We start from the raw sequence: 57,671 nt of genomic DNA, 5'->3' as shown, positions 1-57,671 counted from the left end.
ATGACGAACTATATGATAAAATGGGCGAACAGCGTGCCCGTGAAGGCTACCTGACCAAACCTTTTAAAGTAGACAGAACAGAACAAACCATATAAACCAATTTCAAGAATGGCACACATTAAATTATTGAATGAAGAACTACCCGGCATTGTGGGTTTGCTATATTACAGGCCCGAAACAGGCAAACCGCTTACCGATCTGGCGGAAACTTTATTAAGAGGCCCATCATCGCTCACCAGCGGCGAACGGGAGATTATCGCAGCATCGGTATCTTACTGGAACAAGTGCCACTTTTGCCACACCTCACATGCTGCCGCGGCAGCAGCACATTTAAACAGCGGACTGGCATTAATTGATGATATTAAAGCAGGCTTACCAAATACACCGGTATCCGATAAACTAAGGGCCTTGTTACACATCGCCCACCAGGTACAAGGCAATGGCAAAAATGTTACTGAGGCTGATATTGAAGCTGCCCGTGAAGAAGGCGCTACCGATATTGAGATACATGATACCGTATTAATTGCAGCGGCATTTTGCATGTACAACCGTTATGTTGATGGCTTAGGAACCTGGGCACCCGGCCCAAATGAAGCTTACGCCGAAATGGGCGAAAGAATGGCCCACATAGGTTATGGCCGTTTTTAAAACAGCCTGTATATTACAGAACCATAGGTGTTCGAAAGATTAAAAAAGGTGTCATGATGAGGCACTCGAAGCATGCGGGCAAAGGCCTTTACGCTTACCCTTCGAGTGCCTCAGGGTGACCCCGCACTCAATATTTGTAAGAAAATAAATCTTCCGAACAACTATTGTTATAGCATAAAAAATAACCTGGCTTAAACCAGGTTATTTTTTATGTAGGAAATACTCTTTTTGATACTATCGTATGGGTCGCCGGGGCATTTATCCTGCTCAACGAAGAAATATTTTAGTCCGGCTTTATTTGCACTTGCGAAAATCCGCTTAAAATCAATTATACCATTGCCAACCTCGGTAAATGCTCGCTCGGTGGTGTTATTCATATCCTTTAAGTGCCATAGCGGGAAACGGCCCGGATTCTCGTTGATCAACTTCACCGGATCCTGGTTTGCCTTGGTTACCCAGTACATATCCATTTCCATCTTTACCAAATCCTTATCAGCATTGGCTAATATGGTTTCATATGGGTATTTACCATCCTGCTGTATAAATTCAAAATCGTGGTTATGGTAGCAGAGCTGTATGCCTGCTTTTTTACAGGCTTCTCCTCCTTTACTTAAATCCTCGGCTACCTTTTTAAAATGATCAAGTGATCCGCGCTCACTGTCAGCCAAATATGCGCATACCATATATTTTAAACCAACGTTGGCTGCATCATCCACCGCCTTGTTCCAATCATTCAATATGGTACCCTTTTGTGAGGCTCCGTTTACCAGTTCCTCACCTAACCGATAGTGACTACTCGGCATGATGAGCCCGTTTTGTTTCAGCAAACTGCCGAATGCTTTGGCATCCATCCCATAAAACTGCTCGCTGCCTGTATATGTAGCGCCCTCAACCGAGGTATAGCCTATTTGTGCCACCTGCGCTAAAGTAGCCGCGGGATCCTTTGCCATGTAATCGCGCACGGTGTATAACTGCAAGCCAATGTATTTCTTATCGTAAGCAAATAAGTTAGGTGCAGCTAAAATCCCGGCAGAAAGCAAAACTGATGTTTTTATAAATGTTCTTCTGTTAGTCATATAAGATGATTTACAATGTAATTGGTATGTGCAATGTAGTAAACTTACTTTTTATTTAATATATCGTTAGCTGCTAATATCAAAAATAAATAGTCGGTAGTGCCTCCGCCTAAAACATACTCGCCTTGCTGCCATAAAAAGGGCCAGTTGAGCAGTTCTGGAAAATCAGGGCGGATCAGTGCTGTACCGGATGTTATCCCTCCGGGGATGTACGACCAATCGGCACGGTTAAAGCCATAGGCAGTTGTCATTGATTTCGACCCTACTCCCGAAACAAATGAAGCCGTATTTGAACCCGGATGGCAACCCAACACAAAGTTTATAGAGGCTAACATATAATCGTCCGGGAAAATAGTTGGGAAATATTTATAAAGAAAATATTGTTTGTAGCCAAAATTCTGAATACCCCAGCCTGCTCCCCAAATATCCGGCTGATAGGGAACGCTATAAGGTGTTTTTGTGCCGTCCAGTTTAACCTGCGCATACAGTTTAGCTACCGCCTGGGTAATGACATTATGGTAAGTCTGATCATTGATCAACGCCATAGTACGCCCTACAAGCCAGCCCGTATTATTTATATGCTGCGCTATGGCCTGTGTATGCGCTACCAAAAAATCAGCGTATTCTTTTTTCCCTGTGGTTACCAGTAACTCAACCGCTAATGGCACGCGGCTTAATTCACGTTTCTCTTTAATATTTTTCCATACTTCCTCAGCAATTTGCAAGCATTGGGTGGCAAGGGTGTCATTAAAACCTTTCATTACACGGTTTGCGGCAGCTAAGGCAGCTGCGGTTTCCAAACTCCGCTCCGGGTTATCTTCTGTAAATACCCAGCGGTCATCCGGCGAATTAGGCAGGCCTACTGCCGGTGGCGCAGCTCCGTTTACAGGTGCTACGTAAGGTTTATTATCGGTAATATTAGCAGCATCGCCCAAAATAGTATACTGTGGTAATGTGGGCTCAATCATGCCCCTGTAAAACCTTCCCATCGACTCGTAGCCTCCTACAATGGTTAACAAGCCATGCTCAATTTGCTGTAGTACATCGGGCTTGCCATCCGGCTTTTGGATATCAACAGTTTGAGTGGCTTGGTCGATGGTGGTGTTATCATATTTTACATTGAACTGTTCGTAAGCTAAAGTTAAACCATGCACAGTTTCCGCCTGCGATTCTATCCTGAGGTCAAAATCGCCAGCATCATGCCAGCCACCTTTGTTTAAACCCGGTACGGTTTGCCCCGGCGCGTATTTGGTTAGCGTAGAATGGCCCTGTATATAACCATCAAAATGATCGGAATCTGTTGGCGCCATGCGGGCATCATCCATGTGGCAGAAGCCATGCCAAATGCGGTAATTATCCTTCACCTTCATGTGGCACATTTGTACCGGCAAAAAGTATTCGAGTGTTGGCTGCCAAACATTGTTGGCGTACACATCCTTACTGATCTGGAACGGATGGGTTTTAAAGCTGCCATAGCTCACCACATACATGCCAGGCTTTTTTATGGCGCTAAAATCAAATTGCAGGTAATGGTAACGCAAAAAATCGCCCCAATCTTTTGTACCGGTCGAAAGCACGGTTTCAAAACCACCGTCTTCTTTAATTCTTAATAAGGATGCGGAAAGCTTTTTTGTGTCGTGTTTATCCAGTTCAATCACGGCTATTTTTTTCTGATCAGGGTGATAGCCTACTTCTGATACCTGTATTACAGGATCTGATTGCCAGCCTTCAATAGCATGCGGGGTAACGAGCCATTCAATAGCATTTTTAGTTGCCCCCTTAGCCACTAATGACCGCACCACGAACCAGCCGTTATTGTATTTGCTCCTGCCGTCAATCAGTTCCAGGTTACCACCGCTCAGGTTTTGGATGGTCATGCGTTGTTTGTCTGATTCGGGCACAATGGTTAGTGTTTTGCCCGATGCCATTGGTGTTACCTGGAAATCTCCGTCGCTGTCCTTATACACCTGATCGTTGCCCTGTTGAGGAAACACACCAAATTGTTGATCCATATAATAGGATTTACCAAACAATATTCCCGGGAAAAGCTCAAAGTTAAAACCCACCTTCCCTATCCAATCATCAGGCAAAGGTTTATCGAGGTCGACAATTATTTTGAATGCTTTGCCAACAGGCAGCACCCGGATATTATAAGCAAATTTCAGGTCAGGATAAATAACCGGGTTAAACCCTTTGCGGTCAATGGCCTCGTTAGGGTATTCCATTCGCACGCTAATTTCACCTGTTTTGGTATCAACCACACGCTTACCAACCTTAGGTATAGGCGACCATTGCCCGGGAGTAGGCTCCAGCCTGATATCGCCATTAGTGGCAACCCTTTGTCCGTTTTGTATTACGCCTACCCCGCCCTGATGCCCCTCGGGATAAAAATCATGAGCAAGCATCACGTTTACGCCCTGATACTCCAGATATTCCTGACTATTGAGTACCATCCCAGTAGTTTTCTTTGCATTTTGGGCATATACAGCCGTATTAATTGAAACCGCCATGCAAATGAAAGCAAGTTTTAACAGGTGTTTGTACTTCATAAAAATTATAAATTTGATAGGATATAGCCCTAGGGAAAAAGCCAATCATACCACGTAAAGGAAAAATATATCGATTATAATCAGTGATGGTGTATCACATACACTCACCAAACAAACTTACCGAGTGTGGGCATGCTACGATAATACTTTTTTACCAAATGTTTTATGATTATGTAGCTTTTAGATATTGACAAATCAATAAGGTACTATGATATTTTCTTATCAAAATTTTGCTCAAAACGCGCTAAATAATAGCATTATCACCAATAGAGCTAAATTAGAGTCACCAATCCATTTACCCATATGCCATCGTCAATACCTTTTGCAGCCAAAGCATTTGCTGTATGTTCAATAGCCTTTAGTTTACATGCTTTTAGCCAGGATAAAGCCACCGAAAAAAAGCAGATAGCTGCCCAGATGAAATATTCCATGGTTAACAAATTACTTAAACCGTGGTACCCTGCATCTGTTGATAATGAAGATGGTGGATTTTTAAGTTCTTTTAGCTATGATTTTAAACCGGTTGGTAACCAGGATAAAATGATAGTTACCCAGGCGCGACATGTGTGGAGTACCTCCAAAGCTGCCGAAATGTTTCCTACTATAACCTATTATAAAGCCGCTGCCACGCACGGCTTTCAGTTTTTAAAGAATGTAATGTGGGATAAGCAATATGGTGGGTTCTACACTTTTATTGATAAAAAAGGCAATGTTAAAAAAGGAGGCTTTGCACCTAAAGAGGCATATGGTAATTCATTTGCTATTTACGCGCTATCAGCCTATTACCAAGTAAGCGGCGATACCAGCGCGCTTAATCTCGCGATAGCAGATTTTATGTGGCTGGAGAAACATAGTCACGACCCTCTTTACAAAGGATACTATCAGCATATGGAAAGAGATGGTACACCCATAAAACGTAATGCCAACACTCCTACTACCGCCGAGCTTGGTTATAAAGATCAAAACACCTCTATCCATTTACTAGAAGCGTTTAACGAGTTGTATACTGTTTGGCCAAATGAGTTCTTAAAGATCCGCTTAAATGAAATGTTGCTGCTGATCCGCGATAAGATAGTTACGCCAAAAGGTTATCTTAATTTGTTTTTTCACGACGATTGGTCGCCGGTATCGTATCGGGATTCATCAGAAGCCGTAATATTAAAGCACCGGGGATTAAACCATGTATCATTTGGGCATGATGTGGAAACCGCTTACCTGATGCTGGAAGCATCACACACCTTAGGCATAAAGAATGATACGCTGACATTAAGGATCGGCAAAAAAATGCTTGACCACGCGTTAGATAACGGCTATGATAAAAGCGTTGGCGGGTTTTATGATGAGGGATATTATTTTAAGGATAAGCCGGGCATCACCATTATTGCCGATACCAAAAACTGGTGGGCGCAAGCTGAGGGGCTGAATACTCTTTTATTAATGGATAAATATTACCCCAATGATAAACATCAATACTTTAATACATTCAAACAGCTATGGAACTATGTACAAACCTATTTAATTGATACCGTACATGGCGACTGGTACCAGGGTGGCATAGATAAGCAGCCACAATATAAAATGGCTCTGAAAGGACAGATCTGGAAAGGCACCTACCATACTTATAGAGGGTTTATGAACTGCATACAAAGCCTTACGCCGGATAATACATCACCGGCAACTCCTATAAATCTCACTTTACAACACAGCAATAAATCACTACTACTAAAATGGTTTGAAGCAAAAGGCAGTAAAACCTTCTTTGGCTATGACCTATATCTTAATGGCAAACGAGTTTGGTATACCCCATTAACCACGTTTACAGTACCGGCCAATTTTAAAGGCAAAATCCTGAAAATAAAAGCAGTTGATATGCACGGCAATGAATCGGCATTTAGTAAGCCTGTTTTAATTTAATACTTAACTTTAATAACAAATATTCGTATTAAAAGAGCCAACCTCAAAAGTAAAAACCTGTAATAATAACGTCTTAGTGTCCTTTGTGAAACCCTCAGTGTCCTTTGTGGTTAATTCCACAGAGACCACAAAGATTTTCACAAAGAGCCACAGAGTGTAAAAGAATACATTTTGCTAAGCTTTCATAAAAATACCCTTACAGGCATTTTTTATTTAATTGGTATTGTTCTCGTTTGCCCTTTGTCGTTGGTTATCTGAACATTCGTTACATCTTTATTTACTGTAAAAAACCTCCCCGATTGCGACAGGAATGAGGAGCCATAATAAAATTCCTGCTTTTGTTTTTTGCCATTTTTGTAGGTGATAATGGCGCTTTCATCATTAGGCAGCAGCTTGATATTATTTACAGGCTTATTGAGGACAAATACTTTTAATGAGTCACGGTTCTGGCTCGCGGCAAGCATGTACTTACCATCGCTGGTTTGCAGTTTTACAAGTGCTTTACCATCATGAGGTATATAAATTCCACTTTGCAGGATACTTTGAGGAGCGAAATTACCCTTTCCGTCACCTTTAAGCATCAGGCCATTTAGCGCATCGTATCTGCCATCAAACACCTCGTTGCCATAATCATTACCATTTATTACTACGTCCAGGTTACCATCGGCGTCAAAATCATCAACCACCATACCGTTCAGGGCTGATACCTGCGCCTGCATGGGTAAAGGAATAATAGTGAATTTCCCTTTACCATCATTACGCAAAAAGCATGATGCCGATGTGTTTGCCATTAGCCTTAAAGCACCTTCTCTTTTTTCAGCAGGGAAAACCTCATCCATCGTAGCAACCGCGTATGATTTATAATTGGTGTACTTCTTTTTCAAGCTGATCATCTCTTTCAAAATATCATCCCTGCCAATAGCCGGAAATTCCTTTTTATCACCATTCTGATCTGGCAAAAAGATTGAAGTTATGGCATTATAGCTGCCGTTCTTGTCAAAGTCCTTAGCTGTTATATAAACCGGATATTGCTCAGTTGCCTTATAAAATGTATTTAACCCAACGTTGCCCACAATATAATCCATCCGGCCTGTATGCCTGAAGTCTCCGGCAACAATGCTGTTCCACCAGCCTGTCCTATTGCCTATGCCCGTGGTACTTGTTGCATTTTTAAATACACCATGATCATTTTTAAAGAACGTTACCGGCATCCATTCACCGGCCAATATCAGGTCGGGCCAGCCATCGTTATCATAATCAGTAAATAAAGCATCACATACCAGGCCTATGTTTTTTAAGCCGGGTGCCACCTGATCTGTTACATCGGTAAATTTCACCACCCCGTTTTTACTATCGTTACGTAATATCATGCTTGATACCGGTTTAGGATAATTCCACGGATCAACTCTGCCTGATATAAAAAGATCAAGCTTACCATCCTTGTTATAATCAAACGCCCTTACGCAAAGTTTACTGGTGTGATTTATTGGTAAAGCATTAGGCGCTAAAGTAAAATTGCCTTTACCATCATTTATATATAATCTATCCTGATAGGCCGGACTATCAGGACCATTTAGATAGCCGCCGCTTGCTATGTACAGATCTAATTTACCGTCTCCATTGGCATCAAAAAGCAGTATTCCTTCGTCCTTTACATTATTGTTAACTGCAAAGGCCGACTGGTTTTGTAACAGATCGCGCCGGATAAATTTACCGTTTGCCTGTTGTAAAAACAGCTGCGCAGGCATCATTGAATTACCTCCTATAATAATATCATCCAGTCCATTACCATCAACATCGCCAACAGCCAGGCCTGGTGTATAACCTGAAAGCTTATGCGGTATGAGCTTTTGAATCTCAAAATCGTCAAAATCCAGTTCACGGTGCGTGTAGCGAATGTCTTTATCATTGCTCACATCTGTAAATAAAGCTTTATCAGCAGTTTTAGGCTGCGCCCATGAGTACGGAACTGTTGCATTGGCTATGTTAGCAGTAAGCACCTGGTTGGTTTTAACCTGCTGTAACACCTGCTTTTTGCCATTTGCCCAGCGAATAACTACCGAATCGAGTTTTTGTATTTTGCCCAAACCAAAGTGGGCTATGTTTTGATTTGTTGACAGGTATCCTCTGTATGGATTATTTTCAGAAACCTGGTGTTTTCCATGATCATAATAAATATCGGCCCAGGCGCCTAAACCATTTACATTGCGGCTATCTCCCTTAAATTTTATCTGAAGATAGTGGGTATTCGCAGGGTCTTTTTCGCGTGAGGTATTTTTGTAGATCAGGGCTTCGTCGTTCGTATTATTAACAACCAGATCCATTGCACCATCATTGTTCAGATCGACATATACAGCCGCATTTGAAAAGGTTGGTATACTTAATCCCCAATCATCTGTTTCGTCTTTAAAAGTAAGATCACCATTATTTTCATATGCATAGTTATGAATCTTTACCGACGGGATCTGATCTAATACCTTTTGCTTTGCACCAATTGCATAAGCATTTTGACGATAGGTCATAAAATCGTGATCCGTAATATCTTTCGGGAAGCCATTGGTAACAATGATATCCCGATAGCCATCATTATTAAAATCAGTGATAACCGGTGTCCAGCTCCAATCTGTTTGGGCAACACCACTCATAAAACCTATCTCGCTAAAGGCAGGACTACCAATTTTGTTGTTCTCTAGAACTTTGGGCCCCTGGTTAAGCTGCAGCGTATTTCTGACATACTGGTACTGATAGCCAAACAGATCAAAATTTTGTGTGGTCTGATAACTGCTTGCCATCAGCATCATCTTTTTACGATAGTTATCCTCAGGATTCATATCCAGTTCAAAAACATCAGCCAGGCCATCATTATTAATATCTACGATATCCTGGCCCATAGCATTAAATGATGTATGCTTAAAATATTCTTTTGACCGATCGGTAAAAGTGCCGTCATGGTTATTAATATACAGGATATTTGATCCGATAAAATCATTGCTCACATATATATCTTTCCAGCCATCGCGGTTAATATCCACCACCGTTGCAGCATGTCCAAAACCGCCAATACTAATGCCTGCTTGTGTTGAAACATCATGAAAAACAAGGTGTTTTAATTGAGGATCCCATACACCGTGATATAACCGGCCCATACTGCCGGGTCTTCCTTTATTCCCTTTATGGCCAAAAACATTGGGGTAATAACTATCATTCGCTTCGTTATCAACAAGGTACATATCCATGTTACCATCATTGTCATAGTCAAAAAACGTAGCCATGGTTGATTGTATATTTGCATCCAGGCCGTATTCCTTTGCCATTTCTTTAAAATGAGGCACACCATCTTTGTCGACACCCTGATTAATGTATAATAAATTACGGCGCTTGTTTGAGTCGGGCAATATGGTATTACAAACGTATATATCCATCAGGCCATCGTTATTAATGTCGACAACAGAAACACCACGGCCCCAACGCCCCATGCCACCTACACCGGCTTTATCGGTTACATCTTCAAACTTAAAATCACCCTTATTGATGTATAAACGACTGGGAACCATATTCCCTACAAAAAACAGATCCTGCAAGCCGTCATTATTAAAATCACCCACACCAACCCCACCACCGTTATAAATATTTACAACATCCAATGGGTTTATGGAGTCGCTTTCGGTAATTGTATTGGCAAAATGGATGCCTGAATGTGATGATGAGATTTGTTGGAATAAGGTTGACTTTTTCTTACATGAAAAGGAACACACCACACACAAGAGAAGCCCCCCGGAAATAAATTTATTCATTATTATTAGGTTATTATAATACTACAAACACCATAAACAAACCTTAATTATAATAAAATACCTATTATTAATTTATTAAATAAGTTAATAATACCAATAAATAATAAGCAGTTTTTAACTAATATTTCGACAAAAAAGACAAATCAAAATCGCTAAAAACCAGCACAACAGCACAGTACTATTTTCAGGCATGCAAAACAATAGCCATGCGCCCGGCCAATCTTTTATTTTACTAATACATTTTTATTTAAGTAACTTATAATCAATATATTAAATATCTATATAAAAAGTCAAACTGGTGTATGATCTATAACAATAATACTAAATTGTTTACTTAAAAAAGAACGAATTATTAATTATATTTACAACACACACTTGAAAAAATCGCGTTTCTGAAAGTAGCTTTTTTCCTATAAACCTGTTATTTTCCAATGAAAAAAATTGTATTTATATCAATTATTTTAGTCTCTCTATTTGTTATTATTTATCTTGCATTCAAAGGTAGCAAACCTACCGATCCAAGGGGTGATGCCTATGCCGGATCAGCAACTTGCATGAAATGCCATGGCGATATTTACAAGTCATATTTACATACCGCCCACTACATGGCATCAATGCCGGCCGACATGAATACGGTACATGGCAGCTTCATTAAAAGTTTTAATACATTCAAGGTTAGCGACGCCCAAAAAGTAGTTATGCAAAAACTGGATAGCGGCATGTACCAATCCTATTATTTAAATGGGAAACTTATAGAACGCCACCGTTTTGATATAGTTTTAGGCGATGTAAAAGGCGAAAGCTATCTTTTTTGGGAAGGTAACGGACTAAACCAACTTCCTATTTCTTATTTTACCAAACAAGATAAATGGTTAATGAGTCCCGGATATGCTCCGGGGATTGCAGATTTCACCCGCATAATTACTTCGCGCTGTATGGAATGTCATGCTTCTTATATAGCCGATCAGCCAACTGATGCGCAACGATTAGATAATGCTGAACAATTTGATAAAAACTCATTGGTTTATAGCGTGGATTGCGAAAGATGCCATGGACCTGGCGCACAGCATGTTGAATTTCAAACCAACAATCCCGGAATTAAAATTGCAAAGTATATAGCCCGTTTCAGTTCCTTACCCCGCGCACGCAAAATAGATGTATGCGGCGAATGCCATTCGGGCAATAAAAGCCAAATGATAAGGTCTACCTTCTTTTTTAGGCCCGGCGATACACTTGCTAATTTTAAACTACCTGATTTTGTAAGAGCGATAGATATCAGTCACCTTGATGTACATGGCAACCAGGTACAGTTATTGGAAAGTAGCAAATGCTTCATCCATAGCAAAATGGATTGCGGAACCTGCCATAATATCCACCAAAATCAACGTGGGAATATTGCTTTGTTCACGCAAAAATGCCTTGACTGCCATAGCATAAACAATCATAATTATTGCAAAATTTCAAATCCGTTAAACGCGAAACTTATCAGGTCGAATTGTATCCAATGCCATATGCCTGCTTTACTAACCCGGGTGATAATCACATCAAATATCGACAAAACTACCAACGCTGATATATTAGTACGCAGTCATCATATTGCTATCTATCCGGAAGAAACAAAAAAGATATTGACTATGCTTGCAAAGTAACTATTATTAAGTTAAACAATTGATATACAACACTTTTTTTTAGCGCTAGTTGAAGCATGAGCGTAAAGGCCGGCCCACATGCTTCGACTAGCGCTCAGCATGACACCGACTTTTGGATCCTAAATCAATCTACAAAACCACATGACTGCAAGCGACAAGAAGATAAAACTAATTAAACACAAAACAGTTACATAAAAAAAGCCGCCTCAAACTTGAGGCGGCTTTTGTATTATATGAAACTCTGGTATTAATAACCAGGGTTTTGTTTTAGGTTTGGATTAAGGCCAATTGCAGCTTGTGGAATTGGTAATATATCGCGGCCTGCAGGCAGGTCATTATAAGTAACCCCGTGAGTTTTACCGTCGGACGTTGGGCCATACGGATAAATTATCGGACTTGTGTTATTATCCGGACCAGCACCGGCAACGTGATTAACCAAATGGATAAATTCTGCATCATACGCTTTACCGGTTGTAGCATCTGTGCCAGCTCTGCGTAAAAGGTACATCAGTGAATAATCGGCAGTAAGTTCGTGCCTGTATTCGCTCAATACTTTTTGCATTGGGTCGGTTAAAGCTGGAGCCGGAGTACCATCAACCTGAAGTCCATCCTGCCAAACGGCCGGCGGTGTTCCACCAAATGCCCTGGTTCTAACTATATTCAAGTCGGCCAAGCCACCTGCGACATCACCCGTGCGTATTTTACATTCAGCTCTTGAAAGTAAAACTTCTGCATAGCGCATCAACACCTGGTTTTGGCTACCAAAAAGTTTTTGCGGTCCTGAACCACCTGTAAGGTTTGGATCTCTCCATTTTTTAGCATCGGTATAACCTGACCGTGGTGTACCATCAGTACCATACCATGGATAGGTCGCCGTTCCATTTGTGTTTATAATATTGCCATGGCCGTCTGTATACCTGTTTTTGTCTGTAATATCGGTAGTTGGAGCTGCAAGGTAAGCTGCATAGCCACCAGTTACGTAAGGATAACCTTTTATACCACCCCATTGTGCAATAATTCCAGGGCTTATGATCGAATCGCCAGGACCTAAGATGGTAGCATATTTACGGGTATCACCGGTTTGGTAAGAATATTCAAGTGCAGGGCTTCCATAATCATAACCTTGTCCAGTTATTTCAGAAGGCCAGCCAAAACTATCTATCCAGCCAAGCTCACCACCCGGAGGCTGCCAGCTACCAGCCCAATCCTGTGTACCCCCTGCCGGAAGATCAAACTGAACTTCGAAAAGAGACTCGTCATTATTCTGATTGTTAAATTCATTAACGTTGATATACTGCGGAATCAAATGATAATTATTTGTTAGCTCCGGATTATTAAACGCAGCCAATGCAGCAGTATAATTTCCTAACCACATTTGTGCTGAACCTTCATAAGCGTAGGCAGCACCTTTGGTAGCCCTGCCCAAATCAGCAGCAGGAAGGGTTGTTTTTGATAGTAGCAGGGTTTCTGCCTGTTTCATATCGCTTATTATCTGCGCAAAGCATTGTGCCTGTGTGCTTCTTGGTGTTAAGCCATTTGATGGAGTAGTAGTGGATGTATTTAGCTCTAACGGAACACCTCCAAAGGTACCTGTAAGATAGTAGTAGGTCATACCACGTAAAAATAAGGCTTCACCTGTTAAACGGTCAGCCAGATCAGAGGTAATTACTCCCCTGGCCTTTGCATCAGCTATAATAGGCAAGGCTGCATTTGCCCTTGCTATACCGATATATGAATCATTCCAAAAAGTTGAAAGCGCAGCAAAGGTAGATGGTATTGTATAATTGTTCCACACAATATCATTACCGTTATTGTACCAGTCATGAGTAAGGAAGTTGGCATAATACCACATCGACTTTTTCAGGAAATCACTATTCTGGTAAGTATCATATATACTGTTTACCAGGGCTATAACATCCTGTGGTTTGTTAAAAGTAGCCGCTGCTGTGGATGAAAAGGTATTGGTTTGGGTTAAAAAACTCTTTTTACAGGCCATAGGGATGATTGCCAGTGCAGCGAACACCATTATGAGCATTATATATTTCTTTTTCATTTTCATGTCTTTAATGTTTTATAGTGTTTTTACTAAAACGTTACGTTTACACCCACTGTGTAATACCTTGATGATGGATAGGTACCGGTATCGATACCATTTTGGGTTGCATTGCCACCCTGTATCCCGATCTCAGGATCAAGCCCTTTGTAGCCAGTAATAGTAAATAGATTTTGCCCGGTGAAGTATAACCGAACCTTTGAGATAGCTAAATTTTTCAACATCTGTGCCGGTAATGTATATCCTATGGTAAAAGTTTTCAATTTAAGGAAACTACCATTTTCAATATATGCGCTTGATGCAACGTTGTTACCTTCTACGTCGTCATTAGCACTTACCCTGGCATATGTGTTTGAAGGCCTGGTAGGTGTCCAGTAATTATTGTAGTATTCAGTGCCAACGTTTTCAACACCCACAAAGCTCCTGTTCTGTAAGCTTTCCAAAACACTTTCCTGAAAATTAAATATTTTGTTTCCGTAAACACCGTAGAAATACGCGTCAAAATCGAAGTTCTTGTAAGAAGCGCTTAAATCAACACCTCCATAAAATTTAGGAAGCGGGCTGCCAAGGCTAACCTGGTCATTCGCGTCTACTATACCATCGCCATTAGTATCTGCAAAATAACGGTCGCCCGGTTGCGTAGTGGTTTTCTGATAAACACTACCTGCACCATGTTTTGCAACAGCGGCAGCATTTAATGCATCAATTTGAGCCTGGCTCTGGAAAATACCCAGTGATTTATAGCCATAAAACTCGCCTACTGGTTGCCCGATATGTGTTTCGGAGAAAGTGGCCCAACCATCCGCTGGTACTGTAAGACCACCAAAGTTTGTTATAAAGTTAGTGCCAGAAGTTAGACTGGTTAATTTATTATCAACTGTTGAAAGTGTTAAGCCTATACCATAATTAAAATCACTAGTTACCCTATGGTTGTAATTTACTGCAAACTCAAGGCCTTTATTGTCAATACTGCCTACATTTTGAGTTTCATAATTAAAGCCGGTTTGCGCAGGTACAGCAACAGATAATAAGAAGTCTTTTGATCTTCTGTTATACCAATCAGCAGTAAAGGTAAGATCGCCATTTAAAAATGCTGCATCAACACCTATATCTGTTTGATAATCGGTTTCCCATTTCAATTTATCATTTTCAGGCTGAGTTGCTGCAGAACCATACTGATATAATTTATCGAACGGATAACCCAGGTTATCTACGCCATTACCATTAACAGATGCAGCATAACCTGTTGAATATAACCCCTGGTATTGAAAAGGAAGTATTGCGCCCTGATTACCAACTTCACCATAACTACCCCTAATTTTCAGGTCAGATAACCAGTTAACGTTTTTCAGGAAAGATTCTTCCTTAGCTTTCCAGGCTATTGCACCTGAAGGGAATGTACCATAAGCATTACTTGGGGCGAACTTAGAAGATCCGTCCCTTCTTACAGTACCTGTTAAAATATACCTGTCATCGTAATTATAAGTTACCCTACCAAAATAGGATTGTAAGGCATAAATATTTGAACCATTGCCAGTATTTGAACCTGCAGGATTATTGGTATCCAATACAAGGTTTGAAACTTTTGATAAATCCCGTATAACTCCGTTTGGAGGAATACCCTGACCGCCCATGCCACTCCAGAAGGTTTTCTGCTCAGATGCACCAGCAAGTAAATTGATAGTATGCTTTCCAAATGTTTTATCGTAGCTAATGGTATTTTCCCATAACCAGTTAAAGGTTTGGTTGATGTGCTGGCTATAAAATGCATTTGTTATTTGAGATCCCGGATACTGATTATTCTCACGGTCATCTTCAGGAGAATAATATGATCCTGAAAAATCACTCAGATTTACACCTACATTTGATTTAACCTTAAGCCCGTCAATAATGGTTGCTTCTAATGAAGTATTTGCTAATAAAAAGTTATTCAGGCCGTAACTACGGTTGTTACCAATGCTATAAAGAGGATTGGTATAACCGGCAATCTCAGTAAACTTTGGATTATAAAAACCATAATTACCATTGCCATCATATGGCAGGTAGGTAAGTTTATTACCGCCATCAAGGGTTGGAGGCAATTCAGTTAATTGGACTAATCCACCGCCATTTTGCAACTGACCACCAAATGGATTTTGAGAATCCTGGAAGGTATATTTAACACTGGTTGATGATTTCAACCAATTAGTAGGCTGATAATCTGTATTATTACCAAAGGTAACCCTTTTAAAATACGAGCCTAATACTATACCTTTTTGATCGTAATACCCAATAGAAGTTGCTGCCTGAACTTTGTCACTTCCACCTCGTATGGCAAGACTGTAATTTTGTGTTATGCCGGTGCGATAGACCTCATTTTGCCAATCGATATTATGCAATGATGATGGATCAGAATATGGCGCAAATGCGGGTAATGTAACGCTTTGCTTAGGATCGGCTGCTACAGTATTATATAAAGTAGCAAATTGCTGCGCATTTAATACGCTATACTCTTTAGGCTTGCTTTGAAAACCTACGTAAGCATCCAAAGATACCTGCGCGCCGCCTTTTTTACCTTTTTTGGTAGTTATTATGATTACACCGTTAGCTGCACGGATACCATAGATAGCAGTAGCCGATGCATCTTTCAGTACATCTATGGTAGCAATGTCATTCGGGTTGATGTTGTTAATACCTCCGTTATCCAACGGAAAACCATCAACTACATATAATGGACCATTACCGTTACTTGCCAAACTACCAACCCCCCTCACGAGTATGGAAACATTACCACCCGGAGAAGCATCGTTATTGGTAACCTGTACACCTGCCGCACGGCCCTGTAATGCCTGGTCTAACGTAGTAACAGGCACCTTTGCTATAGTTGCCGCACTAACCGAACTTACAGCCCCTGTAAGGTCTTTTCGCTTGGCGGTACCATAACCAATAGATACTACAGCAACTTCAGCTAAAGTATTTGTGTTAGGCGATAATCTTACAGCGTAAGTATTTTTGTTACCTACAGGCACTTCCTGTGTGTCATAGCCAATAAAGCTAATTACAAGCGTTGCATCAGGAGCTACCGATAATTTAAAAGCACCGTTCACATCGGTAACAACTCCTGTTGAGGTTCCTTTAATTTTAACACTCGCACCCGGCACAGGATTACCATCTGTTGATGAAGTTACTGCACCTGTTATTTGCCGGGTTTGGGCAAATGATGAGTAACATATGCAAATAACCAGCAAAAAAACCAATATTGATTTTTTGCAGTTATTCAGGTTACTTAATAGTAAATTTTTCTTCATTTTCATTCATTTTAGGATTTAAAATTTAGATTGTATTATTAGGTTAATGGGTTTATTTACAAATGTTATTTATCAGCTAAAAAACTATATGTACTAACAGGTTTCAGAAAATATTCTCTTTAAAAATGCGGTTCAGCTCGTTTAAAATTGATTAATAAAATTACTGCATTGCATAAGTTATTTATAATACTATTTTTACATTCTTTACTCTAAAAACTATCTAATTTTCACCATTCCACGGCAATCATTCCACTTGTTTTCTCAAGCTGTTTATACATTTTTCATATATAGCAAAGTCCGCATTTGATTCATATATCTCTTACTGGCAGGATAGCTATATCAGGTAAAATATGGTCCGTATAAAATGATACTATTTTAACATTTTATCATACTAATTCATTCGGTTTATCAGAAGCTTTATTCATCCTGATGATGATAAATTGTTTATTTTTTTGTAGTAGCTCTTTATAAAAAAACATATTTCAATACCATTTCTGATCACCCAGCGATATGGTTCCCGGCCTTGAGTATATCGCGTTAACCTGCGCGCGGGTGTTATATTTCCAAATAAAATCTGTCCATACCATAAACCACGCCCACCGTGGCTGCGCCGCCAATATTTCCGGCTTTGGCAACTCTCCTACTTCAGTTAGCGCCATAACTTTTCCATTGGCCAGTGTTAGTAATTCATTATAATCCTTTTGCTCATAATCCGAATGGTAGATATCTGTACCCAACACATCTACATATTTTGCACCGGGATAAAATCCCTTATAAGAATAGGCCTCATCTAATGGGATATCTCTTGGCCCGTTAGCGCCCCATACCCATAATAAATTGTTTAAATGATGATAGTTAACAAACCTGTCGTACATCATTGTCCATAATTTTTGCACGCCATTTTTACCCGGCCTGTTGCCCCACCAAAACCATACGCCGTTCATCTCGTGGTATGGCCTCCAAAGCACAGGCACATTGGCTGCTTGTAATTCTTTTAAATAGTATGCTATGGTATCAACCTGGGCAAGCCATCTTTTATTCAGTTCGGTATTGGGTGTTATCAACTGCGCCCATTCTTCATCGGTCATTTTTGCCTGAACACTTTCCCTGAAACCATATGGAGGATTATCCATTGGCCTGCCCTGGTGCCACATCAGCGCGATGATATATCCTTTTTTATAGTTTGCAATTGCTTCGTTAACTACCCTCTGACCTCCACCACCAGGCCCCGACCAAATAAAATCACTCCCCCATAAAGCAGGATATTTACCTGTTATAGCTTTTGTGCTATCTAAAAACCTGTTACCACCGCCATGCTCGCCGGACAGAATAGATTTTCCGCTAATGCTGTACAGATATTTTAAAAGATTTTTAGCTTCAGGTGTAGCGTTCTTGTTTACGGGGGCAAATGGCTGAGCGAATAAATTCGCCGAAACAAACACTAACAAAGCAAGCACAACGTTCCTTATCGCAAAACGCGCAGTATGATTAACAGCAGCTTTCATACTGTCAACATCAGTAAATATTAACCCTTTAATTTTCGGGGTATATGCCTTTTGCTTGTTGAAACTTAAATATTTCATTGTTATAATAATCGACAGCAAACACAATTTATACCAGCACCATAAACAACACTACAAAGTGGGTTTACAGGGTTACAGCTATAAAATTTGAGTCTGACATGGTTGGTTTATGATTTATAATTGGCTTATAATAGTAAACTAAAGGTAGATGCTTCCATCAAGCTCCTTCATAACGAATGTTTCATAATATCGCAAAAATGTTAACCTGAGCCTTTTTGCCTATTTACTTATACTAAAAGCGGCTATTTGCCTTATGTCCTTTGAAGATGAAGCTGCCATTAGTTTATACTCGCCTGGCTCAACTATCCATTTGCTTAACTTATCATCAAAGTAGGCCAGGTCGCTTACATTTATGTTCATTATAAGCGGCATTGTTTTGCCCGGTGCTATCATTACTTTCTTGAATGCCTTTAATTCCTTATCGGCCCTTAGTACTCCTGAATTAACTTTGCTAACATAGATCTGAACAATTTCTTTACCGGCAACGCTTCCTGAGTTTTTCACCTTTACAGATACTGTGATCTTATCGGCAGATTTATAGTTCTTTTTATCAGTCGTAAGATCAGCATAAGTAAAACTGGTATATGACAATCCATAACCAAAGCAATATAGAGGGTCAATCTTTTTAGTATCGTACCAGCGGTAGCCTACTAATATTCCTTCCTTATAAGTAGTGGTTGTATCTTTACCCGGATAGGTATTTAAAGCAATTGCAGGTGAATCATTCAACGCTACCGGGAAAGTAAATGGCATTTTGCCTGATGGATTGACAACGCCTTTTAGCACATCGGCCAAAGCGTTACCGGCTTCGGTGCCGTTAAACCACGACCATACTATGGTATTATTTGATTTTTTAATTTCGTTAAGATCATAAGGCGCACCTGCCATTATCACAATAATGGTTTTAGGATTAGCAGCAGTAACCGCGTTAACCAGCGCTTGTTCGCCAAAAGGCAATTCCAAATTTTTACGGTCATGATTTTCGCTCTCGTATTCACGGTTCGAACCGATGCATACGATGGCAACATCAGTTGTTTTGGCCAAAGCCACGGCTTCATTTATTAATGCGGTATCGGGCTTATCATACCCTGCATTTTGCTCAGCTGTATTGCTTGCTAAATAGTTGGCTTTGTAACCTTGCACAAATTTAATATCGGCAGTTTTTCCGAATCTTGATCTGATACCAGCCAGCGCATTTACCTCATACTTAACTTTTACACTTGCCCCAAAGCCACCTGTAGCAAAAGTACGTGTAGCATTATCGCCGATCACCGCTATGCTTTTAACTTTACCTGCATTTAAAGGCAGTAAATGATCATCATTTTTCAATAGTACAATGGATTCTGATGCGATATCATATGCAGCTTTACCATGTTCAGGTGTAGCGATAGAACCTTTTGGATGATCCGCGCTCATTGATGTATGATATATCACCCATAGGATCCGTCTTACTTTTTCATCTATGTTTTTTTCTGAAACCTGGCCTGCTTTAACAGCCGCAATTAAAGGTTTGGCAAAATACCATTGGTCGTATGGGCCGTTTGATCCCATTTCGACATCCAGGCCGGCATTTGCTGCTGCTAGGGTATGGTGTGTTCCGCCCCAGTCTGATATAACTATGCCTTTAAATCCCCATTCCGTTTTTAATACTTTATCCAGCAGGAAATCATTCTCAGAACACCAGTAGTCATTTATTTTATTATAGGCCGACATAATAGTGTAAGCATCACCTTGCTCTATGGCTGCTTTAAATGCGGGCAGGTAAATCTCACGCAGTGCCCTTTCATCAATAATCTCATTAATAACACCGCGGTTAACTTCCTGGTTATTGGCTGCAAAGTGCTTTATACAGGCTGCTACACGCTGACTTTGGATGCCTTTTACAGCCTGTATTGCCAGTTGTCCGTTCAAATACGGGTCCTCCGAATAATACTCATAGGTACGGCCACAAAGTGGTATGCGGCAAATATTAAATGCCGGTGCAAGCATTACTATCTTTTTACGGGCATTGGCCTCCTCGCCTATTACAACACCATATTTATGCGCCATTTCGGGGTTCCAGGTTGCGGCTATTGCTGAACCATTGGGCAAAAATGTTGCAGAGTCGGTTGTCCAGTTAGCTGAGTTCCAGCCAAAACGTTCTTCCTCTCGGCGTACGCCTAAGGGACCATCATCATAACTAACCTCGGGTATTCCCAAACGCGGAACACCGGCTGAATAAAATGTAGCACTGCCGTGCAGCATAGCCACCTTTTCTTCAAGCGTCATTTTTTTAATAATACCGTTTATCTTAACCTGCAGCGCTGCCTCTGTATTATTTTGTGCCGAAGCATTAGCAAATAAAAAAAGTATTATAACGCTGACGATCGCATATTTCATAAATATGATTTATATAAGTTTAGTTTGTTGATTTGTTTTACAAAGAGGTCAAGTGGTATTATAAAGCCATTGCAGAGATTTGATTCCCTGTAAGCAGGCACATAATTAGTGCTGTAAAACTAGATTTATACTAAAGAATGGGATAGCAGGATTGATAACGTTTATATGATAAATGTTAACCAGTGCTAGATTAAAGACAGCTAACCGATAAGGCTACTAATAGTTTGTTAGCTACTTAGTAAAGTTAGCAACGCCTGATGGATTGACTTTGAGAATGTTGCCTTTGCTATCAAAATTTAAACTATCAATACAAAGCTCCCTTAACACATAGGCCTGTTTTTGGGGATGGATGCGATGGTATAAAATATAATATTGTCCGTTCTCAGCAAAAACTGTATGGTGACCGGGGCCAAAGGTTGTACTATCAGCCGAGGTGGAGAGGATAGGATCATTTTCACCTTCTATCCATGGCCCCAGTGGCGTTTTACCAATTGAATAGCGTATTTGATAAGTACCATCAATAGCTTTGCCGTATGAATACATTAAATAATATAAACCCTTGCGTTTCACCAGGTGAGGCGCTTCAAAATAATGCGGAGGGGTAATATCTATTGGTTTACCATCAAAGGTTATCATATCCTTTTTGAGCTTAACAGCCATACAATGCCCGTTTACCCAATTATAACCCGAGCCCCAGTATAAATAAGCCTGCCCATCGCTATCAACAAAACAATCGGGGTCGATATTATGTACCTGCGGGTAATCATTTTTGGTTACCAATGGCGAATTATCCGGCTTTGCATTTTTCCACGGACCAAGCGGATGATCGCTCACTCCTGCCCAAACTTCGCTACCAACAGCAACGTACATATAAAATTTACTGTTCACCTTGCGGATAGATGGCGCCCAAACCATTGCATCGCCGGATGTAGGACTGATACATTGTTTTTTGGTTGGCCAGTTAATATGCCTGCGGGTAAATGTTTTAAAATCCTTCGTTTCTAAAACACCTAATTCTTCAGCTCCCCAGGGATCAATGGTCGCATAAATGTAATAGGTGCCTTTATCTTTAATTATTGTAGGATCGGCATAGTAACCGCTAACAATAGGGTTTTTAATAAAATCAGCCTGCGCTGAGCAGTTAAATGCAGCGGCGATAAGGAATAGTATTAAATAAGGAATTAAACGTTTAGTGTGATTCATATATTAAAATCCCGTTAGCTGATCTTGATTTTCTTATTCACCTCTTTCATTCATTCTCGGGCCATCAGCTCGACTTTGATGGTGGCCTATTATTTTCATTACTTTACCATGGTGTCCAGAAGATTAAAAAAAGGGTGTCATGCTGAGGCGCTCGAAGCATGCGGGCAAAGGCCTTTACGCTTACCCTTCGAGTACCTCAGGGTGACCCTACGCTCAATATTCGTAAGAAAATATATCTTCAGAACACACCTATTAATTACTTTACAGATAGTTTAAACAAAGCCGCGCCATGCTTGTTGATTTGCTGATGATATAGCTTTTTAAATGAGCCTACATCTTGCTTTTTCCAAAGATCCCTTACCTCCACTTTGCCTTTTAGGCCTAATGACGCGAAATCTACATTTACATCAGCATTGGCTTCGCCAAGGTTAAACATGGCTACATATAGATCCTTACTATTGGGCACATGTGAATACCATACCATACTACCATCTTTACGATAAAGCTCGCGCGGGTTTTCGCCCTGCTGGTTTACAGCAATAACTTCGCTGTTATTGAATAGCTGCAGTTCGAATGGCCTGTTCTCTGGCAGGTTACCGCCCAGCATCAATGGCGAACGGAATATACTCCAGAAGGTCATGTGGGTATATTCTTCATCTTGAGTGAACCTACTGTAACGTTCCTCGCCTACCGGACCACGTTTTGATAGTTTGCCTATCTGTATCATATCGCAATCTGGCCAGTGACCGGGGCCGCCTTTGCCCTGCCATTGCTCGGCATAACCCACCATCCCTACAATCTCTTTCCAGTTATCCCAAAAATCATCAGCCATTCGCCACATATTACCATTTTTAGCGACATGATCAGCCTCACTTAAAGCGGTGGCACCCGGCGACAGGCTCAATACTATTGGTCTGCCGCAGTTTTGTATCGCTTTATGGTAGCCTTCAATTTCTGCTTCGCGATAAGGCCTTGCTATATCATCAACTTTAATAAAATCAACTCCCCATGAGGCATATAATTCTAATATGGAATTTAAATATTCTTGTGCGCCCGATTTTTTCATATCAATACCATACATATGGTTCATCCATGGGCAGGTTGAATTGGTATCGGCTATCATATCAGCTGTTATGCCATTAGTGCCCTTTACAGGCGATTTAGCCCACACAGCCTGGCGAGGGATGCCACGCATTACGTGGATACCAAACTTTAAACCTAATGAGTGTACATAGGCTGCCAGCGGTGCAAAACCCTTACCGCCAAATGCTGATGGAAATTTTGTAGGCTGCGGTGTTAACCTGCCGTATTCATCCATGGTAAGCCATGGGATATAAGAGCCGTCCTGTAAATTCTTCTGGAAAGGGTTTCCGATGTTACTCCCCGGAGGATTATCATACGACCATAAAAAATCAACCACAATGTATTGCCAGCCGTATTGCTTAAGATTTTGTGCCACATAATCAGCATTGGCCTTTACCTCGTCCTCGTGTACCGCGGAGCCGAAACAATTATAGCTATTCCAACCCATAGGTGGTGTTGGTGCAATAGTTTGCGCTATCGAAGGATTGTAGTAACTAACAAAAAATAGAATAGCCAAAGAGCAGATATATTTCATATTGGTTTTATAATTGTTTATTGTCAAAAATACACTTATTTATTAAAATACAAAGGTTTCCAGATTATGTGATAAAAATATTTTTAATACAATAAATGTTAATGCAGATTTTTTGTATAGCCAGCAGTCTTTAGTCGTAAGTCCAAAGTCAGTTCTTGTTGTTTGGGAGTTTTGACTCAAGACTTTGGACTCAGGATTAGCGACATCTTATAATTGAGTTGTTTCTATCTCTTTTTTGCGGATCGCAATTACGTATTCAGATGGCACTGTGCCGTACTCGTCCTTAAACACTTTTGAAAAATAAGTTGGGTTATTAAATCCTACTTCATAAGCTATATTGGCAATACTTAACTGGCTTTTCTCTAATAACTGCACTGCTCTTTTTAATCGCACTGTTCTTATGCAATCAACAGGTGTTTTGCCTGTAAGCGCCAGTAATCTTTTGTAAAGTGATACACGGCTTAATGACATTTGCCGGCTCAATTCCTCGACCGAGAAATTATAATTGGTGATATTTTTTTCAATACAGTCAAAAACATTCTTCAGGAACTTTTCATCCTCCGATACAATTTCCAGGTCCTGAACCTGTATCTCCATTTGTTTTTGATAGGTTTTTTTGAATGTTTGCTGCATTGCGAGCAAGCCACTGATCTTTGAAAGTAAGATCTCGAAATTAAACGGTTTGCCTATATAATCGTTTGCCCCGTTTGTTAGGCCTATCAGCTGGTCTTCTTCTTCGGTTAAAGCCGTTAGCAGGATGATCGGTATATGTGCGGTGCGGCTATCGTTCCTTATTTTTTTGCAAAGATCGAGACCATTCATTTCGGGCATGCTTACATCACTTACTATTAGGTTTGGATGTAGGGCAAGTGCTTTTTGCCAGCCTTCCTTCCCGTCAGCTGCCTCTATAATATTAAAAGTATGCTTTAAATTGTCCTTTAAATAGAAACGCAGGTCATCGTTATCTTCAATTATCAACACAACCGGTTTCTTTTCCGATTCCCAGGTTGGTTTTGCATGTTTCACAACATCATCCGGTTGTTGAGCAACTGGCGTTTCAGGTATAGCATTCTCTTCTTCAATATTTAATGGTAATTGTATAATAAAGGCACTTCCATTACCGGGTTCACTTTCCACGTATATTTCACCTGAGTGCATTTTCACAAACTCATGACTTATGGCTAAACCTATACCACTTCCCTGGTTCAACAAACCTTCGGGCAAATTAACCTGGAAGAACCGTTCAAATATCTTTTCCTGTTTCTCTTTGGATATTCCGATGCCTGTATCAACCACTTTTATCTCCAGCAATTGCTTATCAGGATCGATAACATCAGTATTTATCAGGCGTAGTAAAACGCTAATATGACCACCCGATGCAGTAAATTTAAATGAATTGGAAAGCAGATTAAACAGTATCCGTTCTATTTTATCATGATCGAATTTTGCGCACAGCGAATCAACCTCCGTATCAAACAAATAGCCTATGTGATTTTGATCAGCCAGATCAGTAAATGAAGCCGCTACCTCCTTTATAAATTTAATAATATCGCCCTTTTGCAAATCAAGCCTTAACTCCTTGAATTCCATTTTTCTAAAATCAAGCAGCTGATTAACCAGGTTCAGCAAACGCCTGCCATTCCGTTTAATCATTAGTAACTGGTTCTTTTGTTCCGATCTGTCGCTGTTTTTTATCAGTGTATCAATAGGCGATATAATTAACGATAAAGGTGTTCTGAACTCGTGGCTTACGTTGGTGAAAAACTTGATCTTCATCAGGTCGAGCTCATGCATGCGGTGTGCTTCTGCACGCTCAGCTGCCAGCCTGCGTTCTCCCTCCAACTTATCCTGCATTATTTCAAATTCCTTTTTCAATTTGAGGATCCCTCTGTGGCGGATATAGAACAATATGCTTATTATCAATACAAAATATAATATATAGGCTAACGTTGATTTCCAGAACGGTGGCAATATTGTAATATTGAGCGTTATTGTACTTACATTTTTAGGATTATTGATATTTCTGGCCCTTACTTTAAACACATAATCGCCGGCATCTAAATTGGTATAAGTTACTTTACGTGAGCCAGCTGGCGATGTAAGCCATTCTTTATCAAAACCCTCCAACTGATACTGGTATTTTATTTTATTGGGATTAAAATAATCACACGCAGCAAATGAAATACTAAAAACGTTTTGGTTGTGATTTAAAACCAATGACTGTGTTTTTGTAATGGATGAGGTTAAAACCACTTTGCCATTAATCGTATCCCCGGCATTTACTGTTTTATTAAACAGCTGAAAATCGGTAAACAGCAACTGAGGTTTTATATCGGGCGAGCTTATGTTTGCGGGATCAAATAAATTAAACCCGTGAGCGCCGCCAAATATCATATCCCCGTTCCTGAGTTTCAATGCCGAATTAGCATTAAACTCATTCCCCTGCAAACCATCAAATTCATTGTATTTATGAATTTCATAGGTATAGCTGTCGTTACTTTGTATAAGCTTTATACTAGCAACACCATTTGCACTGCTTACCCAAATACGGCCGCTATTATCTTCCAATACGCTCCATATATTATTACTGGGCAGTCCCTGCTTTTCTTCGATGTTTATAAACTTCCCGGTATGGGTATTTAATATACTCAGACCTTCTTTGGTTCCAATCCAGATCAGGCCCCTATGATCCTGTATAATACTGTTAACATCATCGGCTACCAGGCTATTAGAATTATTTGGTTTATTAAAATAATGTTTACTCCATCTGCCATATTCATTAATTACGTCAACACCTTTATCCCGTCCTATCCAAATATTTTTTTGCTTATCCTCATACATAACTGATGTATAGTTTGATAAGGTTGAAAAACGGGGATGGTTAAAATCGTCGGTTTTACCATCATAAATATTTAAGCCACCCGTGAATGTGCCTACCCATAACTTGTTTGCGGAGTCTTCAATTATGCTATAAACGCGGTCATCTGATAAGCTACCCGGAACATCATCCTTATGCCGGTAATGAACGAATTTATTGCCTTCCAAACGTTCCAAACCACCAAAATAGGTACCTATCCATAGTTTATGGTTATGATCTATACACAAACTAACAACTATATCATTCGATAAGCTGTTGGGGTTTGCCGGGTCATGTTTATACTGGGTATATTTTTTAGTTTTTTTATCGAAAAACAGTAAGCCTCCCCCATTAGTGCCGATCCATAAGTTACCGCTTACATCTTCTGCAAAACAATCAACATCCTCATACGGTAAACTTGAGCTATCCAGCAGATAATGACGCACAAGCGGGAATTGTATTATTCCTTTATGGAAGTAGCTGATACCCTGTTTAAACGTGCCTGCCCATATAATACCTATGTTATCTTTATACAACACTACAGCATTCCCCCTTAAGGATTTGGGGTCATCGTCGCGGTTTAATATGTAATTAATTTTATGGGTTTTTATATTAACCATGTTGATGCCGCCATGGTCAGTACCTATCCAAATGATATTATTATCGCCCTGTACCACATTATTAATAACATTTGAATTAAGGCCGATCACATCGCCACCTTTAACAAAATGCTGCAGCCCGTTGGCTTTGGTATTGTAATAATAAACCCCTATAGAGCTTTCTGAAACATATATCCATAGGTTCTGGTCGTTATCAACCATTGCGGAGTAAGGCTGCAGTCTGTTGTTATTTGCCTTACATAAGCTATATGTTCTTAGTAAAACTTTGTTTGCACGGATATCTAATTTATCAATAACGCCATCATTGTAAATCAGCCAAACAAAACCGTCCTGTGTTTTAACCACTTCATCAACACTATTTGAATAGAGCACAATTTTTGATTTTGCGGTAGTATTGTAAGCAACAGTGGTTTTAGTATTAGGATTGTAACAATAAACGCCTTCATTTTGGGTTAAAAACCAAAAGTTACCTGTATTATCCTTCTTTAGCGATACTAACCCATCAACCTTTATATTGTATTTCAGCAGTTCATCAGCAACATTGTTCGAGAATTTTTCGGTATTGGGGTCATAGATGCTTAGACCATTATTAGTATATACCCACATTTTCTTATCCGGTCCTTCATAAATATGTTCAACATAATTATTAATGAGGGAATTGGTATCGTTTGCATCATGCTTAAACACTTTAAACTCGTAGCCATCGTATCTGTTTAAACCCGCGGTTGTACCAAACCACATAAAACCTTCAGCATCCTTATAAATGCAAATAACCCGGTTATTGGAGAGCCCATTTGTAATATCTAATTGGGAGAACTGGTATTCATTATTTTGCGCAAACACACATTGCGACATAACAAAACACAATACAATTGATATGTAAAATTTCAACATGATTTGATAATTGGTATTAGTATCCAAAATGGACGGGATACGTATCTACTAAGATAGGTAAATAAAGGTTCAAAAGACACTAATTATTCAAATAAAGGCATCTTTTCAGCTCTTATTTGCAGGTTTATACAGGGCTGTGATAAAATAATATTAGCAAATGAAATATTAGTATCAATACATCTTATCTATTAAAACAATTGCATTTTAAACAACAATACCGCTGTATTAGCAGCGGTATTGTTTGTGTAGATACGGCATGAATAATAAGAAAATCATATAGTTAATCGCAATTATATCTTAACCGTTACTGCTTTACCTGTATAAATGATCACCTTATCTGCTTTGGCTTCAGCATCTGTATTAACACCATGACCATCATTAACCAATACAACGTTAAATGTATGTTTTTTGATCATTCCATTAAAGTTACCCTTGGTATCAGAAATAGTTAGCTGGTGGGTTTTATCATTCCAGCTGAATTTAAAAGTAGCTGAGGCACCTTTTTCATAATTGTAATTATCGTTTTCATCCTCATAATATTCAAACTGGCCATTAGCACCGGGGTATATTCTTAGTTCGATGTTATTAGCAGGCTTTTCAGTGGTATATTGCATAACCGGCCCCATCGGTATTATTGAACCTGCTTTAATATACAGCGGTATAATATCAATAGGTGCCGCCGATTCAATGCGCTGGCCGCCGTCATATTGCTTGCCGGTATAAAAGTCGTACCATTTTGTTGATGCAGGCAGGTATACATTGCGGGTTGTTTTACCATGTTCAGTTACCGGATTAACTAGAAATGCCGGGCCAAACATATACTGATCCGGAATGCTGTACACATTTTTATCGCCACGGAAATCAAATGCAAGCGAACGCATAATGGTATAGTTTTCATTAGTTACACGGCCAGCCAGCGAGTATATGTATGGTAACAGGCGATAACGTAATTTATCGTATTTAAGCAGGATGGCTTTGGTATTGTCATCCCAGTTATTGGAGAATAATGCTCTTTCACCCTTTCCGTGAATACGCATAATCGGGCTGAATGTACCGAACTGGAACCAACGGGTAAACAGCTCACGCATTTCGGGCTGCGACCAGTCGGGGATGCCATCAGGTAATGTTCTTGATATATAACCGCCTATATCGGATGTCCAGTAAGGGATACCTGATACGCAGGCGTTGATACCCTGTGGGATCTGGCTTTTTAAGGCATTGAACGTTGTAGTAACATCCGACGACCACAGCGTAGCTGCATTGCGCTGCTCACCGGCAAACGACTGCCTGATGAGGAAGAACGCCCTTTTATTAGGAATATCCTTGCGCCAGCCCTGGTAAATGCCTTTAGAGTGTTCCAACGAATAGGTGTTAAAATAATCGATGCCCTTACCTACAGAGAAGTCTGCCTTGCGGCGTTCATCAAGCAAAGCACCATTATCAGGCTCGCATTGATCAACCCACCAGGCATCCCAGCCATAGCGCTTTACAACACTGTCGCGGGCTTGGGCCCAGTATAGTGCACGGGCCTTAGGGTTATGCGCATCATAATAAGTATCCCAGGTATGGGTAACAAAATTATCCCAGGTAATACTGGTTAAGTAGCCTTTACTTTTCAGCGCGTCGAAATCCTTTGTACCACTACCGAATACCGGCCATATAGAGATCATGGCATGTATGTTTGCCTTATGCAATTCATCGATCATTCCTTTGGGATCGGGGTACCTATCGTGGTTCATGATATGTGAACCTATTGGCAATGGAGCCCACCAGTACCAGTCCTGCACGATAGCATCAACAGGGATATTATTTTTACGGTAATTGTCCTTTACACTCAAGATCTCCGGCTGACTCTTATACCTATCCTGTGACTGAAATAATCCGAATAGCCATTTGGCAAACATCGGCGCTTTACCCGTAGCAATACGATATGAATTAATGATACGGTCGAAATCGGGACCATAGAAGAAATAATAATCAATCTGCTTACCGCTTTCTGATACATATTTGAACTTGGTGTTACCTGCTTCGGCACCATAAAAGTTTGATGCAGAATAGTTATCCCACATCAATCCATAACCTTTGGTTGATAGTAAAACAGGGATGGCGCCCGTCATATACTTAATGAGCATTTGCTGATCGCGGCCCTTATAATTGATGGATAAGGTATCTTCAGGATGACAGCCTAAGCCAAACAGCGCTTCATCAGCAGGAGAATTGAATTGAGAGCTGCAATTGTAAGTATTTATGCCTGCTATAGTTACAGCCTGCATGCTTTTATTATCCGCTTTATCTTCAGCAGTTATTACATTGCCTTTTTTATCCAGATAAGTAATGGCATTAGTGGCCTTATCAATAACCAATTTAAGTTTTGCTGTCGCGATAATAACGGCACCATTACCCTCTGTTACCGTAAAGCCGGTTTTTGTGAGCCATTTGTTATTAACCACTAACGATTCCTTTTGAGAGAAATCATTGAACATGGTGTATTTTACCTCGATGATATCATCAGTGCAGACTTTCACTTTCATTTTACCCTTATCGAGGGAAAAAGTAACACCATCTGCATCCTTTGTGTAGGATTTAATTACTGCATTAGCAGTATTTATACTAAAAACGCTAATAAGTGCAATAGCAACAGAACAAGTATTTAGCCTAAGCAATCTTAAATTTTTCTTTAACATTAATTATGATTTAGTATTAATTGGTTTACAGGATTTATGCCCGTAAAACTATTGCTAATGGCTTTAACAAGATGCCACAAAAGTTAATACTTAGTATAACAAATGTTAATAAGAGGGGAATTATAGCCATTAAGAATATCAATGGTTATAATTGGACCAGGAGTGCTCCTAAATTAACCGGTTGGCTATTTTATATAATTTTTCACTACTGAATTGAGTAACAGTAATATTTTTATCGCTGTATATGGAACTAACAGCTCTGTTTTATCGGCAGCATAAGGCTTAATGGTGTACACATTGTACAAAAACTGTATACCCTTGGACGTAATAAGATAGTTAGCCGGTAAATTGAATTTATTATCCTTGAAAAAGTAGGTGCGGCCGTTATTTAGTGTAGCAGTATCTTTCAGGCCCTCATTTTTACGGAATATTCGTTCGGCAACCCGGTTTAGTTTATCCTGGTAACCAGCGACGAATATATCGTTTAGCGCGATGCTTTTGTTTGCCTTTGTGTCCCAGTTTACATAGGATGTAAGCTCAATACCATGCGGGCCGCCATGATATGAATAGCCTGATACCTCTATCCTTGTTATAGTCGAATCCTGCTTTAATACTTTAGCATGCCCGTCGAGCAGATAGATCAGTGTTGATTTTGGCTGATCCTTTTTAAAGGCTTTGTAAACGCCTATAAAATTATCAGCAAGCTGGTTATATCCTGTATCCGTTTTACCTGAACTTGTAGCGAATAATTTAATAAAGCTGTGGGTAACTGAATCATTCAATGCTTTTTTACCGTCAAAATCCGGATAGTTTATTTTTACAATGGTACAAGTACTGTCCGGACTATTACCACAATCCGCATCACGTTGTTTAAAGGTTTTATACGAATACGTTAAGGTATCTTTTGTGCCTGTTGGTTGTTTATTGCCTTGTACACCAGCATTACATGCAGCAAAACAGCCTGTTATAAGCATTAAACAAATATTTTTAAAGCACTTCATTTTAAACGGCGGGTACGTGGTTATTTAATGGCAGATCACTTGCTGTACGCGATGATTGCGGTAACAGTAATAGCAATGCTAATATTGTACCATAACTTCCGCCACGCTCCACCCATTCAAATATTTCCCAATGCGGATAGAACAATTCGGTGCCTATTTTCCATATCAGTAATACGATCAAAATCCCGCGTAGCGGCTTGATCAATATTAAGCAAGCTGAAACAATCTCAAAAACCCCAACAATAAATGCAACTTTTGCCGGGTTTGAAAAGCCTAGTGATGTATACTGGCTCATTATTCCTTTCTTATCCAACAGGTTAAGCCATCCATGGCCGGTTAATAATAGAAACACAACTATCCTTAAACATATGGTAGCTGTAGCCAATGTTTTTTCGTCGGTCATTATATTGGGCTTAATATCGGTAAACCATTCTTTTAAACTTTTACCACTAAAGCCACACAGCAATAACAATGTTAATGGCGCACCAAAATTGCCTGCACGTTCAATAAATTCAACAAACGGTTCGCCCGATAAGGGGCGCAGTGATGCCGTAATTATACCCCATACTACCAGCCACAGTAATGCTGCACGGGTTGGATATATTAATAATGTTATACCTAGCAATATATCAATCGAACCAAGAACAGGCATCAGGTGGTATGCCAGATCATGCCCAATGCCGAATACTGCAAAATAATTACACCAGATCTGTTTGGTGATGATACCGAATGCTCCGTGGCCAATAAAACACATGGCCGATGCAACCCTAAGTGTGTAATATACTTTATTGTCTACTGCTAACATTATTGTATTAATTTTTCAATTTAAGCTTCTGAATGATAAAATTACCTATCTCGTGCCCCTGAAATGTTCCCTTTTGCACGCTATTGAGGAAGTGGATACCACCATAATTCCTGCTGATGGCCGTTTCATCAGCGGCTTTATTAAATGAATCGAAATGTCGCTGCAGGCCAATATATCGCATTTCTGTTGTATCCAGAAATTTGAAGTTATCACCAAACAAATAAGTTAATACGGTTGATGATGCCGCGCTGATATCAGCATGCCCGGCGGGATATTCAGGGAAAGGCGGCGTCTGTAGCATGGGCAGCCATTCGCGGTCAATAGTTTCATTTATTTGAGATACCGGCCTAATATAAGAGTATTCATATTTAGCCTCCCATCCGCAGATAAATGAATCAAACAATGCGATAGAGGTAAGCGCGTAGGCCTGTGCCACTTTTACCACGTTGGCATGGGTTTGCTTACAGGCTATAGAAGTTATGCCTATCCAATGACCACCGGGTGTTATTTTTTTATCAGCAAACATCATGTGCCCGCTGTGCTGTACCACAAAGGGGTTATCATCCCAAAAACGGGCTATGATCTTTTGTTCGTTAGTAAGACTTTTATTTAAGCGATAAACCTGTTGCACCTGCTTTACAAAAGCGCTGTTGGTATCGGCGCTGTAAGCCGGTGGCGGCGGTAAAGGAAACTGTTTGGATGAATTGATCACAAAGGGCTCCATTGTTCCCCAGCAATATTCCACCCCATCGAAATAATCAGGAGGAGTTGGGCGCCACATGGCGTGGCCGTTGTTGCCCAGATATTTAGGTTTACCACGGGTTTGCGGATAATTATCAACCATTGCCCTTTTTATGATGAGTTTACCTATTTTTTCACCAAATGCAATTGACCGGGCATAGGTAGAATCATCCATAGTTTGTTTAAACATAGGGTAAATCTTATCCTCGTAATCCTGCAGGGTATCAACGGAAAAGGTTATTTTATGGGCTACTACAAAAAATGCTTTGGTAGCTGCCAGTGTAAAGTTATATATCTTTCCTTTTTCAGGTACAGGTGGCGCATCAAAACCTTTTATCTGGGTGATGAGGGAACTGTATGTTGGATCGGCATAGCGCATTGCTTCATAGGAGGCCAGGTTAGCATAACCATAAATACGACTGGCTACCGGCGGGGTAAACACATCATAAATAATAACTTTTGTAAGCTCCTCTTCATTTGCATGCAAAATTTCCGCATCATTTATGGTTGCTTTCTTCCCGCAATTGGTGAGGAATAAAACCGAGAGCAACAGCATTAATGAGGCTTTGTGGTATTTCATATTTTGTGTTTTTTAGGTCCGTATCCCGGTATATGAGTGCCAAACACTCAACCGTAAAAAAACTTTACCAATATATATAATCCAGCATCATATCAGATGATATTATATCAAAAAAGGTAAAATTTCACCATACAAACTGTGTTTGATCAATAATTGATTAGTGTTAATCAGGTTAAATAGTATGTCGGGTTTAATTATTAAAGCCGGCAGTATTGGTTATTGGGATAAAATTAGGATGGTTTGATAAACATATGTAGTATTATTTTACCAAATAATATAAGAAATATCACCCAAAAAACACAAAAATATACCAATACGATCCATTTATGCAGGAAGAATCTTAAAGCTATAGGCCACCTGGTCTGCTGTATTATCTGGTAAATTGATGGTTAAAGCATAACTATTACGATCAAATAATAATTCCTGACCTGTGCTGAATAATTTAACACTACCTATTTTACCGATAATGCGGACCGTTCAATCCTAATACTTTTATAACAGCTTTACCACCATTGATTTACCAGCATAAATAACTGTTTTATCAATTTTATTAGCAACTGCTGCATCAGAACCATGCGCGCCCTTCACCACTACTATGTTAAAGATATGCTGTTTCAGCATACCCGGGAAACTACCCTTTGTGGCTGATATGGTAAGCTGTTGTTGTTTATCGTTCCAATTCAGTTTAAAGGTGGCGTATTTTCCATGTTCGTAATTGTAATTATCATTTTCGTCCTCGTAGTAATCAAAGCTGCCATTTGCTCCGCGATAGATCCTTAATTCAATTTTATCGGCAGGCTTCTCCGTAGCATACTCCATTACCGGACCCATCGGGATAATTGAACCTGCCTTAACATACAACGGCAGGGTTTCAATTGGCGCAGGGGCCGCAATGGTTTGTCCGCCATTGTAAACCTGGCCGGTATAGAAATCATACCATTTTGCAGTTACCGGTAAATAAACACTGCGGGTAGTTTTTCCTGCGGATGCATTGCTACCGCTATACAATTGCTCGGTAACCGGGTTTACCATAAATGCCGGGCCGAACATATACTGATCGGGGATGCTATACACATTGGTATCAGTTCTGAAATCAAATGCCAGTGAGCGCATAATGGTATAATTATCCTGTGTTACTTTGGCCGATAGCGAATAGATATACGGCAACAGACGGTAACGCAGCTTATCGTATTTTAACAGGATATTTCTTGTTTTTTCATCCCAATTTTTTGAGAATATGGCACGCTCCCCTTTACCATGAATCCTGAACACCGGGCAAAATGAGCCGAATTGGAACCAACGGGTAAACAGCTCACGGTATTCCGGTTTCGACCAATCCGGAGACTCCCAATGCAGGTGGTAACCACCGATATCCGATGTCCAGTACGGGATACCTGATGCACAGGCGTTAATCCCCTGCGGCACCTGCCTTTTGTACGATGCAAAGGTACAGGTAATATCAGACGACCATAAGGTTGCCGCGTTACGCTGTTCGCCTGCAAACGATTGGCGGATGAGGAAGAATGCACGTTTGCCCGGGATATCCTTGCGCCAGCCTTCGTAAATACCGGTTGAATGTTCTAACGAATAAGTATTAAAGTAATCGATTCCTTTGCCGGTATAGAAATTGCTTTGGCGGCGGGCATCCAATAGATCGGTATTATCAGGTTCGCACTGGTCAACCCACCAGGCATCCCAGCCATAACGTTTAATCAGGCTGTCACGTGCCTCCTGCCAATATAATTTGCGGGCAGCAGGATTATGAGAATCATAGTAGTTATCGTATGTATGTGTCATAAAGTTTAACCAGGTAATATCGGTTAAACCGCCTATTTTCTCTAATGCGGCATAATTGGGTGTTCCTTTACCTAATACCGGCCAGATGGAGATCATGGCATGCACATGCGATTGATGCAGTTCATCAACCATAGCTTTAGGGTTTGGGTATCTCGTCGGGTTCATGATATGTGAGCCGATCGGGAACGGATCCCAGTAAAACCAATCCTGAACAATTACATCAACCGGGATATGATTATTACGATAGTTATTCTTAACGGAGATGATCTCATCCTGGCTCATATATCTATCCTGCGACTGGAATAAACCGAATGCCCATTTAGGAAACATCGGTGCCTTACCTGTAGTTATGCGGTACAGGTCGATGATATGATCGAAACTTGGACCGTAGAAAAAATAATAATCAACCTGTTTACCACTTTCTGATACATATTTGAACTTGGTATTACCGGCTTCGGCACCATAAAAGTTTGAGGCGGCATAATTGTCCCACATCAATCCGAATCCCTTGGTTGATAACAGAACCGGGATTGCGCCAGTCATGTATTTGATCAGCATTTCCTGGTTACGTCCTTTGTAATTTATGGATAATGAATCCAGCGGGTGGCAGCCTAAACCAAACAAACCTTCATCAGCCGGAGAAACAAACTGTGTTGAACAGTTATAAGTATTGATGCCTGCGATGGTAACAGCCTGCATGGTTTTGTTATCCGTTTTATCTTCGGCAGTTATTACTTGTCCTGCTTTGGTTAAATAGCTGATGGCGTTGGTTGCTTTATCTACAACCACTTTTAGTTTTGATGTGGTTATAACTACACTATTACCTGCATCAGCCACGGTAAACACAGTGGGCTGGGCCCATTTATTAGTAACTACCAATGATTCCTTATTCAGAAAAGAATTGAGCCTGGTATACTTTACTTCGATAATATCAGCGCTGCAAACTTTTATTTTAAGAGCACCTTTGTCCAGCTTAAAGTTAACGCCATCCGCTTCCTTACTGAAACTTTGGACAGCGGCATTTGCATGGGTACTTGCCATGCACGAAAGGAGTAATAAGGATATCCCTACTTTGCAAAGGCCGGAATGTAAATTTTTAAATAACATAAACGTTTATATTTTTTTGGTTGAATATTTATTTTGATTGGCTGATATCGCCATAAAAAGTTCCGCGGCCGTGGGTACCTACATACACCCGTCCATATTTTTTAGGATCACCTGTAATTTGCAGAATCAGGCTCCATCGATGGATATCATCATTAATACGCACCCAGTTTTTCCCTTTATCATCAGAACGAAATATACCATCCACCCCATTTATGGTGCCTGCTAAGTACAGTGCCGAATAATTGCTTTTAGGGGCAGCTTTACCAAATCCAAAACCATGTATCTCGGTAACACCGTTTATCTTTTCAAAATCTGCCGAACCTTTTTTGGCATGATACAATCCGTCAAAATCAGCTATCCACAGGTCACCTTCTTTACCCGGCGCAGCATATAAACGATCTTGCCCTCCGCGGATATCGCCCCGGTTTGAGGCGCGATCGGGCAAGCCATTGGGTAAATGAAAATCCTGTTCGGTAAAAGTGCTGCCGTTATCGGTGCTGGTGTAAAGTTTACCGTTAAACAGGTCCATCGCATAAAATTTAGCATCGTTTAGCGGATCGGCTATTACACGGGTATTATTGGGCAGGGTTGCTATTTGTTTCCATGTCGCCCCTTTATCAGTGGTAACATAAGGTGCGCTGCGCTGTGGCGTCCATATCCAGGTATTGCCTAATGCTGATACGCAAATAAAGCCATCCTTGCTACCACGCTGCGGTGCACTTGTTGTCGGCTGCCATGTTTTGCCGCCATCCAACGAATAGCCGATATTGCCACCACCTACCTGTGATGACCCAACACCTACCCTAACCACTACATCACTGTTTTGAGCGCCACAGGTTACACCATCGGTATTAGCAAAATGAGGATTTATAAAATTGCCTTCGGGTGCGGGTTCATCCAGGTTATTATGTACAAAGCCGCCATAATCGCCTATTGCAGATATTAAGGGAACACCCTTTGGCGGACTCAATAGTTCTAAGGCTACTGTTTCTTCAATGCCTTTATTTTTAGTCCCCCATGTGGTAGGTTTGCCTTTGTCAACATCGGTAAGGTCAAAAGTTTCGTGCAAGCCATAACCTGTAGTAAATATGGCGTGATCTGAGTTGAAAGGATCAATCTCCAAATCGAACAACCAGTGTATGGGCGTGTGTGATACGTAAGGCGCATCCGTATAATCGAATTTGCCATCGCCACCACCCGTAAATACAGGTTTCCAGGTAGTTCCGGCATCTAAACTCCTGAAAATATCATCGCCACCGGCTTTACCATAGCGATGAAAAGTACTTACAATAACCGTTTGCGGGTGCTGCGGATCAACAGCTACGGCAGCATAGCCAAATCCCTGTTGATTTTCGGGCTGGGGTTTTAGCGGGGTGATGTTTGTCCATGCCCCATTGCTTATATTAAATTTATACACAGCGCCATCCGTCATCACATCAGGCCCGGGATTGGTACCATAGGTAATATATAATGAACCATCGGCTGATAATATAGCATGGGTTGGCATCAGGTCGGTAGGCTCGCCGGGTATGGGAGCCCATGTTGCGCCGCCATCGGTACTGCGGAACAAATTCTCTTTTCCTTTTTGCGAGATACCTACATAAATATTGGCACTCTTTTTATCCGCTTTACTTTTAGGATCGAATACAACAAATATCATCCCGTTTGGCCTTGGGTGATATCTTGCTTTTGGGATAATTATAGTATCAGCAACAGGGATCTTTACCTCAGGAAAGTTATTTACGCGATTCCATGTAACGCCGGCATCTTCACTCTTCCAAAGGCCATCCAAACGGGTTGCCATATAAATAATGTTGCCGTTATTTGGATCTACAGCCATACGTTCGCCATTACCCCTGCCGTTCTCGTTGCCACCCATTCTGAAAGGCACATCGGTACGCTTAAATGTTTTCCCCCTATCGTCAGACCGTAGTATGGCGTTGGGAAACCTAATACTTGTATAAGTACCGCAAGCCATATATACACGGTTAGGGTTATTGGCATCCAATGCGATACTTTCCACGCCCATCAGGTTGCGGTCGTTATAGGATACCCAATCGAGCAGTGGTTCCCATGCTTTTATCGCTTCGTTCCATTTATATGCGCCACCCATATCGGTACGGCAGTACAAAAGGTTCTTTTCTGTAGGGTGGTAGATAACGCCGTCAACAAATCCACCACCACGCATCTGTACGCTCTTCCATTGATATGGCTCACTATGCACCTGTGCATTGACTGCCGTTCTTAAACTAACAGCTATAAGTAATACGAATGACAATAAATTCCTCTTCATAAGATAGCTTCTGAAAAACATGCGATAATTAAATCCGCTTACCGGTATAAGAATTGGCTTTGTTTGTGAATAAATCGGTTTTTACAAAGGCGTAAGGTATTATACATCTATTGAAAAGATGTACACATTTGTATCTATCATATGCAACAAATGTTCACACAGCTAATTGATTAGCAAAATGAGATAAAAACACATTTCTTGCTGATTATAAATAATTTACACATTTAAACAGCGAAAAAACGGGTCAAAACAAGGGCAACAACTGATCTTAAAAGGAGTATGGTTGAAATCGGACGTGCTCATTGCCCATTTATATCAGTGGCAAGTACTTCGCTCATGTAATCAAAAAAAGGGCGCATATTACGGAAAGTTATACTTGCTTCTTTAATGAAATTTTCATGCAGTACTTCTTCATCCGTAAACCGCCGGATAAGCAGGAATTGCTTGTAGCGCAACAATTCTATCCCATCGTTATTGGCGTCATAACCTTTTGGTGTGGTCTTTAGCTGTTCGCCCTGTAAGGTGCCGAACGTATCTATAAAAGTTTTACTGTTCAGAATGTTTTGCAATGGTGCTGCATCAAAAGCAATGTCATCCCTGATAAGTTTCAGATCCGCCGGGTTAGGCCCGCGAAACCCACCCACTATCAAGCTATTGCCAGGTTCAAAACGAAAATAATAGCCACCCCGGCGGTATTTGCCGGCACGGCGGAACCCACCACTCCAGCATGTTTTGAACGGGATCTTATCTTTTGAAAAGCGTGTATCCTTATAAATGCGGCGCAGGCTCTTTTTGCCGTTGGGCGTTTCAATCACATCATGTATATTCAATTCCTGCAACAGGGCATCTGCAAAGCTTTCTACAAAACCAAGCTCATGCTGATAAACCTCTTTATGAAGGGCAAACCATTCGCGGTTGTTGTTATTTTTCAACTCGCGTACAAAGTCAAAGGTTGACGCAGGCAATACAGGAATACTCATACAACAAAACTAGTGGTTAAACTATTATGAATTGTACCACCGAGAGTAATTATCTAAATTCGACTATGAAAAAAATCACTCTGCGCCTTTTGCTTAGTCTGTTGTTATTGTTCCCCGGCTTTTCGCTTTTGGCGCAGAAACGTTTGGTAAAGGTGATTTATATAGGTGACAGTATTACTTTTGGTGCCGGGCTTGATGACGCAGCTACTCAAGCTCCACCTGCAAAAGCAAGCGCTTATTTAAAAGCACAACGTGGGATAGATTCGGTTGAATTTTCGAACCAGGGACATAGTGGCTATACCACTGTGGATTTTTCACCAGGTGGCGTCTCTTTTAATGCTGCTGAAAAAGCGGTTAACAGTTTTTCAGCCAAACCTGGGATCTTGATCTTTTCAATTATGCTGGGCACAAATGACAGCGCTATAAAAGGCACACACGGAGCGCCCGTATCGCACGAGGCTTATTATAAAAACATGAAAAGCATTGTAGATAAACTATTGAATGATTTTCCGCAATGCAAGGTTGTGATCAACCTGCCACTATGGTACAGCCCCAACACCTATAACGGCGCACAGTATTTACAGGAAGGCTTAGACAGGCTGCAAAGTTATTTTACACCTATAAAAAATCTGGTGAACAGCTATCAAAATCACCAGGTATTTTTAGGTGATACATTAGCATTCACCTATTTTAAAACCAACTATTTAACCAGACTACAGCATGAAAATGGCCGCCAGGGTACATTTTACCTGCACCCTAACAAGGATGGTGCTGCCGACCTGGGCGCTTTTTGGGGCAAGGCTATTTATGGTGTTATAGGCAAGCGGTAGATAATAGTTGTCAATATTAAATTACGCTATTGCTGACCAAACATTTCCTATCTTTAGATTAAAACCCCACATCATGAAAAAACTTACGCTAATCGGCCTGCTTTGCGCGGCTTTCCTGTTGGGCTATGGTTTCAGTCGTGTAACCAATCCGATCAATAGCGGTCCTCGAGTAACGGGCATCGGCGGTATTTTTTTTAAGGCCAAAGACCCCGCGGCGCTTAAAGCCTGGTACAGCAAAAACCTGGGCATCCGCATTGGGGGATTCGGTTCAGATTTCGAATGGCACCAGGGCATGGACAGCACAAAAAAGGGGTTTACCATATGGGCGCCGTTTAAGGAAACCACCAAATACTTCCAGCCCTCTGAAAAGCAATTCATGATCAATTACCGCGTGGAAGGCTTGGATCAGCTTTTAGCCAAAATGAAGGCGGCGGGTATCCTGCCGGTTGATAGCGTGCAAAAGGCGAGCTATGGTAATTTTGTACACTTGATGGACCCGGAAGGCAACAAGATAGAATTATGGGAGCCCAATGATGTGGAATTTGCCAAAATGAGCACCATCACCACCAAATAAACGGCAACTGTGTCTATGACATTATCACCACAACAAAACAAAAACTATTGTATTTTGAGTGTGATTTGATATCTTGCTAATTAAACATCAGCTATCATGCGGCTTAAACTACGGGAGGAAAATACAAATGGTGAATTACTGTTTTTTAAGGAACAAACGGGTTTTGACAGGCTATCTTTTACCCGTGACCGCTTTGACAAGTATTTTACCATCGCATGGAACCCGGCAGAAAGCCAGACCATAACTATCGACGGTTCTGCCTATGATTTCCCGAAGGATTCTTTAGTAACCCTATTGTTTAACCAATCCTTCAGCTTTGAAAATTCCACAAATATTGTCGCCTGGCAGTTTAATCGTGAATTCTACTGCATTATTGATCACGATAGCGAAGTAAGTTGTGTGGGCTTCCTGTTCAGCACTACAGACCATTTGTTCATTAAACTAAATGACGAGGCGAAGCAAAAGTTGCAGCTGCTGGCGGACATTTTCATTGAGGAATTCAAGACCTCGGACAATATCCAGAATGAAATGCTGCTGGTGCTGCTAAAGCGCCTGATCAGCTATGTAACCCGTTTGGCCAAATTGGGATATGCCCCGGTAAAAAGGCTCCCGGATGAAAGGTTTCACACCATCCGAAAGTTCAACCTGCTGGTGGAAGCAAATTTCAGATCGGAGCATGCTGTCAGTTTTTATGCAGAACAACTTTGTAAGTCACCTAAAACGTTATCTAATCTTTTTGCCATTTTCAACCAGAAAACCCCTTCGCAGATCATCCAGGAAAGAATCGTCGCAGAAGCCAAACGGCTTTTGTACTATACAGACAGATCGATAAAGCACATCACTTTTGAGCTCGGTTTTGAAGACGTATCCTATTTCTCCAATTTTTTCAAAAAAAACACGGGCGTATCGCCCTCTGATTTCAGAAACTCACCAAAAGAAGCCAAAGAAGGGAAATAATCGCAACTAATCGGGAAATGTGTCCATCAGCCCCGCCTGTTTTTCATTGCACCTTTGTATCGTTGACACAAACAAAAAATCAACGATAAAGAAAATGGAAACACTAAATGTAAAAAACGAGATCAAAAATGTTGTACTGGTTCATGGCGCCTTTGCAGACGGCTCCGGCTTTAAAGCACTTTATAACGAATTAACTAAAAATGGGTATAACGTATCAGTTGTGCAGAATCCCTTAACTTCATTGGAAGACGATGTTTTGGCAACACATGTTGCTTTAGACAGGATCGGCGGTCCGGCAATCCTTGCCGGGCACTCATGGGGCGGAGCTGTAATTACCGAAGCCGGTAACCACCCAAATGTTGCTGCGCTGGTTTATATCGCTGCATTTCAGCCAGACAACGGTGAATCTGCCCTGCAATGGCTCCAGACAGCCGCCCCAGCCCCCGAAAACGGCGTACTTCCTCCGGACGAGAAAGGTATTGTATACTATGACAAAGATAAATACCATGCCGGCTTTTGTGCTGACATTGATGCTGATGAAGCAGCGTTTATGTATGCATCTCAAGGAGCCTTTTACGCAAAGGGTTTCGTAACGCCCATAACCCATGCCGCCTGGAGAGATAAACCAGCTTATGGCCTGATCGCCACAGAAGATAAAAGCATCGCCCCGGAGATCCAGCATGCGATGTATAAACGTTCCAATACGAAGGTTACCGAGATAAAGGGCAGCCATGTAATATTCATGTCGCAGCCTGAAAAGGTAGCGGCAGTTATTATGGAAGCCGCAACACAAGGCGCTCAGAAATAACTATACTATATTTGACGAGTTAAAAAGACAGAGGCTTGCCGTTTTAGGCAAGCCTCTGTCTTTTTAACATTAATCCGTGCCTATGGACTTTAATATTCTAAATTTGAATATGGACGATAATTAAACAACAAGAATTACAATTTTAAGATCATGTGTTCTACATACTACCCGCCTTGATTTTATAATATGATTTATAAGCGACAAGCCGTTGCAACAAGTCGCTATTAGCCTTTACTATTTTGGCCGCTTCTGCCTCACCAGCGGGCATAATGATGTAACCATAGGGCCCTTTCTTATCTCCCAGGACAGTATTATCCGGGTTAATTACAAATGGGCCATGATCTGTGTCACCACCGATATCGGCGTTATTCATATAAGGGGCATAAAACATATAATGGGGCATGCTCATGGTCATTATCTGTTTATCATTCGGGTCGCCTGGATAGCCGCGCATAACCGGGGCCAGCATATAAGATACCCCGTATTCTAAGACTTTTCCAAATAATATTTCTTCATCTTAACTCGACAACAAAATTCTCATTTTGGCCGGAACCTTTCAAGGGTATATAAACAGCGCAGCCGCACAGGCCCGTCCTTCGCTGCCCTTGACAGAACCCGTCCAAAATAAGGGGAGTTGTTTAAGCGTTTAGATGATAAGCCCTAAGCTGCATATTTCATCAGATCCACATAGCACGAGCCGCGATTGACAACAGCAAACATTCTGGAAATGATCTTATTGCGTATAACATTTAGCGTACTCATCTTATTTTTCCCCTCGCTCACTCTTCTTTTATAATAGCTTTTCATCTCTGGATTATATGCGCAAGCACATATAGCCACCATGTGGATTAATTTTTTTAGCTGCTTGTTGGATAAACTACTGACTCGTGTTCTTCCTTTTATGCTGGTACCAGACTGATGCTCAAATGGAGCAGTCCCCACATAGCAGGCGAACTTCCGCCAAGTAGCAAAACGGGTAAAATTGTGCGTATAAGCAATCATATTTGCGGCCAGTACAGGTCCTACACACTTAATACTGGTCAGTAATTGATAGTTTAATTTAACTGTTTCATCACTTTCTATCACCGCCTTTATTTGTTCTTCAATCTTTTTAACTTGCACCGTTAGGTTCATTATCAGGCTTTTATAAACTTGAAATATCCCCTTGTGCTCTTTTCCTTCCAATGCCTTTTTCTGTTCTTTCCATGTGGCTTCATACCCTCCACGATCGCATACCAAGCGATTTCGTAATGTAAGCAACGACTGAAGTTTGAGAATACTTTTGGCTGGTAATAGAGTTGCCTGAATGGTTTCGCGGTGTAGCCAAGCATATTCAGCGATTCTTTGTGCATCGATCTGGTCATTCTTTCCTCTTCTGATCCCTATAGATTGTTTGATTTGAAGCGCAGGAAGCATAGCGAATGGGATTCCAATATCATTTAGATAGGTGGCAAGTTTAATTGAATACATACCGGTATGTTCGAAGCAGATGATCATCTCCGCCGGTTCCGATTGTTTACTATACTTTTTTACCCAACTTAAAAATAAAGCAAATCCTTTTTCCTCGTTACTGAATGTTTTAGAAGCACCGATTCCGTGCAGGTGGACATCAATAGTAAGCTTTGATACATCGATTCCGATAAATACTTTGTATTTCATACTAAATAAATTAATGTGATGTACTTAGACTAAAACCTTTATAAGACCTGGTGTCTAAAATTCTAACTTGTCATTGACATCGACTTGTGACTCGGAACAGGGACTAATACGGGCCATAGGTCTTTAGCCTGGGCCTTGACTTGGTTCACCCTATTCTTTGTCAGCAAGATAGTTTTAATAGTAATCACAAAGAAAATCTAAAGGACATGGAATAGGACTAATACGAAGCATAGGTCTTTAACCTGGGCCTTGACTTGGTTCACCTAAATCTTTGTCAACAAGAAACTTTCGATAATAATCACAAAGCAAATCTAAAGGGGCCTTGACGGCGCCTTGTATACGCCTTTCCTGATCCGGTCTATCACTATATCTTTGATCTGCTTTGCAGTAAATTTTCCGGATGCGCGCATGGCCGCCACAGCCTGGTAAACAGGAAAAATTGCTTTGGTGCCTGCCGCATCGAAGCTAATGGGCATGGTAAGGTCTTTTCTGAATTCCCCCCATTCCCATTCTGTCCGGGTAATAAAACAGACAAACCCATTCGTTCCCTTTTGAGCGATATAATAACCTTTTGCAGGATCTAATAAATAAACAGTGGCTTCTTTACGCAGATGAGGGGGCAGTGCACTTAACGCATAGTCCTTCTCCAGTTCTACCGGCATTTTTTCAAGCTTCGGATCCGCCATTTTTTGGCAAAAACCTTTGGCAGGTAACAGTAAACACTGGGAAGTTATCAATAATACGGCAAGGAGAAGAAAGTACTGCTGACTTTTCTTTGGCAAACTGATTGAATTATTCATGATTGTGGGGTTAAGCTAAGAGACGGGTTTAAACATGATAAAGTTATCCGATACCAGCATACATGATGAGGGGGAAAAAAGACAATCTAAGGGGTTATTTGCGCCAGTTGGTAACGGTATCAATGAGATAGCTCGTAGCACGCTGATCAATATTCAGCCTTGGATGCTATTATCACCGCACCAATACAAACAAAATAGCGCCTTTCATTTTCATGAAAGGCGCTTGGGTCTATTGTGGATCTGATTTCGAACCAGTTTAAAATAACACAAAACAAGGCAACAAAATAGCGTGCAACAGCTTCTTTATCTTACTGAGAAATTTCGGCGAATCGGTATCCATGGAACGATAAATTGAGAATAAAAAATTTGAGTTAAAAATCATACCGGAAGATGTTCCGGTTATAAACCATACTTTGCTCATTGTCTTTATTGTTTTAAATAATTAATGAAACAAAGGTAGCCCGGCAAGCGGGCCGAACTTTATACGAAAGTAGGCAATGCTTGCACTATTTGCCGAAACACTTGCTTTATGGTTTTATGTAGTCTGGCGAAGTGATATTGAACCGATTTTACCAAATTTAAGATACATTTGAGAAAAGAAAACATAAAAAAATTTTTCATTTATATATATATCATGCCATTAGTAACAATCACATCCTTAAAAGGAAGAACAAAAGAAGAAAAAAGCAAAATCGGAGACGTTATCCAAAAAGCTTTGGTTGAGGTTGGCGTTCCGCCAACGGATCGCTTTCAGCGTTTTTTTGACATGAATGAAGAAGATTTCATTTATGATAGATCCTATCCTGATATGCCCGAAGAACGAACAGAAAAATTTATTATGATCGAAATTTTACTCTCAGTAGGCAGAAGCGTAAAAATAAAAAGAAAACTCCTGGAAACGTTAATCTCAGGACTTGGCGATTTGTCTATCGACCCAAAAGACGTTTTTGTGGTTTTTAAGGAAACTGCCTGGGAAAATTGGGCTTTTACGGCTGGTAACATATTGCATATATAAACTTGATATAAGTTGCAGCAATTTGCGCGGCTGAACCCAGGACGAATACTTTTAAAAACGCCGCATGCATTAAGGCGGCGTTTTCGCATGTAAAGCAAGAGTTGAGAGGGCCATTTGTATCACGTCATCAAAAACTGCTTTTTCCGAAGTTGATCACATATTTTTACGATATAAATCACTTATTATTAATACATTATAGAGGACGACTATTAATATCAGAGGATCACTGGTTCAAGCCCAGCCTCAGCAGCAAAAAGGCAAGCACATAAAACAGTCGCTTGCCTTTTTTTAGTTAGGGTTCGTTTACAGGAGTATTAAAAATGCCTGTCTAAAACCCGTTTCAATATAAGTATCGCGGCTTCCATCCCGACAAATGAGAAACCTGTAAAACCTAAAATTAATCCATTTTGATTGTCAGATTTAATGCTGTACTGATTGAGGGTTTGTATGATCAAACCCTCTTTTAAAGCTTCATTCGCTATTACCGCTGCGTTAATATTTGATGGCAGCCATGCAACAAAATGCATACCCGCTTCCACGGGGACCGGGTATAGCCTGTTCTTTAAATACAGGTTAATCAGGCTTACCAGGTCGTCCTGGGCTTTTTTGTATAATATTCTCATCCGCCTGATATGACGGCTAAAATGCCCTTGTGTGATAAATTCACTTATTGTAGCCTGGGTAATTATATTACTCTGCCCTTCAATCACAGATTTTCCTGTAGCGAATTGCCTGGCCATACCTTTAGTTGGGAAAACCATGTAACCCAAACGTAAAGCAGGCAATATAACTTTACTTACATTACCTATATATATAACATTTCCGTTGGTATCCAGGCCCTGTAGCGCAGGAATAGGGCGGCTATTGTATCTGAATTCGCTATCGTAATCATCCTCGATGATCCACATATGATTGTCTTTTGCCCAGTTTAATAATTTTACACGCTCACTAAGTGCCATGGTATTGCCCATTGGAAACTGGTGAGATGGGGTCACGTAAGCAAGCTTAGCTTTCGGGTAATGATATGCAGCAAAATTAAGGTCCATGCCATCATTTATTATTGGTATGGGGCATATCTGCCCGCCAAATCGCTTTATGGCTGACGTTGCACCCGGGTAACCGGGGTCTTCCATCCAGCATTGATCGCCATTTTTCAACAAAATTTCTGCAATTAAATGCAGCGCTTGCCTTGAACTGTTTACGATGAGCATATTTTCCGGGTCGCAGTTTACTGACCTTGAAATGCGCAGGTGATCGCACAAAGCTTTTCGCAAAGGCCAATATCCCTGGGCATCGTCATAGCCTAAATGCAGCTTATCCATCTTTTTATGTACGCCTGCGCTAATGCGTGCCCAGGCCGGAAAAGGGAATTCTGATACGAGGGGGATTGAGGGCTGAAAAGGATGCAGAGGCTCCAGGGCACTAACGTGGTCTTTAAAAGCATCATTGAGTCCGTGTGGTCTGGCTATATAATGTTCTGATTTTTGTACCGGGTATATGGCCTTATTTTTTGACCGGGAGAGTTTATCTGCATTTTTACTGATAAATGTTCCGGAGCCAGTTTTCGCCTCAAAAAAACCCTCCATCGTTAATTGTTCAAAAACCTGCAATACTGCGTTTCTGGAAATTTTGAACTCCGTGCTCATTTCGCGCGAGGAGGGCATCCTTTCGCCTGATCGCAGCATACCATCATATATCCCGTTTTTTAATTGTTCATACAGCTGATGATGAATGGTTGCACCCTGGTTTTTATTGATACTGATAAAAGTTACTAATATCTGAGGCGTAATTTTTCCCATAAAATTGGCTCTTTTTAATTTATCAAAATGGCTCTTTTTAAAGAGCCAATCTATCAATATTTTTGATATAGAGCAACAGCCTCAATTATGATCAAGGGGAGAACCTATTTAAACAAAAAGAAATAATAATCAATATGAAAACAATAAACAGGATAGTTTTAATAAGTATTATTTGCCAGTTGATCTGCATATTGCAACCCGTCAATTTATTTGCACAGCAAAATTCAGGCAGCGCCGGCATTAATATTCAGCGGGATGGTCAGCATGATTTTGACTTTCACCTTGGTAAATGGAAGTCGACTATAAAACGCCTCCTGCATCCGTTAACCGGCTCCACAACGTGGGTTCCAATGATAGGCACGCTGGATGCCCGGAAGGTTTGGGGCGGGCGCGCACAAATTGAGGAGCTTGAAGCCGATGGCTCTTCGGGTCATATCGAAGATTTGCTCCTGTTTCTTTACAACCCACAGTCACACCAATGGAGCCTTAATGCAGCCGCCAGTAATGATGGCATCATGAACACGCCCATGATCGGTGAATTCAAGAACGGGCGGGGCGAGTTTTTTGATCAGGAATCATTCAAAGGCAGGATCATCCTGGTTCGGCAGGTTTGGTCGGATATCACACCAACATCACACCGTTTTGAACAGGCGTTTTCGGATGATGGCGGCAAGACCTGGGAAATTAATTTTATAGCGAACCTGGAACGTATCGACTAAGGCCATTTATAAAAATTTACTAATAATAACATCATATGAACCTTATGGTCAAAGGTCTGAAGAAGACAGCAGTGGCGCTTCTGCCCATCGGGTTCTATTTTCTACTATGTGCATTTGCCCGTCTCCCGCAGTCTCATCCGGCATTCTCACAAACATCAAAAGTAAGATCGCGTAACGCCGGTACAGCGCCGGATGGCCAGCATGATTTTGATTTCGAAATCGGCAGCTGGAAAACCACCTTAAAACGCTTGCGGCATCCGTTAACGGGAGATACTACCTGTGTTGAATATAATGGCACTACAGTGGTGAAAAGAGTTTGGAATGGTAAAGCCAATATGGTTGAACTTGAAGTAGATGCCGCTGCCGGGCACATCGAAGGGTTGAGCCTGCGTCTGTATAATCCACAGTCCAGGCAATGGAGCCTTAATTTTTCGGGCGGTAGCAGCGGCTGTATGAGCAAGCCAGCTATAGGAGAATTTAAAAATGGGTGCGGCGAATTTTACAACCAGGAAAAATATAATGGCCGGGCCATTATAGTACGTTTTATTATTTCGGAAATTACTGCCAATTCGTGCCATTTTGAACAGTCTTTTTCGAATGACGGCGGCAAAACCTGGGAAGCAAACTGGATAGCGACGGACACGCGGGTGAAAGAATGAACCGAAAAAATAAAAATAACTAAAAGAAATATCGATCATAAAACCAAGTACAAATGAAAAAGATCCAATACGCAAGAAATGTCCTTGTCTTACTGATTTTTTTTACGTTTCAGTATGCATTCATTTATGCCCAAACTAATATGTCAAAAGAACCGATGGTCAACGCTAAGATCACATCCACAGGAGAGCTCGATATTACGCCATCAGCAACTTCATCAAAAAATGATTTTGATTTTTTAGTTGGCAAATGGGCCATGGTTAATAAAAGGCTTAAAATGAGGTTGAACCATTGTACCGAATGGATACCTTTTGAAGCGACAGGTGATTATAATACCATATTAAACGGAATAGGTAATATCGACATTTATAAGTCTGCATTTAACCCGGTTAGTAATAAGCCCTATGAAGGTATAACAATAAGGTTGTTCAATCCACAAACAAAATTGTGGAGCCTTTATTGGGCCGATAGTAATTATGGAACAATGGATCCGCCTGTAGTAGGCTCGTTTGAAGGAAATGTTGGTAAGTTTTATTGTAAGGATGTTTTTAACGGAAAGCCAATATTGGTAATGTTTAAATGGGTTAAAACAGATAAGGACAACTATTTATGGAGCCAGGCATTTTCGCCTGATAACGGCGTCACCTGGGAAACAAATTCAACCAGTGTAGCGCATAGATTTAAATAATTTACATTATAGAAAAAATGAAAAATATTCAATACACAGGACAAACTCTTGCATTACTGATCTTGCTTGCACTAAAGCTATCGCTTGTTCATGCGCAAACCACATGGCCAGAAGCCCCGGTAATGGTGAATGCGAAGATCACTTCATCCGGCCAACTTGAAATCACTCCATCCAGTACTTCTTCACCAAAGGACTTTGATTTTTTAGCCGGTAAATGGGCCATGCATAATAAAAGATTGAAGACAAGGCTGAATAATTGCACTGAGTGGGTTGAGTATGAATCGACAGATGAAAATTTTGGAACGATATTAAATGGGTTAGGCAATATGGATATCTTCAGGACGGCGTTTAACCAGGCTGGAGGGATGTCTTATGAGGGTTTGACGTTGCGTTTATTCAACCCTCAAACAAGATTGTGGAGCCTTTATTGGGTAGATAGCAACTCAGGTACCATGGATCCGCCTGTTATCGGCTCATTTGAAGGCAATATCGGCAAGTTTTTTTGTAAGGATATTTTTAATGGCAAACCGATATTGGTGGTATTTGTATGGGATAAAACAGATAAAGATAACCCTGTATGGAGCCAGGCATTTTCGCCTGATAATGGCGTCACCTGGGAATGGAATTTAACCAATACGTCACATCGGATAAAATAGCACATAGATACCTCGCATTTCGTATCTAAAAGGCAGTTAGATGCAGAATTTTAATATCAAGGATAAATTCATAATTAAAATTCTTGAGAAAACGTTAAATGGACAGCACAAAGCAATTGGTTATCTATCCCCTGCCAAATTGCCTCTGTTACCGATTTTTTTAACGGACCGGCCGATTTTGCAGGGGTATTATTTTAATACATCCATAATTTTGGATTGAAACCAAACAAATTAATAGCTAAGATCATGACTGAAAATAATTCCCCTTACCAGTCCTTTCCGGGCCAGGATCCGGTCCATGTTTATGGTTCGAGTCAATTCGATGTACCCTCGGAGATCAGTGGCAGAACCTATCGCATTTTTGTATTTAAACCTGATACTCCTCCTCCGGCCTCGGGTTACCCGGTGGTAGTGGCAACCGACGGGAATATGACCTTTCCGATCATGGCAACCATGAGCGCAACCTTTGCGCTTACAGGGGTGGCTGCCCTTGTGGTAGGTGTGGGTTACCCTACCGACGATCCTGTAAGTCTATTCAGCCTGCGCTACCGAGATCAAACACCGCCTACCCCCCTCTCCAATATCCAGCAAAGGCCCGACCTGCCCCCTGTCAACCCTGATGACTACGGTGGTTCCGAAAGTTTCTACCGCTTCCTCGTTGAAGAGTTACGTCCATTGATTGCCGGTTGCTACCCTGTTGATGCTAACAACCAAACCCTCTATGGTCATTCCATTGCCGGTATGTTCACGCTTGGTATCCTGTTTAACCACCCCGGTTCGTTCCGCAACTTCGTTGCTTCCAGTCCTTCAATTTGGTGGAATAAATGCTCGGTACTGAATGATATTCCCGATTTCGCATACAAAATCGAGGCTGGAGAGGCTGCTCCAAGGGTGCTGGTGCTTGTTGGCGACAAGGAGCAGGATGTACCTGCTACACTACCACCACAGATGACCAGTATACTGATGAAAAAAATGCCGCACGTGCCTTCTCCCATTAGGAATATGATTGCCAGGATCTTTGTTAAGAAGAAGATGCTTGAGTACCGCATGGTTGGCAATGCCCGCGATGTGGGTGAGAGGTTACAGGAGATCAAAGGAACGTCGGGGTACGTTGCCCGTTTTCATGCTTTTGCAGATGAGGATCATCTTACCGCTTTGCCGGCTTCTATTGGCCGAACCCTTTCGTTCGTGCTGATGCCTTAAATCTTTATATACAGACAACACACTGGTGAGATTGAATAGCGGGAGTATGATGGATGGGGTGAATATTAAAATAAAGCAACGATCTGGCCGGCGTACAGTTATAGCGAAGTTTTCGCCTGGGTATTTGGTGACGGCGTCTTTCCATGGGATTATGACTTTTTCGGTAACGGCAGTAAAGCCAGGCGACTGGGTTTTCATGAGTATATAGACACCGAACAAATGTTTTACGACCTGCTCCATGAGCCCAAAATAAAAAAGATCATACCCTGACAGGCAGAAAACACCGCTCGATTACAGGTATTTAGAAATGATTCTGCATCTATATTTAAATGGATGCAGAATTTTTTAAATAAAATTTGCGTAACTTAAAAGTTACCTATATATTTGAGTAACTTAAAAGTTACGCATTGAGCTACTCAATTAAAGGCATCAAATGAAGAAAATGAAATCCACAACAATTGTATTGGCGGCCATGCTATTCGCAGATGCTGCCAACTGTCAGACGGCTAACCCTCAGACAAAAAATTTAAAACAACATCCTATGGAAAAGCAAAATTATACGGCCACCATTCTGGTCGATCAAGATTCGAAAACAGCATTTGATGCCATTAAAAATTTTCGTGGCTGGTGGTCTGAAGAGATCGAAGGAAAAACGGACCAATTGGGCGGAGTTTTCGTCTACCACTATAAAGACATTCATTTATGCAAACTGAAGCTAATAGAAATAATTCCGGATAAAAAATTGGTTTACAAAGTTTTAGATAATCATTTCAGCTTCACCAAAGACAAGAGCGAATGGATCGGCACTAAACTGATCTTCGATATCTCTTCCGAAGGGGGTAAAACCAAAGTAAAGTTCACCCATGAAGGCCTGGTGCCGGAATACGAATGCTATAAAGTTTGCTATGATGCCTGGGGAAATTATATCAAGCACAGCCTTTACAGTTTAATTATTACTGGCAAGGGACAACCTAACCCTAAAGACAAAGATGGATTTAATGCCGAACTGGCAGCAAAGTGGAAAATTAATTAATAAATATCAACCTGGAAATTAAAATGAAAACACACAATTTTACAACTACCCTACTGGTAGACCAAAGCCCTAAAGAAGTTTTTAATGCAGTAAATCAACCGCAAAACTGGTGGTCGGGCGAGATTGAAGGCAGTCCAGCCAAGCTGAACGACGAGTTCACTTATCGTTATAAAGAAATTCATTTTTCAAAGCAGCGAGTAGTTGAAATGATCCCTGATCAGAAAGTGGTATGGCTGGTTACTGACAGCATTATCAATTACACCGAAGATATTAATGAATGGACCGGGACAAAGATCAGTTTTGAAATTACAAAGAAGGACGGCAAAACTGAACTCCGTTTTTCGCACATCGGCTTAGTTCCCGAAATTGAGTGTTTCGACGCCTGTTCAGGCGCATGGACCCAGCTTGTCCGGCAGGGTTTATTTAGCTTGATTACAACAGGTAAAGGCGAAGTAATTCTTTTAGGGTGAAGTTCAAAAGACTCAGGAAGTTATGAATAATTACGAAACATTTTATCAGTTACATCAGCAGAAAAAGCCGCTGATAATTGCTAATGCCTGGAATGCCAAAAGCGCACAGATCATAGAAAAATCAGGGTTTGAAGTCGTAGCCACTTCGAGCGGTGCCATAGCCGCCTCAATGGGCTACCCGGATGGTGAGCAAATGCCTTTTGCTGAAATGCTTTATATCATTTCGCGTATCAAAGCAGCGACCGGCCTCCCTCTATCAGTAGACTTTGAAAGGGGCTATACAGATGATCTTACCCTTTTGAATGAGCATGTCCAACAGCTCATTGATATTGGCGCTGTCGGCATCAATATGGAAGACAACCAGGGTGAAGAATTATACTTGAGGAAGCTCTCTTCCATCAAAAACTATTTATTAAAAACTGGTCAGAAGCTATTTATCAATGCCCGAACCGATGGCTTTCTGCAAAATCTGGACAGTCCGCTGGAGACCACTATCCGCAGAGCGGAGCTGTACAAGGACGCCGGTGCAGATGGTTTATTTGTCACTGGGATACAGGATACTGACCTGATCAGGCAGATCGTTTTGGCGACCTCTCTGCCGGTTAATCTGGTAGGCGCTTCAAAGCAGCTGTCGATCGGGAGCCTGGCAGATCTCGGTGTTAAAAGGATCAGTATGGCCGGCATCTTATTTTCAGCCGGGTACAAAAAGATCGAAGGCATTTTAACTACCATTAAAGCAGAAAATTCCCTGTCGGGATTATTTTCCGCATCTTAAGTTTAATCAAAGAACGGTTAACTATATAAAGACAAGCAATCCGGATAGGGTCATCGTTCGTTTTAAATTGGGGTCTGATCAACAGAAATATAGTTTTATTTAACCGTTTCGTTCATGTAACAATGTTTGTACCTAATTCGAAATAATAAAAAACACAATTATGAAACCAAAAGGATTATTTTTTATTTTACTGCTATTGCTTAGTGTTAGCGGATGCAAAAAAGACAACAATGGAAAAGCAATTTTTGATGGAGATTACTCGGGTAAATTTCTTGCGAGTAACCAAAGCGGCTGGACTTTAAGAGATAGCGTTGTAGTTTCCCTGCAATCGGGACAATTCAATTCTTTAACAAGTTCCTCGACACTGACAACAGGCAAAGGAAACTACCTAATTAATGGCGAGACGGCAACCTTTACGAATACGGAAATATTTCCTGATAATACTAGCGTAGTCACTACTGCTGTGCTGAATGGCTCCTATACATACGTTATAAAAGGAGACAGTATATTTTTATCAAAAACAGATGCTAGCCAAAACGTTTATACTTATAAATTAAAAAAACAATAGTAGAAATGGAGCTTCCGGAGTCATTGATCTCCTCATTCCGGAATATCAAAAATATAATTCCAAAACACTTTGATCATACTAATACCCTTGCGCGCAAAATCAATTTAGTGATTTATCTTACACAAATACCTGAACTTAAAGCACGGAATCACATGGTCAAGCCGCCCGGAATATCCAACTACGTTTGCCAATTAATGATAAATAATGATATCGAGGCAGATGACTTTCGAAAAATAAAAACAGAATGGACTGAAAAAATTAAAAGATTAGAACTGCGGTTGAATTAATTAATTTTACAAAACTCAATAGCTTTTCCAGTCAAACTCATTGTAAAACAAGCAGTTGAAATATTAATTCATATTAACAAATTATATGAAAAATCTGACGTAAATGATAAAAGATACCTAGAAGGGATGCTGTTTCCAGAAAAAATAACCTACGATGGGATAATACATCGAACTCTTGAGATGAACCAAGAGCACAATTGATTTATCTGAAAAACAAAGAGTTACGGGCAAAAAAAATGGGACAAAAATCATCAAAAAATGATTTCGTCCCATGAAGGGTGATCATTGGTCTAATTTCGAACCAGTTTATAGCTGATTTACAAAAAATAGCTCGAATTTGAGGACGTTTATGGTGCAAACTCGAACCACAAAACTATTGAATGTTCATTTGTAGAAATTCATAGAAGCGAATAACTTGAATTTAGAGTAGAAGATTATGAGTCTCTCAAGATAACCTTCTAGCTATGAGGCAAAATCGTTGTTTTCGATATACAATAGTTAATTCAAGGCTATTTTTCGATTTGGTCAAGAACACTCTGCTACATATTTGTAACATTGAAGGTACATGGATTTAAAAGGTATACCTGGCACCGATCTGCATCTGCCACCTGGAAGCCAGCGGGTCAACGGAATAGGGCAAGCCCGGATTAATGAACTGATACAGCGGGTAACCCTGTGATGACCTCGCCGGAATGTAAGGCACAAGACCCACGCTGGCAGTAGAATTATAAGTATTTGGTGAGAAATAAACTTTACCCCAGTTCTTGTCGATCAGGTTGGTCAGATTAGTGATATCGATACTAAAGGTAAGCGTGTGCCATTTAGATGGCTCTTTTTCCTTATTCAAGTTGATATCCTGCGCAAAATGAAAGTCGGCATCATTATTCCATGGCGTTCTGGCAGCATTTCGCTCGGTAAAACCTCCCCTTCTGGAACTTAAATAGGAATTACCATCGATAAATTTATCAAATGCATCAGCCTGCTGCTGTGCGGTTTGCGTTGACGTTGCTGCGAAGAAATTAATGGTCTCTCCTTTTGCCGGAATGTAAGCCAAGCCTACCTGTTGCGGTGTATTTTGCGGGTTATAATTCACAAAACCATAAGTAAAAGGGCTGCCGGATTGAGCTGTCACAAATAAAGTAAAATTACTTACCCATACTTTATTCCAGGCTTTACGATAATTCGCACTTGCAACGATCCGGTTACGGATATCAAAATTGGAATTGGCCAGTTGCGGGTTGTTAGGGTTCAGCGCCTGGTTGAGCTGCCAATTGGATTCAAAAGAGTTCCTGATCCCGTTTGATACATCTTTTGATTCTCCATAAGTGTAAGCTGCTGAAAACACAAAGCCATTATCAAAGTTTTTGGCTATCTGCCCGGTGATGCTGTAACGGTATCCCTGCGAGGTGTTGGACATTTCGTATACGTTCGCAAATTGAGGATTTCTTGGATTTTGACCGGGAAAGATCGGCTGCTTTCTTTGCGTAGCCGCGGTATCATAAGCATAATAAGTTGGGTTATCCGTTAAGTTTATCTGCTTAAAAACAATGTCATGGATGGTTTTGGTGTAGATACCTTCTACCGTGTACTTAAACCCGTTCGGATCTTTATAATCGAGCGCCAAACTGCCCCTCAGCACTTTTGGCATCTTGAAATTATTATCAATCGCGTCTACCTGAGTTTTACCAGCGTTAACATCATTAATGACTTGTCCGTTCCCCCCCGCGAAGCTGCCGATACCTGTGCCCGGCGTATGACTCAAGGGATTCCCGTTAAATGCATAAGGCGGCGTGCCGTCTGTTTTCTGGTCATAGGCGCCATATGTATTACCGTTATTATAAAAGGCGTAGCCTAACCAGGCGAATGGTATCCTTGAGGTGAACATACCCAAACCGCCGCGCAGTACCAGGCTTTGGTCGCCCCTGGCATCATAACGGAAGCCAATCCTGGGAGAGATCTGCACTGCACCAAGATAATTACCGGTGATCTGGTTTAATGGTGTATAGGTATAGGTGGTGCCAAAATTAGGATCGGTAAAGGAATTCTGTGATTTTACGCTCA

General features: G+C 40.8%; 40 protein-coding genes (2 of these 40 cut by a window edge). 18 read left to right on the top strand and 22 right to left on the bottom strand.

Annotated features, from left to right (window positions below):
- Both BLU33_RS07945 and BLU33_RS07940 read left to right on the top strand, forming a co-directional pair.
- On the top strand, positions 1-95 hold the 3' end of the coding sequence (locus BLU33_RS07945; protein ID WP_091371081.1) for a carboxymuconolactone decarboxylase family protein. It extends 478 nt beyond the left edge of the window; the window shows 95 of its 573 coding nt (coding positions 479-573); the start codon falls outside the window, past its left edge; it ends in the stop codon at positions 93-95.
- A 13-nt stretch (positions 96-108) separates the two neighbouring features.
- Complete coding sequence (locus BLU33_RS07940; RefSeq protein ID WP_091371079.1) at positions 109-648, top strand: carboxymuconolactone decarboxylase family protein; 540 nt, start codon at positions 109-111, stop codon at positions 646-648.
- Between the two features lie 191 nt (positions 649-839).
- Here BLU33_RS07940 and BLU33_RS07935 read toward each other — a convergent pair whose 3' ends face one another.
- Both BLU33_RS07935 and BLU33_RS07930 read right to left on the bottom strand, forming a co-directional pair.
- Positions 840-1,724, bottom strand: coding sequence for a sugar phosphate isomerase/epimerase family protein (locus BLU33_RS07935; protein WP_091371077.1), 885 nt, complete (start codon positions 1,722-1,724; stop codon positions 840-842).
- A gap of 44 nt (positions 1,725-1,768) precedes the next feature.
- On the bottom strand, positions 1,769-4,273 hold the full coding sequence (locus BLU33_RS07930; RefSeq protein ID WP_091371076.1) for a glycoside hydrolase family 9 protein: 2,505 nt from the start codon (positions 4,271-4,273) through the stop codon (positions 1,769-1,771).
- 303 nt (positions 4,274-4,576) lie between these two features.
- On the opposite strand from BLU33_RS07930, the gene BLU33_RS07925 reads away from it, so the two are divergent.
- Entirely contained in the window at positions 4,577-6,187 is a 1,611-nt protein-coding gene (locus tag BLU33_RS07925) for an AGE family epimerase/isomerase (RefSeq protein WP_091371074.1), read from the top strand.
- Between the two features lie 209 nt (positions 6,188-6,396).
- Here the strand turns inward: BLU33_RS07925 and BLU33_RS07920 are convergent, their stop codons facing one another.
- Positions 6,397-9,981, bottom strand: coding sequence for a VCBS repeat-containing protein (locus tag BLU33_RS07920; RefSeq protein ID WP_091371072.1), 3,585 nt, complete (start codon positions 9,979-9,981; stop codon positions 6,397-6,399).
- 431 nt (positions 9,982-10,412) lie between these two features.
- Here BLU33_RS07920 and BLU33_RS07915 point away from each other — a divergent pair, with 431 nt between their 5' ends.
- The gene (locus BLU33_RS07915) at positions 10,413-11,630 is read left to right on the top strand and encodes a multiheme c-type cytochrome (protein ID WP_091371070.1); all 1,218 of its coding nucleotides are present in this window, start codon (positions 10,413-10,415) and stop codon (positions 11,628-11,630) included.
- A 247-nt stretch (positions 11,631-11,877) separates the two neighbouring features.
- Here the strand turns inward: BLU33_RS07915 and BLU33_RS07910 are convergent, their stop codons facing one another.
- From BLU33_RS07910 to BLU33_RS07840, 14 genes are all read right to left on the bottom strand, one after another.
- On the bottom strand, positions 11,878-13,683 hold the full coding sequence (locus tag BLU33_RS07910; RefSeq protein ID WP_172829228.1) for a RagB/SusD family nutrient uptake outer membrane protein: 1,806 nt from the start codon (positions 13,681-13,683) through the stop codon (positions 11,878-11,880).
- A gap of 32 nt (positions 13,684-13,715) precedes the next feature.
- Positions 13,716-16,970 carry a SusC/RagA family TonB-linked outer membrane protein gene (locus BLU33_RS07905; protein ID WP_157682079.1) on the bottom strand — a complete coding sequence of 1,085 codons (3,255 nt, stop codon included), beginning with the start codon at positions 16,968-16,970 and terminating at the stop codon, positions 13,716-13,718.
- Positions 16,971-17,452: 482 nt separating this feature from the next.
- Positions 17,453-18,553, bottom strand: a complete 1,101-nt coding sequence (locus BLU33_RS07900; protein ID WP_091371065.1) for a glycosyl hydrolase — start codon at positions 18,551-18,553, stop codon at positions 17,453-17,455.
- A gap of 219 nt (positions 18,554-18,772) precedes the next feature.
- Entirely contained in the window at positions 18,773-20,932 is a 2,160-nt protein-coding gene (locus tag BLU33_RS07895; RefSeq protein WP_091371000.1) for a glycoside hydrolase family 3 C-terminal domain-containing protein, read from the bottom strand.
- Between the two features lie 231 nt (positions 20,933-21,163).
- Positions 21,164-22,135: a family 43 glycosylhydrolase gene (locus BLU33_RS07890; RefSeq protein WP_091370998.1), complete on the bottom strand. Its 972-nt coding sequence runs from the start codon at positions 22,133-22,135 to the stop codon at positions 21,164-21,166.
- A 256-nt stretch (positions 22,136-22,391) separates the two neighbouring features.
- A complete protein-coding gene (locus BLU33_RS07885) occupies positions 22,392-23,753 on the bottom strand; it encodes a glycoside hydrolase family 27 protein (protein WP_091370997.1) in 1,362 nt (453 codons plus the stop codon).
- Positions 23,754-23,960: 207 nt separating this feature from the next.
- Positions 23,961-28,124 carry a hybrid sensor histidine kinase/response regulator transcription factor gene (locus BLU33_RS07880; RefSeq protein WP_232009419.1) on the bottom strand — a complete coding sequence of 1,388 codons (4,164 nt, stop codon included), beginning with the start codon at positions 28,122-28,124 and terminating at the stop codon, positions 23,961-23,963.
- A 290-nt stretch (positions 28,125-28,414) separates the two neighbouring features.
- Positions 28,415-30,808, bottom strand: a complete 2,394-nt coding sequence (locus BLU33_RS07875; RefSeq protein WP_091370995.1) for a glycoside hydrolase family 31 protein — start codon at positions 30,806-30,808, stop codon at positions 28,415-28,417.
- Positions 30,809-30,993: 185 nt separating this feature from the next.
- Positions 30,994-31,782, bottom strand: coding sequence for an RsiV family protein (locus tag BLU33_RS07865; RefSeq protein ID WP_172829227.1), 789 nt, complete (start codon positions 31,780-31,782; stop codon positions 30,994-30,996).
- A gap of 28 nt (positions 31,783-31,810) precedes the next feature.
- Positions 31,811-32,614 carry a hypothetical protein gene (locus BLU33_RS07860; RefSeq protein WP_091370990.1) on the bottom strand — a complete coding sequence of 268 codons (804 nt, stop codon included), beginning with the start codon at positions 32,612-32,614 and terminating at the stop codon, positions 31,811-31,813.
- A 7-nt stretch (positions 32,615-32,621) separates the two neighbouring features.
- Complete coding sequence (locus tag BLU33_RS07855) at positions 32,622-33,935, bottom strand: vanadium-dependent haloperoxidase (RefSeq protein WP_091370988.1); 1,314 nt, start codon at positions 33,933-33,935, stop codon at positions 32,622-32,624.
- Between the two features lie 492 nt (positions 33,936-34,427).
- The gene (locus tag BLU33_RS07850) at positions 34,428-36,773 is read right to left on the bottom strand and encodes a glycoside hydrolase family 31 protein (protein WP_172829226.1); all 2,346 of its coding nucleotides are present in this window, start codon (positions 36,771-36,773) and stop codon (positions 34,428-34,430) included.
- Between the two features lie 94 nt (positions 36,774-36,867).
- The gene (locus BLU33_RS07845; RefSeq protein WP_157682078.1) at positions 36,868-39,132 is read right to left on the bottom strand and encodes a WD40/YVTN/BNR-like repeat-containing protein; all 2,265 of its coding nucleotides are present in this window, start codon (positions 39,130-39,132) and stop codon (positions 36,868-36,870) included.
- A gap of 299 nt (positions 39,133-39,431) precedes the next feature.
- Positions 39,432-40,112 (bottom strand): DUF2461 domain-containing protein, encoded by a 681-nt coding sequence (locus tag BLU33_RS07840; protein WP_091370983.1) that lies wholly within the window; start codon positions 40,110-40,112, stop codon positions 39,432-39,434.
- Between the two features lie 65 nt (positions 40,113-40,177).
- Here BLU33_RS07840 and BLU33_RS07835 point away from each other — a divergent pair, with 65 nt between their 5' ends.
- The 4 genes from BLU33_RS07835 to BLU33_RS07820 all read left to right on the top strand — a co-directional run bounded on the left by BLU33_RS07835 (position 40,178) and on the right by BLU33_RS07820 (position 43,281).
- Positions 40,178-40,942, top strand: a complete 765-nt coding sequence (locus BLU33_RS07835; protein ID WP_091370982.1) for a GDSL-type esterase/lipase family protein — start codon at positions 40,178-40,180, stop codon at positions 40,940-40,942.
- 73 nt (positions 40,943-41,015) lie between these two features.
- Positions 41,016-41,516, top strand: a complete 501-nt coding sequence (locus BLU33_RS07830; protein ID WP_091370980.1) for a VOC family protein — start codon at positions 41,016-41,018, stop codon at positions 41,514-41,516.
- A 96-nt stretch (positions 41,517-41,612) separates the two neighbouring features.
- A complete protein-coding gene (locus tag BLU33_RS07825) occupies positions 41,613-42,473 on the top strand; it encodes an AraC family transcriptional regulator (protein ID WP_091370978.1) in 861 nt (286 codons plus the stop codon).
- A 94-nt stretch (positions 42,474-42,567) separates the two neighbouring features.
- Complete coding sequence (locus BLU33_RS07820; protein ID WP_091370976.1) at positions 42,568-43,281, top strand: alpha/beta hydrolase; 714 nt, start codon at positions 42,568-42,570, stop codon at positions 43,279-43,281.
- Between the two features lie 157 nt (positions 43,282-43,438).
- On the opposite strand, the gene BLU33_RS07815 is transcribed toward BLU33_RS07820, so the two are convergent.
- The 3 genes from BLU33_RS07815 to BLU33_RS07805 all read right to left on the bottom strand — a co-directional run bounded on the left by BLU33_RS07815 (position 43,439) and on the right by BLU33_RS07805 (position 45,740).
- Positions 43,439-43,735 (bottom strand): hypothetical protein, encoded by a 297-nt coding sequence (locus tag BLU33_RS07815; protein ID WP_157682077.1) that lies wholly within the window; start codon positions 43,733-43,735, stop codon positions 43,439-43,441.
- 206 nt (positions 43,736-43,941) lie between these two features.
- A complete protein-coding gene (locus BLU33_RS07810) occupies positions 43,942-44,940 on the bottom strand; it encodes a transposase (protein ID WP_091367515.1) in 999 nt (332 codons plus the stop codon).
- Between the two features lie 311 nt (positions 44,941-45,251).
- Positions 45,252-45,740 carry a hypothetical protein gene (locus tag BLU33_RS07805; protein ID WP_157682076.1) on the bottom strand — a complete coding sequence of 163 codons (489 nt, stop codon included), beginning with the start codon at positions 45,738-45,740 and terminating at the stop codon, positions 45,252-45,254.
- 634 nt (positions 45,741-46,374) lie between these two features.
- Between BLU33_RS07805 and BLU33_RS07795 the strand changes: the two genes are divergently transcribed.
- Positions 46,375-46,755, top strand: coding sequence for a tautomerase family protein (locus tag BLU33_RS07795; protein ID WP_091380330.1), 381 nt, complete (start codon positions 46,375-46,377; stop codon positions 46,753-46,755).
- 314 nt (positions 46,756-47,069) lie between these two features.
- Here the strand turns inward: BLU33_RS07795 and pdxR are convergent, their stop codons facing one another.
- Complete coding sequence (pdxR, locus tag BLU33_RS07790) at positions 47,070-48,554, bottom strand: MocR-like pyridoxine biosynthesis transcription factor PdxR (RefSeq protein ID WP_091370969.1); 1,485 nt, start codon at positions 48,552-48,554, stop codon at positions 47,070-47,072.
- 134 nt (positions 48,555-48,688) lie between these two features.
- On the opposite strand from pdxR, the gene BLU33_RS07785 reads away from it, so the two are divergent.
- From BLU33_RS07785 to BLU33_RS07740, 9 genes are all read left to right on the top strand, one after another.
- Complete coding sequence (locus BLU33_RS07785) at positions 48,689-49,273, top strand: hypothetical protein (protein WP_091370967.1); 585 nt, start codon at positions 48,689-48,691, stop codon at positions 49,271-49,273.
- A 35-nt stretch (positions 49,274-49,308) separates the two neighbouring features.
- The gene (locus tag BLU33_RS07780) at positions 49,309-49,932 is read left to right on the top strand and encodes a hypothetical protein (protein WP_197684582.1); all 624 of its coding nucleotides are present in this window, start codon (positions 49,309-49,311) and stop codon (positions 49,930-49,932) included.
- A 140-nt stretch (positions 49,933-50,072) separates the two neighbouring features.
- Positions 50,073-50,618, top strand: coding sequence for a hypothetical protein (locus BLU33_RS07775; protein ID WP_091370965.1), 546 nt, complete (start codon positions 50,073-50,075; stop codon positions 50,616-50,618).
- 17 nt (positions 50,619-50,635) lie between these two features.
- Positions 50,636-51,274 (top strand): hypothetical protein, encoded by a 639-nt coding sequence (locus BLU33_RS07770; RefSeq protein WP_232009418.1) that lies wholly within the window; start codon positions 50,636-50,638, stop codon positions 51,272-51,274.
- A 246-nt stretch (positions 51,275-51,520) separates the two neighbouring features.
- Entirely contained in the window at positions 51,521-52,477 is a 957-nt protein-coding gene (locus tag BLU33_RS07760) for an alpha/beta hydrolase (protein WP_157682075.1), read from the top strand.
- A 433-nt stretch (positions 52,478-52,910) separates the two neighbouring features.
- Positions 52,911-53,510: an SRPBCC family protein gene (locus tag BLU33_RS07755; protein WP_232009417.1), complete on the top strand. Its 600-nt coding sequence runs from the start codon at positions 52,911-52,913 to the stop codon at positions 53,508-53,510.
- Positions 53,511-53,533: 23 nt separating this feature from the next.
- On the top strand, positions 53,534-53,980 hold the full coding sequence (locus BLU33_RS07750; RefSeq protein ID WP_091370958.1) for an SRPBCC family protein: 447 nt from the start codon (positions 53,534-53,536) through the stop codon (positions 53,978-53,980).
- A gap of 22 nt (positions 53,981-54,002) precedes the next feature.
- Positions 54,003-54,755 (top strand): isocitrate lyase/PEP mutase family protein, encoded by a 753-nt coding sequence (locus tag BLU33_RS07745; protein ID WP_091370955.1) that lies wholly within the window; start codon positions 54,003-54,005, stop codon positions 54,753-54,755.
- Between the two features lie 160 nt (positions 54,756-54,915).
- On the top strand, positions 54,916-55,323 hold the full coding sequence (locus BLU33_RS07740) for a hypothetical protein (protein ID WP_091370953.1): 408 nt from the start codon (positions 54,916-54,918) through the stop codon (positions 55,321-55,323).
- Positions 55,324-56,181: 858 nt separating this feature from the next.
- Here the strand turns inward: BLU33_RS07740 and BLU33_RS07730 are convergent.
- A protein-coding gene (locus BLU33_RS07730) for a TonB-dependent receptor (protein WP_091370947.1) crosses the window boundary here: on the bottom strand, positions 56,182-57,671 show its 3' end. The gene runs 1,810 nt beyond the window's last position; 1,490 of the gene's 3,300 nt are visible here — the last part of the coding sequence; its start codon lies beyond the right edge, outside the window; it ends in the stop codon at positions 56,182-56,184.

Source organism: Mucilaginibacter mallensis, assembly GCF_900105165.1.
GTDB lineage: Bacteria > Bacteroidota > Bacteroidia > Sphingobacteriales > Sphingobacteriaceae > Mucilaginibacter > Mucilaginibacter mallensis.
Note: the sequence above shows the minus strand (reverse complement) of the source record. Positions and strands in the feature narration are given on the sequence as shown.

Excerpts from the sequence above, each read along its gene's own strand:
- BLU33_RS07805 (WP_157682076.1), bottom strand. The coding sequence starts at position 45,740 with ATGAATAATTCAATCAGTTTGCCAAAGAAAAGTCAGCAGTACTTTCTT.
- BLU33_RS07785 (WP_091370967.1), top strand. The coding sequence starts at position 48,689 with ATGAAAACAATAAACAGGATAGTTTTAATAAGTATTATTTGCCAGTTG.
- BLU33_RS07810 (WP_091367515.1), bottom strand. The coding sequence starts at position 44,940 with ATGAAATACAAAGTATTTATCGGAATCGATGTATCAAAGCTTACTATT.
- BLU33_RS07895 (WP_091371000.1), bottom strand. The coding sequence starts at position 20,932 with ATGAAATATGCGATCGTCAGCGTTATAATACTTTTTTTATTTGCTAAT.
- BLU33_RS07925 (WP_091371074.1), top strand. The coding sequence starts at position 4,577 with ATGCCATCGTCAATACCTTTTGCAGCCAAAGCATTTGCTGTATGTTCA.
- BLU33_RS07860 (WP_091370990.1), bottom strand. The coding sequence starts at position 32,614 with ATGTTAGCAGTAGACAATAAAGTATATTACACACTTAGGGTTGCATCG.
- BLU33_RS07900 (WP_091371065.1), bottom strand. The coding sequence starts at position 18,553 with ATGAAATATTTAAGTTTCAACAAGCAAAAGGCATATACCCCGAAAATT.
- BLU33_RS07745 (WP_091370955.1), top strand. The coding sequence starts at position 54,003 with ATGAATAATTACGAAACATTTTATCAGTTACATCAGCAGAAAAAGCCG.
- BLU33_RS07825 (WP_091370978.1), top strand. The coding sequence starts at position 41,613 with ATGCGGCTTAAACTACGGGAGGAAAATACAAATGGTGAATTACTGTTT.
- BLU33_RS07750 (WP_091370958.1), top strand. The coding sequence starts at position 53,534 with ATGAAAACACACAATTTTACAACTACCCTACTGGTAGACCAAAGCCCT.
- BLU33_RS07935 (WP_091371077.1), bottom strand. The coding sequence starts at position 1,724 with ATGACTAACAGAAGAACATTTATAAAAACATCAGTTTTGCTTTCTGCC.
- BLU33_RS07770 (WP_232009418.1), top strand. The coding sequence starts at position 50,636 with ATGAAAAATATTCAATACACAGGACAAACTCTTGCATTACTGATCTTG.
- BLU33_RS07780 (WP_197684582.1), top strand. The coding sequence starts at position 49,309 with ATGAACCTTATGGTCAAAGGTCTGAAGAAGACAGCAGTGGCGCTTCTG.
- BLU33_RS07855 (WP_091370988.1), bottom strand. The coding sequence starts at position 33,935 with ATGAAATACCACAAAGCCTCATTAATGCTGTTGCTCTCGGTTTTATTC.
- BLU33_RS07850 (WP_172829226.1), bottom strand. The coding sequence starts at position 36,773 with ATGGCAAGTACCCATGCAAATGCCGCTGTCCAAAGTTTCAGTAAGGAA.
- BLU33_RS07840 (WP_091370983.1), bottom strand. The coding sequence starts at position 40,112 with ATGAGTATTCCTGTATTGCCTGCGTCAACCTTTGACTTTGTACGCGAG.
- BLU33_RS07880 (WP_232009419.1), bottom strand. The coding sequence starts at position 28,124 with ATGTTGAAATTTTACATATCAATTGTATTGTGTTTTGTTATGTCGCAA.
- BLU33_RS07845 (WP_157682078.1), bottom strand. The coding sequence starts at position 39,132 with ATGAAGAGGAATTTATTGTCATTCGTATTACTTATAGCTGTTAGTTTA.
- BLU33_RS07885 (WP_091370997.1), bottom strand. The coding sequence starts at position 23,753 with ATGAAATATATCTGCTCTTTGGCTATTCTATTTTTTGTTAGTTACTAC.
- BLU33_RS07835 (WP_091370982.1), top strand. The coding sequence starts at position 40,178 with ATGAAAAAAATCACTCTGCGCCTTTTGCTTAGTCTGTTGTTATTGTTC.
- BLU33_RS07740 (WP_091370953.1), top strand. The coding sequence starts at position 54,916 with ATGAAACCAAAAGGATTATTTTTTATTTTACTGCTATTGCTTAGTGTT.
- BLU33_RS07915 (WP_091371070.1), top strand. The coding sequence starts at position 10,413 with ATGAAAAAAATTGTATTTATATCAATTATTTTAGTCTCTCTATTTGTT.
- BLU33_RS07820 (WP_091370976.1), top strand. The coding sequence starts at position 42,568 with ATGGAAACACTAAATGTAAAAAACGAGATCAAAAATGTTGTACTGGTT.
- BLU33_RS07760 (WP_157682075.1), top strand. The coding sequence starts at position 51,521 with ATGACTGAAAATAATTCCCCTTACCAGTCCTTTCCGGGCCAGGATCCG.
- BLU33_RS07940 (WP_091371079.1), top strand. The coding sequence starts at position 109 with ATGGCACACATTAAATTATTGAATGAAGAACTACCCGGCATTGTGGGT.
- BLU33_RS07890 (WP_091370998.1), bottom strand. The coding sequence starts at position 22,135 with ATGAATCACACTAAACGTTTAATTCCTTATTTAATACTATTCCTTATC.
- BLU33_RS07930 (WP_091371076.1), bottom strand. The coding sequence starts at position 4,273 with ATGAAGTACAAACACCTGTTAAAACTTGCTTTCATTTGCATGGCGGTT.
- BLU33_RS07830 (WP_091370980.1), top strand. The coding sequence starts at position 41,016 with ATGAAAAAACTTACGCTAATCGGCCTGCTTTGCGCGGCTTTCCTGTTG.
- BLU33_RS07920 (WP_091371072.1), bottom strand. The coding sequence starts at position 9,981 with ATGAATAAATTTATTTCCGGGGGGCTTCTCTTGTGTGTGGTGTGTTCC.
- BLU33_RS07910 (WP_172829228.1), bottom strand. The coding sequence starts at position 13,683 with ATGAAAAAGAAATATATAATGCTCATAATGGTGTTCGCTGCACTGGCA.
- BLU33_RS07775 (WP_091370965.1), top strand. The coding sequence starts at position 50,073 with ATGTCAAAAGAACCGATGGTCAACGCTAAGATCACATCCACAGGAGAG.
- BLU33_RS07815 (WP_157682077.1), bottom strand. The coding sequence starts at position 43,735 with ATGCGCGGCTATCCAGGCGACCCGAATGATAAACAGATAATGACCATG.
- BLU33_RS07865 (WP_172829227.1), bottom strand. The coding sequence starts at position 31,782 with ATGCTTATAACAGGCTGTTTTGCTGCATGTAATGCTGGTGTACAAGGC.
- BLU33_RS07755 (WP_232009417.1), top strand. The coding sequence starts at position 52,911 with ATGAAGAAAATGAAATCCACAACAATTGTATTGGCGGCCATGCTATTC.
- pdxR (WP_091370969.1), bottom strand. The coding sequence starts at position 48,554 with ATGGGAAAAATTACGCCTCAGATATTAGTAACTTTTATCAGTATCAAT.
- BLU33_RS07795 (WP_091380330.1), top strand. The coding sequence starts at position 46,375 with ATGCCATTAGTAACAATCACATCCTTAAAAGGAAGAACAAAAGAAGAA.
- BLU33_RS07875 (WP_091370995.1), bottom strand. The coding sequence starts at position 30,808 with ATGTTAAAGAAAAATTTAAGATTGCTTAGGCTAAATACTTGTTCTGTT.
- BLU33_RS07905 (WP_157682079.1), bottom strand. The coding sequence starts at position 16,970 with ATGAAGAAAAATTTACTATTAAGTAACCTGAATAACTGCAAAAAATCA.